Origin of the sequence: Saccharothrix tamanrassetensis (assembly GCF_014203665.1) — a bacterium.
Classification (GTDB): Bacteria; Actinomycetota; Actinomycetes; order Mycobacteriales; family Pseudonocardiaceae; genus Actinosynnema; species Actinosynnema tamanrassetense.
The window spans coordinates 1-57671 of the sequence record NZ_JACHJN010000017.1; the positions used below are offsets into that span (position 1 = coordinate 1).

General features: G+C 72.3%; 50 protein-coding genes (1 of these 50 running past the window's edge). 26 read left to right on the top strand and 24 right to left on the bottom strand.

What is annotated here, in order from left to right; genetic code table 11:
* Nucleotides 1-184 precede the first annotated feature (184 nt).
* Complete coding sequence (locus FHS29_RS35005; RefSeq protein ID WP_184698792.1) at nucleotides 185-925, bottom strand: TetR/AcrR family transcriptional regulator; 741 nt, start codon at nucleotides 923-925, stop codon at nucleotides 185-187.
* Between the two features lie 124 nt (nucleotides 926-1049).
* Here FHS29_RS35005 and FHS29_RS35010 point away from each other — a divergent pair, with 124 nt between their 5' ends.
* On the top strand, nucleotides 1050-3158 hold the full coding sequence (locus FHS29_RS35010) for an MMPL family transporter (RefSeq protein WP_184698794.1): 2109 nt from the start codon (nucleotides 1050-1052) through the stop codon (nucleotides 3156-3158).
* Here the strand turns inward: FHS29_RS35010 and FHS29_RS35015 are convergent.
* Nucleotides 3155-4153: a YncE family protein gene (locus tag FHS29_RS35015; protein ID WP_184698796.1), complete on the bottom strand. Its 999-nt coding sequence runs from the start codon at nucleotides 4151-4153 to the stop codon at nucleotides 3155-3157. The two genes, FHS29_RS35010 and FHS29_RS35015, sit on opposite strands and share 4 nt — an antisense overlap.
* A gap of 290 nt (nucleotides 4154-4443) precedes the next feature.
* The gene (locus tag FHS29_RS35020; RefSeq protein ID WP_184698798.1) at nucleotides 4444-6600 is read right to left on the bottom strand and encodes a DUF2339 domain-containing protein; all 2157 of its coding nucleotides are present in this window, start codon (nucleotides 6598-6600) and stop codon (nucleotides 4444-4446) included.
* Between the two features lie 162 nt (nucleotides 6601-6762).
* On the opposite strand from FHS29_RS35020, the gene FHS29_RS35025 reads away from it, so the two are divergent.
* The 10 genes from FHS29_RS35025 to FHS29_RS35070 all read left to right on the top strand — a co-directional run bounded on the left by FHS29_RS35025 (nucleotide 6763) and on the right by FHS29_RS35070 (nucleotide 16887).
* Nucleotides 6763-7746, top strand: coding sequence for a LacI family DNA-binding transcriptional regulator (locus FHS29_RS35025; RefSeq protein ID WP_184698799.1), 984 nt, complete (start codon nucleotides 6763-6765; stop codon nucleotides 7744-7746).
* Entirely contained in the window at nucleotides 7736-9178 is a 1443-nt protein-coding gene (locus tag FHS29_RS35030; RefSeq protein ID WP_184698801.1) for a sugar ABC transporter ATP-binding protein, read from the top strand. The genes FHS29_RS35025 and FHS29_RS35030 overlap by 11 nt, the downstream gene beginning before the upstream one ends.
* The gene (locus tag FHS29_RS35035) at nucleotides 9175-10134 is read left to right on the top strand and encodes an ABC transporter permease (RefSeq protein WP_184698803.1); all 960 of its coding nucleotides are present in this window, start codon (nucleotides 9175-9177) and stop codon (nucleotides 10132-10134) included. Before FHS29_RS35030 ends, FHS29_RS35035 begins: the two co-directional genes overlap by 4 nt.
* A gap of 14 nt (nucleotides 10135-10148) precedes the next feature.
* Nucleotides 10149-11066: a substrate-binding domain-containing protein gene (locus FHS29_RS35040; protein ID WP_184698805.1), complete on the top strand. Its 918-nt coding sequence runs from the start codon at nucleotides 10149-10151 to the stop codon at nucleotides 11064-11066.
* Entirely contained in the window at nucleotides 11063-11920 is an 858-nt protein-coding gene (locus FHS29_RS35045; protein WP_312865243.1) for a ribokinase, read from the top strand. The genes FHS29_RS35040 and FHS29_RS35045 overlap by 4 nt, the downstream gene beginning before the upstream one ends.
* The gene (locus FHS29_RS35050) at nucleotides 11917-12087 is read left to right on the top strand and encodes an RbsD/FucU domain-containing protein (protein ID WP_184698807.1); all 171 of its coding nucleotides are present in this window, start codon (nucleotides 11917-11919) and stop codon (nucleotides 12085-12087) included. Before FHS29_RS35045 ends, FHS29_RS35050 begins: the two co-directional genes overlap by 4 nt.
* 48 nt (nucleotides 12088-12135) lie before the next feature.
* Nucleotides 12136-13599, top strand: a complete 1464-nt coding sequence (locus FHS29_RS35055; RefSeq protein WP_184698809.1) for an SDR family oxidoreductase — start codon at nucleotides 12136-12138, stop codon at nucleotides 13597-13599.
* Between the two features lie 36 nt (nucleotides 13600-13635).
* Nucleotides 13636-14670, top strand: a complete 1035-nt coding sequence (tdh, locus tag FHS29_RS35060; protein WP_184698811.1) for an L-threonine 3-dehydrogenase — start codon at nucleotides 13636-13638, stop codon at nucleotides 14668-14670.
* Nucleotides 14670-15860, top strand: a complete 1191-nt coding sequence (locus tag FHS29_RS35065; RefSeq protein ID WP_184698813.1) for a glycine C-acetyltransferase — start codon at nucleotides 14670-14672, stop codon at nucleotides 15858-15860. The genes tdh and FHS29_RS35065 overlap by 1 nt, the downstream gene beginning before the upstream one ends.
* A 154-nt stretch (nucleotides 15861-16014) precedes the next feature.
* Nucleotides 16015-16887: a LysR family transcriptional regulator gene (locus tag FHS29_RS35070; RefSeq protein WP_184698815.1), complete on the top strand. Its 873-nt coding sequence runs from the start codon at nucleotides 16015-16017 to the stop codon at nucleotides 16885-16887.
* A 141-nt stretch (nucleotides 16888-17028) separates the two neighbouring features.
* On the opposite strand, the gene ptsP is transcribed toward FHS29_RS35070, so the two are convergent.
* The 4 genes from ptsP to macS all read right to left on the bottom strand — a co-directional run bounded on the left by ptsP (nucleotide 17029) and on the right by macS (nucleotide 21243).
* Nucleotides 17029-18660 (bottom strand): phosphoenolpyruvate--protein phosphotransferase, encoded by a 1632-nt coding sequence (ptsP, locus tag FHS29_RS35075; protein ID WP_184698817.1) that lies wholly within the window; start codon nucleotides 18658-18660, stop codon nucleotides 17029-17031.
* A 221-nt stretch (nucleotides 18661-18881) separates the two neighbouring features.
* Complete coding sequence (locus FHS29_RS35080; protein ID WP_184698819.1) at nucleotides 18882-19451, bottom strand: DUF1707 SHOCT-like domain-containing protein; 570 nt, start codon at nucleotides 19449-19451, stop codon at nucleotides 18882-18884.
* Between the two features lie 2 nt (nucleotides 19452-19453).
* The gene (locus tag FHS29_RS35085; RefSeq protein WP_184698821.1) at nucleotides 19454-20107 is read right to left on the bottom strand and encodes a response regulator; all 654 of its coding nucleotides are present in this window, start codon (nucleotides 20105-20107) and stop codon (nucleotides 19454-19456) included.
* A complete protein-coding gene (gene macS, locus FHS29_RS35090; protein WP_184698823.1) occupies nucleotides 20104-21243 on the bottom strand; it encodes a MacS family sensor histidine kinase in 1140 nt (379 codons plus the stop codon). The genes FHS29_RS35085 and macS overlap by 4 nt, the downstream gene beginning before the upstream one ends.
* Before the next feature lie 171 nt (nucleotides 21244-21414).
* On the opposite strand from macS, the gene FHS29_RS35095 reads away from it, so the two are divergent.
* Nucleotides 21415-22611 carry a GGDEF domain-containing protein gene (locus FHS29_RS35095; RefSeq protein ID WP_184698825.1) on the top strand — a complete coding sequence of 399 codons (1197 nt, stop codon included), beginning with the start codon at nucleotides 21415-21417 and terminating at the stop codon, nucleotides 22609-22611.
* Here the strand turns inward: FHS29_RS35095 and FHS29_RS35100 are convergent.
* A complete protein-coding gene (locus FHS29_RS35100; protein WP_312865245.1) occupies nucleotides 22608-23906 on the bottom strand; it encodes an AI-2E family transporter in 1299 nt (432 codons plus the stop codon). The two genes, FHS29_RS35095 and FHS29_RS35100, sit on opposite strands and share 4 nt — an antisense overlap.
* Nucleotides 23907-24141: 235 nt before the next feature.
* Between FHS29_RS35100 and FHS29_RS35105 the strand changes: the two genes are divergently transcribed.
* From FHS29_RS35105 to FHS29_RS37970, 3 genes are all read left to right on the top strand, one after another.
* Nucleotides 24142-26316, top strand: coding sequence for a translocation/assembly module TamB domain-containing protein (locus FHS29_RS35105; protein WP_184698827.1), 2175 nt, complete (start codon nucleotides 24142-24144; stop codon nucleotides 26314-26316).
* A 216-nt stretch (nucleotides 26317-26532) separates the two neighbouring features.
* On the top strand, nucleotides 26533-27306 hold the full coding sequence (locus FHS29_RS35110) for a hypothetical protein (protein WP_184698829.1): 774 nt from the start codon (nucleotides 26533-26535) through the stop codon (nucleotides 27304-27306).
* A gap of 245 nt (nucleotides 27307-27551) precedes the next feature.
* Complete coding sequence (locus FHS29_RS37970) at nucleotides 27552-31409, top strand: beta strand repeat-containing protein (RefSeq protein WP_184698831.1); 3858 nt, start codon at nucleotides 27552-27554, stop codon at nucleotides 31407-31409.
* A 93-nt stretch (nucleotides 31410-31502) separates the two neighbouring features.
* On the opposite strand, the gene FHS29_RS37975 is transcribed toward FHS29_RS37970, so the two are convergent.
* The 5 genes from FHS29_RS37975 to FHS29_RS35135 form a co-directional block, all read right to left on the bottom strand.
* Nucleotides 31503-31637 (bottom strand): hypothetical protein, encoded by a 135-nt coding sequence (locus FHS29_RS37975; RefSeq protein ID WP_281391816.1) that lies wholly within the window; start codon nucleotides 31635-31637, stop codon nucleotides 31503-31505.
* A 9-nt stretch (nucleotides 31638-31646) separates the two neighbouring features.
* Entirely contained in the window at nucleotides 31647-32459 is an 813-nt protein-coding gene (locus FHS29_RS35120; protein WP_184698833.1) for a GGDEF domain-containing protein, read from the bottom strand.
* 104 nt (nucleotides 32460-32563) lie between these two features.
* Complete coding sequence (locus FHS29_RS35125) at nucleotides 32564-33400, bottom strand: exonuclease domain-containing protein (RefSeq protein WP_184698835.1); 837 nt, start codon at nucleotides 33398-33400, stop codon at nucleotides 32564-32566.
* Between the two features lie 25 nt (nucleotides 33401-33425).
* Nucleotides 33426-33983, bottom strand: coding sequence for a TetR/AcrR family transcriptional regulator (locus FHS29_RS35130; RefSeq protein ID WP_184698837.1), 558 nt, complete (start codon nucleotides 33981-33983; stop codon nucleotides 33426-33428).
* Between the two features lie 159 nt (nucleotides 33984-34142).
* Nucleotides 34143-34502, bottom strand: a complete 360-nt coding sequence (locus tag FHS29_RS35135; RefSeq protein ID WP_184698839.1) for a GatB/YqeY domain-containing protein — start codon at nucleotides 34500-34502, stop codon at nucleotides 34143-34145.
* A gap of 49 nt (nucleotides 34503-34551) precedes the next feature.
* Here FHS29_RS35135 and FHS29_RS35140 point away from each other — a divergent pair, with 49 nt between their 5' ends.
* Together FHS29_RS35140 and FHS29_RS35145 are read left to right on the top strand one after the other, a co-directional pair.
* Nucleotides 34552-35175, top strand: coding sequence for a TetR/AcrR family transcriptional regulator (locus FHS29_RS35140; RefSeq protein WP_184698841.1), 624 nt, complete (start codon nucleotides 34552-34554; stop codon nucleotides 35173-35175).
* A gap of 113 nt (nucleotides 35176-35288) precedes the next feature.
* On the top strand, nucleotides 35289-36794 hold the full coding sequence (locus FHS29_RS35145) for a carboxylesterase/lipase family protein (protein WP_184698842.1): 1506 nt from the start codon (nucleotides 35289-35291) through the stop codon (nucleotides 36792-36794).
* An 80-nt stretch (nucleotides 36795-36874) separates the two neighbouring features.
* On the opposite strand, the gene FHS29_RS35150 is transcribed toward FHS29_RS35145, so the two are convergent.
* A complete protein-coding gene (locus FHS29_RS35150; protein ID WP_184698844.1) occupies nucleotides 36875-37228 on the bottom strand; it encodes a YybH family protein in 354 nt (117 codons plus the stop codon).
* Between the two features lie 61 nt (nucleotides 37229-37289).
* Between FHS29_RS35150 and FHS29_RS35155 the strand changes: the two genes are divergently transcribed.
* Nucleotides 37290-38264 carry a helix-turn-helix transcriptional regulator gene (locus FHS29_RS35155; protein ID WP_184698846.1) on the top strand — a complete coding sequence of 325 codons (975 nt, stop codon included), beginning with the start codon at nucleotides 37290-37292 and terminating at the stop codon, nucleotides 38262-38264.
* An 80-nt stretch (nucleotides 38265-38344) separates the two neighbouring features.
* Here FHS29_RS35155 and dnaB read toward each other — a convergent pair whose 3' ends face one another.
* The 6 genes from dnaB to FHS29_RS35185 all read right to left on the bottom strand — a co-directional run bounded on the left by dnaB (nucleotide 38345) and on the right by FHS29_RS35185 (nucleotide 42855).
* Nucleotides 38345-39706, bottom strand: a complete 1362-nt coding sequence (gene dnaB / locus FHS29_RS35160) for a replicative DNA helicase (RefSeq protein ID WP_372443301.1) — start codon at nucleotides 39704-39706, stop codon at nucleotides 38345-38347.
* Between the two features lie 423 nt (nucleotides 39707-40129).
* A complete protein-coding gene (gene rplI / locus FHS29_RS35165) occupies nucleotides 40130-40585 on the bottom strand; it encodes a 50S ribosomal protein L9 (RefSeq protein ID WP_184698848.1) in 456 nt (151 codons plus the stop codon).
* A gap of 15 nt (nucleotides 40586-40600) precedes the next feature.
* Nucleotides 40601-40840: a 30S ribosomal protein S18 gene (gene rpsR, locus FHS29_RS35170; RefSeq protein ID WP_015105786.1), complete on the bottom strand. Its 240-nt coding sequence runs from the start codon at nucleotides 40838-40840 to the stop codon at nucleotides 40601-40603.
* A gap of 42 nt (nucleotides 40841-40882) precedes the next feature.
* Nucleotides 40883-41392 (bottom strand): single-stranded DNA-binding protein, encoded by a 510-nt coding sequence (locus FHS29_RS35175; protein WP_184698849.1) that lies wholly within the window; start codon nucleotides 41390-41392, stop codon nucleotides 40883-40885.
* 13 nt (nucleotides 41393-41405) lie between these two features.
* A complete protein-coding gene (gene rpsF / locus FHS29_RS35180; protein ID WP_184698851.1) occupies nucleotides 41406-41717 on the bottom strand; it encodes a 30S ribosomal protein S6 in 312 nt (103 codons plus the stop codon).
* A 139-nt stretch (nucleotides 41718-41856) separates the two neighbouring features.
* The gene (locus FHS29_RS35185; RefSeq protein WP_184698853.1) at nucleotides 41857-42855 is read right to left on the bottom strand and encodes a hypothetical protein; all 999 of its coding nucleotides are present in this window, start codon (nucleotides 42853-42855) and stop codon (nucleotides 41857-41859) included.
* A 152-nt stretch (nucleotides 42856-43007) separates the two neighbouring features.
* Here FHS29_RS35185 and FHS29_RS35190 point away from each other — a divergent pair, with 152 nt between their 5' ends.
* From FHS29_RS35190 to FHS29_RS35200, 3 genes are read left to right on the top strand one after another with little or no spacing between them, the layout of a single operon-like run.
* Nucleotides 43008-43778: a deoxyribonuclease IV gene (locus tag FHS29_RS35190; protein WP_184698855.1), complete on the top strand. Its 771-nt coding sequence runs from the start codon at nucleotides 43008-43010 to the stop codon at nucleotides 43776-43778.
* Nucleotides 43775-45169 carry a glycosyltransferase family 87 protein gene (locus FHS29_RS35195; protein ID WP_184698857.1) on the top strand — a complete coding sequence of 465 codons (1395 nt, stop codon included), beginning with the start codon at nucleotides 43775-43777 and terminating at the stop codon, nucleotides 45167-45169. Before FHS29_RS35190 ends, FHS29_RS35195 begins: the two co-directional genes overlap by 4 nt.
* Nucleotides 45166-45816, top strand: a complete 651-nt coding sequence (locus tag FHS29_RS35200) for a class I SAM-dependent DNA methyltransferase (protein ID WP_184698859.1) — start codon at nucleotides 45166-45168, stop codon at nucleotides 45814-45816. Before FHS29_RS35195 ends, FHS29_RS35200 begins: the two co-directional genes overlap by 4 nt.
* Before the next feature lie 13 nt (nucleotides 45817-45829).
* Here the strand turns inward: FHS29_RS35200 and FHS29_RS35205 are convergent, their stop codons facing one another.
* The 3 genes from FHS29_RS35205 to FHS29_RS35215 all read right to left on the bottom strand — a co-directional run bounded on the left by FHS29_RS35205 (nucleotide 45830) and on the right by FHS29_RS35215 (nucleotide 51165).
* Nucleotides 45830-47392 carry a glycosyltransferase family 87 protein gene (locus FHS29_RS35205; RefSeq protein ID WP_184698860.1) on the bottom strand — a complete coding sequence of 521 codons (1563 nt, stop codon included), beginning with the start codon at nucleotides 47390-47392 and terminating at the stop codon, nucleotides 45830-45832.
* A 202-nt stretch (nucleotides 47393-47594) separates the two neighbouring features.
* Complete coding sequence (locus tag FHS29_RS35210; protein WP_246441195.1) at nucleotides 47595-50333, bottom strand: transglycosylase domain-containing protein; 2739 nt, start codon at nucleotides 50331-50333, stop codon at nucleotides 47595-47597.
* A gap of 427 nt (nucleotides 50334-50760) precedes the next feature.
* The gene (locus FHS29_RS35215) at nucleotides 50761-51165 is read right to left on the bottom strand and encodes a DUF5318 domain-containing protein (protein ID WP_184698862.1); all 405 of its coding nucleotides are present in this window, start codon (nucleotides 51163-51165) and stop codon (nucleotides 50761-50763) included.
* A 165-nt stretch (nucleotides 51166-51330) separates the two neighbouring features.
* On the opposite strand from FHS29_RS35215, the gene FHS29_RS35220 reads away from it, so the two are divergent.
* From FHS29_RS35220 to FHS29_RS35230, 3 genes are all read left to right on the top strand, one after another.
* Complete coding sequence (locus FHS29_RS35220; RefSeq protein WP_184698864.1) at nucleotides 51331-51873, top strand: PadR family transcriptional regulator; 543 nt, start codon at nucleotides 51331-51333, stop codon at nucleotides 51871-51873.
* Between the two features lie 41 nt (nucleotides 51874-51914).
* Nucleotides 51915-53006: an inositol-3-phosphate synthase gene (locus tag FHS29_RS35225; RefSeq protein WP_184698866.1), complete on the top strand. Its 1092-nt coding sequence runs from the start codon at nucleotides 51915-51917 to the stop codon at nucleotides 53004-53006.
* Between the two features lie 392 nt (nucleotides 53007-53398).
* Complete coding sequence (locus tag FHS29_RS35230; RefSeq protein ID WP_184698868.1) at nucleotides 53399-53794, top strand: peptidase inhibitor family I36 protein; 396 nt, start codon at nucleotides 53399-53401, stop codon at nucleotides 53792-53794.
* A 151-nt stretch (nucleotides 53795-53945) separates the two neighbouring features.
* Here the strand turns inward: FHS29_RS35230 and FHS29_RS35235 are convergent, their stop codons facing one another.
* Nucleotides 53946-54641 carry an HAD family hydrolase gene (locus tag FHS29_RS35235; protein WP_184698870.1) on the bottom strand — a complete coding sequence of 232 codons (696 nt, stop codon included), beginning with the start codon at nucleotides 54639-54641 and terminating at the stop codon, nucleotides 53946-53948.
* 65 nt (nucleotides 54642-54706) lie between these two features.
* Between FHS29_RS35235 and FHS29_RS35240 the strand changes: the two genes are divergently transcribed.
* Together FHS29_RS35240 and FHS29_RS35245 are read left to right on the top strand one after the other, a co-directional pair.
* Nucleotides 54707-55867, top strand: coding sequence for an MFS transporter (locus FHS29_RS35240; RefSeq protein ID WP_184698872.1), 1161 nt, complete (start codon nucleotides 54707-54709; stop codon nucleotides 55865-55867).
* Between the two features lie 74 nt (nucleotides 55868-55941).
* On the top strand, nucleotides 55942-57671 hold the 5' portion of the coding sequence (locus FHS29_RS35245; protein ID WP_184698874.1) for a PhoX family protein. 307 nt of this gene lie beyond the right edge of the window; only the first 1730 of its 2037 coding nucleotides appear in the window; the start codon lies at nucleotides 55942-55944; the stop codon falls past the right edge of the window.

A 57671-nucleotide genomic window follows, 5' to 3' on the forward strand; every position in this document is an offset into this window, starting at 1 on the left:
CGCCGGTTCAAACTGGGGCTCCCCCCGGCCCCCCCCCCCCCCCCCCCCCGGGGGCGGGGGGGGGGGGGGGGGGGGGGGGGGGGGCGCCGGGGGGGGGGGGGGGGGGGGGGGGGGGCGGGGGGGGGGGGGGGGCGGCGGGGGGGGGGGGCCCCGCCCCCCCCCCCCCCCCCACCGCCGATCACCGCTACCGGCCGGTGAAGCCCATCTCGCCCAGGATCTCGGCGAGCATCGAGTCGAACATCGGCTCGGGGTTGGACATCGCGAACGGGAAGCGGCCGAACACCTCCAGCGCCACGTGCCCGTAGAGCCGGACCCAGGACTGGGTGATGTGGTAGACCGCGCTGAGCGGCAGCAGGTCGTCGTCCGCCGGCACGCCGCGCGCGTTCACCGTGTCCACCAGGACGCGCTGGAACACCTCCAGGTCGGCGTGCAGGCTCTCCGGCACGTCCGGCGGTCCGGGCTCGGGCGCCGGGTGGCCGGCGATCAGCCGCCCGGCGACCTCCAGGAACACCCGGCCGAACTGGTCGCCGACCTGGTGCCGGTCGTCCGGTCCGCACCCGCCCAGCGTGGTCTCGGTGGACGCGAACACCAGCGCGAACTCCTGCGGGTGCGCGAGCGCCCACCGCCGGAAGCCCCGGCACACCGCGTAGACCTGCTCGGTCACGTCGTCGGACGGGATGCGGGCCAGGTCGGCGTCCAGCTCGCGGGCGAGGTCGGTGCAGATGTCGTCGGCGAGCTGGTGCAGCAGGTCCTCGCGCGAGTCGTAGTACCGGTACAGCGCCGGAGCGGTGATGCCGAGCTCCCGGGCGATGGCACGCAAGGTGACCGCGTCCCGGCCGCGCGCCACGAGCAGGGCACGCGCCTGCCGCCGGATGTCACGCTCCGTCTCGGCACGTAGCCGCTCACGGCGGGTGGCTTCGGTCATATGTCACCCCATCGGGTTGTAAACGGTGTTCACCGCGCGTACGGTCGGCCACAGAATTCAGTGAACGGTGTTTACAGAGTTGACGCCATTCAGGCCACCGTAACGCACCTGCCTGGGAGGACGCGTGTTCGCGAAGTGGGGATCGCTGGCGTACCGCCGCCGGTGGGTGGTGTTGATCGCGACGGTGGTGCTGGCGGTGGCCGGCGGCGTCTGGGGCCTCGGCGTGTTCGACAAGCTCAGCCAGGGCGGCTACGACGCGCCCTCCAGCGAGTCGGCGCGCGCGAACCAGGTCGCGCAGGAGGCGTTCGGCCGCCAGGGCGGTGACGTGGTCGTCGTCTACGACACGGTCGACCCGGCCCAGCTGCAGAAGGTCTCCACCCAGCTCGCCGGTCTGCCGACCGACGCGGTGCTCCAGGTGCAGCCGCCGTTCCCGTCGCCGGAGGCGGGCAAGTCGCTGGTCTCCATCACGCTGCGCGGCGCGGACTCCAACACGCACGTCAAGCAGTACGAGCAGATCGTCGACCGGCTGCACGTCGACGGGTTGTCCGAGCAGGTCGGCGGGCTGGTGCCGACCCAGAAGGCGATCAACGACATGTCGGCGTCCGACCTGACCAAGGCCGAGGCGGTGTCGCTGCCGATCGTGCTGGTGCTGCTGGTGATCATCTTCGGCGGGCTGGTCGCCGCGTCGCTGCCGGTGGTGGTCGGCGGCCTCGCCATCATGGGGTCGCTCGGCGTGCTGCACGCGATCTCGCTCGGCGCGGAGGTGAACTCGTTCGCCGTCAACGTGGCCAGCCTGCTCGGCCTCGGCATGGCGATCGACTACGGGCTGTTCATGGTCGGCCGGTTCCGGGAGGAGCTGGCCGCCGGCCGCGGCACCGCCGACGCGGTGCGGCGGACCGTGATGTCGGCCGGCCGCACGGTGGTGTTCTCGGCGACCCTGCTGGTGATCGCGCTGTCCGGGCTGCTGCTGTTCCCGCACGGCTTCCTGAAGTCCCTCAGCTACGGCGGCATGTCGGCGGTCGCCATCGCCGCGCTGGTGTCGCTGACCCTGCTGCCCGCGCTGCTCGGCATCCTCGGGCACCGCGTGGACAAGCTCGCCATGCCGTGGCGCAAGGGCCGGGGCGCGCCGTCCGAGCGGGGCTGGCGGAAGCTGGCCGGCCGGGTGATGAAGCGGCCGGTGCTGTTCGTGGTGCCGATCGTGGCCGTGCTGCTGGCGCTGGGCGCGCCGTTCCTCGGCGTGAAGTTCGGCGAGGTCAGCGAGAAGGTGCTGCCCGAGGGCAACTCCGTGCGGGTGGCCGCCGAGACCATCAACGAGGACTTCGCGGGCTTGGCGACCGGCGGCTTCAAGATCGTGGTCACCGGTGACCCGTCGCCCGCCGACGTGCAGGCGTTCCTGACCGAGGTCGGGGACGTGCCGGGCGTCGGCGAGACGCGGATCGCCGCCGAGCCGAAGAACGGCGTGTGGCTGCTCAACGCCGGTTTGGAGCACGACCAGCTCAGCGACGAGTCCAAGCAGGCCCTCCGGGACGTCCGGGCGCTGGCCCCACCGGGGTCGTCCGAGGTGCTGGTCGGCGGCAGCACGGCGATGGTGTCGGACAGCCTCGAAGCGATCAAGGACAAGCTGCCCTGGATGGTGCTGCTGCTGGTCGGCGCGACGTTCGTGCTGATGTTCCTGGCGTTCGGGTCGATCCTGCTGCCGATCAAGGCGGTCGTGGTCAGCGCGCTGTCGCTGTCCGCCACGTTCGGCGTGCTGGTCTGGGTGTTCCAGGACGGTCACGGCGCCTCGCTGCTCAACGTCACGCCCGCTCCGCTGGAGTCCGGGATCGTGGTGCTGATGGCGGCCATGGTGTTCGGGCTGTCCACGGACTACGAGGTGTTCCTGCTGTCCCGGATGGTGGAGGCGCGCGGCCGGGGCGCGTCCACCGAGGAGGCCGTCACGGCGGGGCTGGCCAAGACCGGCCGGGTGATCACGGCCGCCGCGCTGCTGCTCATCGTGGTGACCGGCGCGTTCGCGTTCTCGCAGATCACCATGATGCGGTTCGTCGGCGTCGGCATGATCCTGGCGCTGGCGCTGGACGCCACCGTGGTCCGGATGCTGCTGGTGCCGGCCGTGCTGAAGCTGCTCGGCGACGCGGCCTGGTGGGCGCCGGGACCGCTGCGGCGGATCCAGGAGCGGATGGCGATCCACGAGGGAGCCCCGGCCGAAGAGCAGAAGGTGCCCGCCCGCGTCTAGCCGACGGGGCGGTCGAACGCGATGGCCGTGGCCTCGAAGCCGCGGCCGTCGTCGTTCAGGCCGCTGAGGTGGAACGTGTCCACGACCGAGTCGTCCGTGCTGTCCAGCACGACCGCCTTCTTGCCCGCGGCGAGGAACACCCGCCGGTCGCCGGGCGCGATGGCCAGGCTCTTCACCGCGAGCTTGAGCTTGCGGCCGGTGCGGGTGGTGGTGTCCAGCCGGGCGACGCCGCGGTCCAGGGCTACGTAGACGCAGCGGCCGTCGGGCGTGACGGCGATGCTGCCCGCGCCCTTGCCGACCGGGGCGGACCAGCCGACCCGGCGGCTCCGGGTGTCGATCGCGTGCACCGTGCCCGCCTCGTCGGGCAGGTTCAGCGAGCTGACGTAGACCTCGCCGCCGTCCGGGCTGATCGCGACCTGCTGCGGCAGGCCGCCGACGGTGACGGTGGTGATCACGGTGGCGGACTTGGTGTCCAGCACGCTGACCGTGCCGTCGCCGGTGTTGGCGACGTAGAGCTCCGCGCCGTCCGGGGTGACCGCGATGCCCTGCGGCTGGTTGCCCACCTTGATCGCCGCGATCAGCCGGAAGGGGTTCGGCTGGATCACCGCGACCACGCCGCTCCCGGTGACGTACAGGCGTTCGCCGTCCGGCCGCAGCACGGCCTGGGCCAGCTGCACGCCGGTCTGGATGCGCCCCACCACGCCCGCGCCTGGATCGACCGCGGTCACCACGCCCGACCGGCCGTTGACCACGTAGACCCGCCTGCCGTCCGGCGCGACGGCGGCGCCCGTGGTCAACGCGCCGGTGTCGTCGTGGGCCAGGATGGTGCCGTCCGAGGTGTCCAACACCTGCACCTGCCCGCTGCGGGCGATCACGTAGGCGCGCGGTGCGACCGTGTCGGCGGCGGTGAGGACGGTGGAGGTCGGGGTCAGGGCGGCGACCGCCGAGCAGACCAGCAGCGCCGCGGCGGCGAGGGCGGCTCGACGTGGGGACATGGCCGAATGGGAGCACTTCCCGGTGGCGGCGTTCCACTTCGGTCCTACCGTCGAGTGGATTCTTCGCCGGACCGGGTGAGGGCTTCGACGGGTGCGGTGGCAGGTGGCCTGCCGCCCGCGACGGCGGGGCGGGCGGCGGCGCGCCGTGGTGTGCCCGGCGCCGGTCGCTCGGGGGGCGAAACGACCGACGCCGGACCCCTGCCGGTGCGCTGCACCGGTGGTCGTTCCCCGACGACGTAGAACTACCACCAGGTTGACGCAAGGCGGGGCGTTTTGGATCCCGAGAGCTACTAATTAGCCGAAATTCGTCGTGTTGCCACCAACTTGGCGTAACGCGTGCCCGCCGTCAGGAGGACCAGGCCCGCGCCGATGAACGCGATTACCCGCGCGATGCCGTCCAATCGGGCCAGGTCGAACAGCAGCAACTTGGCCACCGCGGCTCCGACCAGCACCAATCCGGCCACGCGGAGTGATCGGACGTCGATTCCCCGGACCAGCAGGACCAGTGCGGCGACCGTCCAGGACACCGTCACGATCGAGTGGCCGAAGACAAATCCGGTCACGCTCTGTGACACCAGCAGGGCGCCGCACAGCACCACCCCGGCCGCCGCGTACAGCACGACCAGTCCGATCCCGATCCACGGCAGCGGATGGCGGCCGAGCACGTCGAGCCGCACCGCCGCCCACGGCAGCGCGATGGCCAGCAGGCCGAGGACCAGCGCGGTCAGCAGCCCGGCCACCAGAGCACCGTCGCTCACCAGCCGCCACGGCTGCTGCAGCAGCAGGCGCGGCGGAACGGCGTCCTCGACCGTCATCACGAACCCGAACGCGCCGAACACCACCGACCCGATCAGCGGTCCCCGCGACCGGAGCTGCCTGGCCAGGAACGCGAGCACGAGCGCTTCGGCCAGCACGATCGCGGCCCGGGTGCTGCCTTCCAGCACGATCGCGGTGCTCACGAACAGCGCGAACACCCCCACACCGCCCACGCCGGCGGTGAACGCGGTCGGCAGGTCCCGCCGCCCGACCGCCCACAGCGCCAGCATCATCACCGCGATGACCCCGGCCAGGCCGGCGGCCCAGTACTTGTCCAGCACGACGGTGGTGAGCAGCGCGGGCATCGGCGACCCGACGGCGAGGCCCAGCGCGGTCACATCGCCGGGTCGGACCCGGACGGTCAGCACGGCCGCCGCCACGCCCACCACGGCGGCGAGCAGCGCGACCCCGGACAGGACGCGCGGGTCGTCGGTCCGGCCGATGGTGAGGATGGTGGCCAACAGGGGCGGGACGCCGGCCGTGACGGCGAGCGAAGGCCAGTCCCGCTTGAGGTGGATCGGGCTCGCGGCCAGCTTGAGCACCAGCAGGAACGCCACCAGCAGCGGCGTGAAGCCCTCGGTCAGGATCGGCGCGCACACCGCGCAGGCGCCCACCACACCGATCGCGAACGCGGCCGAGTCCCACCTCATGGCGAGCAGGAGCCCGGCGGCGGCGACCACCAGCCCCGCCGCCAGACCGCCGCCTTCGGGCAGGTAGGAGTAGATCGAGGTGGCCGCGACGACGTCCAGGTAGAGGACCGCGAAGCCGGTGGCGGCCACCGCGAACGCCCCGGTGCGGGACGTTTCGCTGCGGTGCAGCCGAAGCGCGATGCCGACCAGGGCCGCGCCGAGCACCGCGCCGCCGACCACCCGGGGCAGCGGGCCGAGGTAGCCGCGCTGCACGGCGAGGATCAGCAGCAGGACGACACCCAGCAGCGTGACCGCGCCACCGACCCAGGCCAGCAGCTTGCTGCCCGCGCCCGGTTGGCTGAGGCGGTCGAAGAGGGAGGGGCCTTGGGGCTGCGGTGTCACCGGGTGCGCTGCCCACGGGGCCTGCTGCGGTGGCGGGGGTCCGTGCCAGCCGTGCCACGCGGCGTCGGGCTGGGCGGGGTTGGGCCGGACGGGATTGGCCTGAGTCGGGTTGGGCTGGGCGGGGTTGGGCTGGGCGGGGTTGGGCTGGGCGGGGTTGGGCTGAGCCGGGTGCTGGGCGGGGTTGGGCCGTGCCGGGTTGGGCTGGGCGAACGCGGCCTGCTGCCCGTAGGCGGGCGTGGACGGACCTCGCTGTGCGCCCTGTTGACCCGCGCCCTTCTGTTGAGTCGCGCCCTGTTGACTCGCGCTCTGCTGACCTGCGCCCTGCTGACCCGCGCTCTGCTGACTCGCGCTCTGCTGACTCGCGCCCTGGGCGGTCGGGCCGGTCTGCTCGGAGGCGTGCGGCGCGGCCTCGGCCGGTGCGGTCTCCGCCTGCGCGGCTGCCGAGCGGGCGGCGGCGACGCGGGCGGCCACCGTGGCGGCGGAATCCTTCGTCGGCACGGCCGTGCCGACGTTCCTCAGCTCCAGGCCGACCGCCTCCAGGCGGCGACCCAGGTGGCCGAGTTCGTCTGCCAGCCGTATCAGGGGGTCCTGTCCAGTCATGCGGCCAGCCTCGCGCCACCCGGACGCGTCCGGAACCGTACCTCTACTCATGCCGCGTACCGAACAGGTCACGGCGCTGAATCGAGCAACTTGACAGCGACCCCTGTGTAACCGATTAACTGGCCCTGTAATCGATACCACGTGACCGAGGGGGTGCACAGCGTGACCACCATCAAGGACGTCGCGCAGCACGCCGGGGTCTCGACCGCGACCGTCTCCCGCGTCCTCAACGGCCACGCCGCGCCCACCCCGGAGACCCGCACCCGCGTCCTCGCCGCCGTCGACGAGCTCGGCTACCGCCCCAACGCGCTGGCCCGCTCGCTGCGCACCACCTCCACCAAGACCCTCGGCCTGGTGATCAGCGACCTGGTCAACCCGTTCTTCGCGGAGATCGCCCGCGCGGTCGAGGAAGAGGCCCGCGCGCACGGCTACTGCGTGATCGTGGCCAACGCCGACGAGAGCGCCGACCAGCAGGCCACCTACGTGCGCAACCTGCTGGACCGCCGGGTCGACGGCCTGCTGGTCTGCCCCGCGACCGACGACCCGACGTGGATCGCCGAGGTCGACGCGAACGACGTCCCGCTGGTCCTGCTCGACCGCACCGTCGAAGGCGCGACCTGCCCGGTGGTCCGCGCGGACGGCGCGCAAGCGCTTGCCGAACTCGCCGAAGTCCTCCGGGCCGCCGGTCACCGCCGGGTGGGCGTGATCGCCGGCCCGGCCGACACCAGCACCGGGCGGGAACGCCTGGAGCAGTTCGCCCGGGGCGGCCTGGACCTCGAGGTCGTGCACGGCGACTTCCGCCGGGACAGCGGCGCGCTCGCCGCCGCCGAACTGCTGTCCCGGGCCGACCGCCCCACCGCCCTGGTCGCGATGGACAACCTGATGGGCCTCGGCGCGCTGGAGGAACTCCGCCGGCGCGGCCTCAAGGTCCCCGACGACGTGGGGCTCGCGGTCTACGACGACCAGCCGTGGTTCCCGCTGCTCGACCCGCCGATCACGGTGGTCGCCCAGCCCACCGTGGAGATGGGCCGGGAGGCCGCGCGCAGCCTGCTGGAGCTGATCGCGGGCGCGCAGCCTGCCGACGTCCGGCTCACCGCGCGCCTGGTGGTGCGGGGTTCCTGCGGGGAGGCGACCGGTGCTGCTTAGCGCCCGGAACATCACCAAGAGCTTCACCGGCGTCAAGGCGCTGGACGGGGTGGACTTCGACGTCCGGCCCGGCGAGGTGCACGTGCTGCTCGGCGAGAACGGCGCGGGCAAGTCGACGCTGGTCAAGGTCCTGGCCGGGGTCCACTCGCCGGACCGGGGCACGGTCGAACGGTCCGCCGGCACCCGGCTCGCGGTGATCCACCAGGAACTCACCCTGGTGCCCCGGCTGTCGGTGGCGGAGAACCTGTACCTGGGCCGCCCGCCCCGCCGGTTCGGAATTGTCGACAAAGCGCGAATGAGACAGGGCGCCAAACGCCTGCTGGACCGGGTCGGCTTGTCGGTCGACCCGGACACGGCCGTGGAGGACCTCGGCATCGCGCAGCAGCAGATGGTCGAGATCGCCCGTGCGCTGGACCTGGACGCTCAGGTCCTGGTGCTGGACGAGCCCACCGCCGTGCTCACCGGCACGGAGACCGACCGGCTCCTCGACATCATGGCCGACCTGCGCGGCCAAGGAGTGGGCCTGGTGTTCATCACCCACCACCTGGACGAGATCCGCCGCATCGCCGACCGGGTCACCGTCCTGCGCGACGGCCGCAGCGTCGGCGTCCTGCCGAGGGGCGCGAGCGTGCGGCGGATGATCGAGCTGATGGTCGGCCGCACCATCTCCGAGCAGTACCCCCGCCGCCGCCAGGACCCCGGCGAGGTGCTGCTCAAGGTCGACGGGCTGACCCGCGACGGCGCTTTCCACGACGTCTCGTTCCACGTCCGCGCGGGCGAGGTCGTCGGTGTCGCGGGCCTGGTCGGCGCGGGTCGAACGGAGGTCGTGCGCGCGGCGTTCGGGGTGGACCGCTACGACTCCGGCCGGGTCGAGGTCGCCGGCGAACCGGTCCCGCGGCACGACGTGCGGGCGGCGGTGCGGGCCGGCCTGGGGCTGGTGCCGGAGGACCGCAAGGGCCAGGGGCTGGTGCTGACGTCCACCGTCGGCGACAACCTCGGCCTGGTCACCCTGCGCTCGACCGCGCGAGCCGGCCTGGTCGACCGCAGGGGTCAGCGGGAACGCGCCCGCGGCATGGCCGAGGCGCTGCGGGTCAAGACCTCCGGCCTCGACCAGCCGGTCCGCGAGCTGTCCGGCGGCAACCAGCAGAAGGTCGTCATCGGCAAGTGGCTGCTGGCCGACCCGAAGGTGCTGGTGCTGGACGAGCCGACGCGCGGCGTGGACGTCGGCGCGAAGGTCGAGATCTACGAGCTGGTCAACCGGATGACCGCGGCCGGCCGCGCGGTGCTGCTGGTCTCGTCGGACCTGCCCGAGGTGATCGGGATGAGCGACCGGATCGTGGTGATGGCGCACGGCCGGGTCGCGGGCGAGTTGCCCGCCGGTACGACCCAGGACAAGGTGATGGCGTTGGCGGTTCAGGAGTTCCCGGCATGAGTTCCACTGTGGGCAGTCGGCGGGTGTCGGTGCGCGAGGCGCTGGCGGACAACGGCGCGCTCGCCGGTCTGCTGGTGCTGGTGGTGGCGCTGTCCGTCTCCGCACCGACCTTCCTGAGCACCCAGAACCTGCTCAACGTGGGCGTGCAGGCGGCCGTGGTGGCGGTGCTGGCGTTCGGCTCGACGTTCGTCATCGTGTCCGGCGGCATCGACCTGTCGGTGGGCAGCGTCGCCGCGCTGTCCGCGATGGTCGGCGCGTGGTCGTCGGCCGAGGCGGGCCTGCCCGGACCGGTCGCGCTGCTGCTGGGGCTGCTGACCGGCGTGGTCGCGGGCCTGGTCAACGGGGCGCTGGTGTCCTACGGCCGGCTGCCCGCGTTCATCGCCACGCTCGCCATGCTCAGCGTCGCGCGCGGCCTGACCCTCGTGGTGTCGCAGGGCAGCCCGACCACCACGCCGGACGTCGTCAGCTTCCTGGGCTCCGACCTCACCCCGTACCTGCCGGTGCCGCTGCTGGTCATGCTGGTGTTCTTCGGCATCACGGGCTTCGTGCTGTCCCGCACGTACTCCGGCCGCGCGATGTACGCCATCGGCGGCAACGAGGAGGCCGCGCGGCTGTCCGGCATCGACACCCGCCGGCAGAAGCTCGTCGTCTACGCGCTGTCCGGCCTGTTCGCCGCGGTCGCCGGGATGCTGCTCGCCGGGCGCCTGTCCTCGGCCGGCCCGCAGGCCGCCGTCGGCTACGAGCTGGACGCCATCGCGGCCGTGGTCATCGGCGGCGCGTCGCTGTCCGGCGGCGTCGGCCGCGCCACCGGCACCCTGGTCGGCGCGCTGGTGCTGGCCGTCCTGCGCAACGGCCTCAACCAGATGCAGGTGTCCCCGTTCTGGCAGCAGGTCGTGATCGGCGCGGTCATCGCGCTGGCCGTCCTGCTCGACACGCTTCGCCGCCGTACCCGATGAAAGGAAGCAGACAGATGGAGTTCCGCGGTGTCGCCGCGCTGTCCGCCCTCACCCTGGCGCTGACCGCGTGCGGTTCGGGGACGTCGTCCGGCGGTGGTGGTGACCTCACCATCGGCCTGGCGATCTCCACCCTGGACAACCCGTACTTCGTGGCCCTGAAGGCGGGTGCCGAGAAGGCCGCCGCCGAGCTGGGCGTCGAGCTGACCGTCGTGGACGCCCAGAACGACGCGACCAACCAGGTCAACCAGGTGCAGACGTTCACCACGCAGGGCGTGAAGGCGATCGTCATCAACCCGGTGGACTCCAAGCAGGCCGCGCCCGCCGCGAAGGCCGCCGAGAACGCGGCCGTCCCGCTGGTCGCGGTCGACCGCTCGGTGGACGAGGGCAAGGTCGTCTCCGAGGTGGCCTCCGACAACGTGCAGGGCGGCACGCTCGCGGCGATCGAACTCGGCCGCGCGGTGAGCGGCCAGGTCGTGCACCTCCAGGGCATCCCGGGCGCCTCGGCGTCGCGGGACCGCGGGCGGGGCTTCGAGCAGGGGCTCAACTCCGGTGGCATCGAGGTCGTCGCCGGCCAGCCCGCGGACTTCAACCGCGCCAAGGGCCTGGACGTCATGACGAACCTGTTGCAGGCCAACCCCGGCGTCAAGGGCGTGTTCGCGGACAACGACGAGATGGCCCTGGGCGCGATCAAGGCGCTGGGCGACCGGGCGGGCAAGGACGTCCAGGTCGTCGGCTTCGACGGCACGCCCGACGGGCTGACCGCGATCGAGAACGGCACGATGGCCGCGACCATCGCGCAGCAGCCCGAGGTGCTCGGCCGCAAGGCCGTCGAGCAGGCCGTGAAGGCCGCGCGCGGGGAGACCGTCCAGGAGGTCGTGGACGTCGAGGTGAAGGTCGTGACCAAGAAGAACGTGGCAGAGTTCAGGAAGTGACGGTACTGGTGCTGGGCTCGGCCAACGCGGACCTCGTCGTGGCGGTGCCCCGTCGCCCCGGTGGCGGCGAGACGGTGCTGGGCGGCGACACGGTCGTGATGCCCGGCGGCAAGGGGGCCAACACGGCCGTCGCCGCCGGGCGGCTCGGGTGCGAGGTCGCGCTGGTGGGCGCGGTGGGCTCGGACCAGTACGGGGCTCTGCTGCTGGACTCGCTGGCCGCGTCCGGGGTGCGCACGTCGCTGGTGCGCACCTCGGACCGGCCCACCGGGCTGGCGTACATCACCGTGACGCCGGACGGGGAGAACTCGATCGTCGTCGCGCCGGGGGCCAACTCGGACGTCTCGGTGTCCGATGTGGACGCCCTGGCGTGGGACGACGTGACGGTCCTGGTGTGCTCGCTGGAGGTCCCGCTGGACACCGTCGTGCACGCCGTCGGGGTAGCGGCCTCCCGCGGGGCGAGGCCGGTGCTGAACCTGTCCCCGGTGACCTCCGTGCCGGCGTCCGCGCTGGCCCTGCTGGACCCGTTGATCGTCAACGAGCACGAGGCGTCGCAGCTGGCGGGGTCGTTCGAGGGGCTGCTGGACCTGGGGCCGCGCTCGGTCGTGGTGACCCTCGGGTCACGCGGTGCGGCGGTGGTGACCGCGTCCGGTGTGGTGGAGGTGCCCGCGCCCGCCGTCTCGCCGGTCGACACGACCGGCGCCGGCGACGCCTTCGCCGGCGCGCTGGCCGCGCGGCTCGCGTCGGGTGCGTCGCTGGTCGACGCGGCACGTTATGCGGCCCGGGTGGCGGCGACGTCGGTGACCAAGGTGGGTGCGCAGCCGTCGTACCCGACCCCCGACGAGGTGCTGGGGTGAAGCGGGCGGGGATCCCGCACGCCGGGTTGAGCGCCGAGCCGGCCCGGCTCGGGCACACCGACGAGGTGGTGGTCGCGGACTGCGGCCTGCCGATCCCCTCCGGCGTGCGGACCGGCGAGGCGACGCCGTACGCGAACGTGCTGCTGCGCTGCGGCGTGCCCTTCTGAGCGACGTCCTGTCGTGCGGGCGGCCGGTCCGCCACCCAGGATCGGGACATGCGTTGCCTTGTGACCGGTGCGACCGGGTACCTGGGAGGGCGGCTGGTGCCGCGACTGCTGGCCGAGGGACACCAGGTCCGCTGCCTGGTGCGTGATCCGGCCAAGCTGCGGGACGTGCCGTGGGCCGGGCAGGTCGAGGTCGTCCGCGGTGACGTGCTGGACGAAGCCACGCTGGGTCCTGCCATGGCCGGGGTCGACGTCGTGCACTACCTCGTGCACTCGCTGAACCACGCGGACTTCGCCGACGCCGACCGGCGGGGTGCCGAGAACACCGCCCGTGCCGCCGCGGGGGCCCGGGCCAAGCGGATCGTGTACCTGGGCGGGCTGCACCCGCCCGGCGTCGGGCTGTCGCCGCACCTGGCTTCGCGCAAGGAGGTCGGGGACGTCTTCCTCGCCTCGGACGTGCCGGCCGTGGTGTTCCAGGCGGCGGTGATCATCGGGTCCGGGTCGGCGAGCTTCGAGATGCTGCGCTACCTCACCGAGCGGCTGCCGGTCATGGTCACGCCCCGGTGGGTGCACAACCGGATCCAGCCGATCGCCGTGCGGGACGTGCTGCGGTACCTGGTCGAAGCGGTGGGCCTGCCGGACGGGGTCAACCGGACGTTCGACGTCGGCGGGCCGGAGGTGCTGACCTACCAGGACATGATGCTGCGCTACGCGAAGGTCGCGGGCCTGCGTCCCCGACGGGTGGTCGCGGTCCCGTTGCTCACCCCGAAGCTGTCCTCCCACTGGGTGAACCTGGTGACGCCGGTGCCCCGGTCGATCGCCGCACCGCTGATCGAGTCGCTGGTGCACGAGGTGGTCTGCCGGGAGGACGACGTCACCCGGCTGCTGCCCGGCCCCACCACCGGCTACGACCGGGCGGTGGAACTGGCGCTGGCCAAGGTCCGGGACGCGGACGTGGAGACCCGGTGGTCCGGAGCCTCGCTGCCGGGCGCGCCGTCCGACCCGTTGCCCACCGACCCCGACTGGTCCGGTGGGTCGTCCTACGTGGACGTCCGCGAACGGGCGACCGAGGCCTCCCCGGAACGGCTGTGGCAGGTCGTGGAGGGCATCGGCGGTGAGCACGGCTGGTACTCGTTCCCCCTGGCCTGGGCGGTGCGCGGCTGGCTGGACCGGCTGGTCGGCGGGGTCGGGCTGCGGCGCGGCCGGCGGGATCCGCGCCGGCTGCACGTGGGCGAGGCGCTGGACTGGTGGCGGGTGGAGGAGATCGACCGCGGCCGGCTGCTCCGGCTCCGCGCGGAGATGCGGGTGCCGGGGCTGGCGTGGCTGGAGCTCCAAGTGGCGGACGCCGACGGCGGCGGGTCCACTTACCGCCAGCGCGCGGTCTTCGTGCCGCGCGGACTGGCCGGGCACCTGTACTGGTGGCTGGTCCGGCCGTTCCACGGGCTGGTGTTCGGCGGCATGGTGCGCAACATCGCCAGTGAAGCGGAGCTTACAAGCGACTTCAGAAAGACCTGATGGACTGCACAAGCGTGACGGGAGCACACTGCCGCCATGAAGGCTCTGGTCAAGGCGACCGCCGGGCCGGGACTGTCCCTTTCGGACGTTCCCGACCCCACCCCCGGCCCCACCGACGTGGTGGTCCGGGTGCTGCGCACCGGCATCTGCGGCACCGACCTGCACATCGACTCGTGGGACGACTGGGCCGCGCGGAACATCCACGCGCCGCTCGTGCTCGGCCACGAGTTCGTCGGCGAGGTGGTCGAGACCGGGCCGTCCGTGACCGGCGTGCAGGTCGGCGACCTGGTCAGCGGTGAAGGCCACCTGGTGTGCGGGACGTGCCGCAACTGCAAGGCGGGCCGCCGCCACCTGTGCGCGCACACGCGCGGCCTCGGGGTGCACAGCGACGGCGCGTTCGCCCAGTACGTGGTGCTGCCCGAGCAGAACGCCTGGGTGCACCGGGCGCCCGTCGACCTGGACGTGGCCGCGATCTTCGACCCGTTCGGCAACGCCGTGCACACCGCGCTGTCGTTCCCGGTCATCGGCGAGGACGTGCTGATCACCGGAGCCGGCCCGATCGGCATCATGGCCGCCGCCGTCGCCAAGCACGCGGGCGCGCGCAACGTGGTGATCACCGACGTCAGCGAGCACCGGCTGGACATCGCCCGGCAGGTCGGCGTCGACCTCGCGCTGAACGTCGCGCAGCACACCGTCGCCGAGGCGCAGGCCAAGCTCGGCATGTCCGAGGGCTTCGACGTCGGCATGGAGATGTCCGGCCGGTCGCAGGCGCTCCAGGACATGATCGGCAACATGGCGCACGGCGGCCGGATCGCCATCCTCGGCCTGCCCGCCGAGCAGTTCCCGGTGGACTGGAGCAGCGTCGTGCTGAAGATGCTGCACATCAAGGGGATCTACGGCCGGGAGATGTTCGAGACCTGGTACTCGATGTCCGTGCTGCTGCAGCGCGGCCTCGACCTGACCCCGGTGATCACGCACCGGTTCGACTACACGGCGTACGACGAGGCCTTCGCCACCGCACGCGACGGCAAGTGCGGCAAGGTCATCCTCGACTGGACGGGAGCTCACTGATGTACGGCGCGATGCGCGACGACCTGCGTACCGGCTTGGCCGAGATCCGCTCGGCGGGCCTGTACAAGGCGGAACGGGTGATCGGCACCCCGCAGAACGCGGCCGTCCGGGTCGGCGGCGGCGACGAGGTGCTGAACTTCTGCGCCAACAACTACCTGGGCCTGGCCGACCACCCGAAGCTGGTCGAAGCGGCGCACGAGGCGCTCGACCGCTGGGGCTTCGGCATGGCGTCCGTCCGGTTCATCTGCGGCACCCAGGAACCGCACAAGGAGCTGGAGCAGCGGCTCTCCGAGTTCCTCGGCACCGAGGACACCATCCTCTACAGCTCCTGCTTCGACGCCAACGGCGGCCTGTTCGAGACGCTGCTCGGCGCGGACGACGCGATCATCTCCGACGAGCTCAACCACGCGTCGATCATCGACGGCGTGCGGCTGTCCAAGTCCCGGCGCTACCGCTACCGCAACCGCGACCTGGACGACCTGGAGCGGCAGCTCAAGGACGCCTCCGACGCCCGCTACCGGCTGATCGCGACCGACGGCGTGTTCTCCATGGACGGCTACCTGGCCCCGCTGGACGAGATCTGCGACCTCGCCGACCGCTACGACGCGCTGGTCATGGTGGACGACTCGCACGCGGTCGGCTTCACCGGCCCGACCGGGCGCGGCACGCCCGAGCTGTTCGGCGTGCGGGACCGGGTGGACATCGTCACCGGCACGCTCGGCAAGGCCCTCGGCGGCGCCAGCGGCGGCTACACCTCGGGCCGCGCCGAGATCGTGGAGATGCTGCGCCAGCGGTCCCGCCCGTACCTCTTCTCCAACTCGCTGGCCCCGTCCATCACGGCCGCCGCGATCGCCGCGCTGGACCTGCTCAGCTCGTCCGGTGAACTGCTCGACCGGCTGCGCGAGAACACCGCGCTGTTCCGGCGGCGGATGACCGACGAGGGCTTCGACCTGCTGCCCGGCGAGCACCCGATCATCCCGGTGATGATCGGCGACGCGGCCGAGGCGTCCCGGATGGCCGACCTGCTGCTCGAACAGGGCATCTACGTCATCGGCTTCTCGTACCCGGTGGTGCCGCACGGCAAGGCCCGCATCCGCACCCAGATGTCGGCCGCGCACTCCACCGACGACGTGAACCGCGCGGTGGACGCGTTCATCGCCGCACGCGGGCTCATGCGGGAAGCGGGGTAGTCCGCCGGAGACGGGGCTGTCCCGGACGGGGCGGCTCCCGTCGGCGTGGCCCGGGTCGGGTGGCACGGGTCGGGTGGAACGGATTGGGGTGGAACGGATTGGGGTGGCACGGGTCGGGGTCTGCGGAAGTCGCCGCCGATCGGACAATGGCCGCGTGATCGATCCCCGACGGCTGCGCGTGCTGAGTGCGCTGGCCGACCACGGCACCGTGACGGCGGCGGCGCAGGCACTGCACCTGACACCGTCGGCGGTGTCGCAGCAGTTGGCGGCGCTGGAGTCCGAGGTCGGCCAGGAGCTGCTGCGCCGACGCGGCCGGCGGGTGTCGCTGACCTCCGCCGGCGAGCTGCTGGTGCACCACGCGAACGCGGTGGCGGCCGAGCTGGAACGCGCCCAGGCCACCCTGGCGGGGCTGGCGTCGGGCACTGCCGGACGGGTGGAGGTCGGCAGCTTCGCCTCGGCGATCACGCAGGTCGTGGCTCCCGCGATCGCGGTGCTCCGGTCGTCCGCGCCGGGCGTGATCGTGCGGGTGCGCGACGTGGAGGGGCACGCGAGCGTGCCGCTGCTGCTCGACGGCGAGATCGACCTGGCGATCACCGAGGAGTACCGGCCGCGCCGCGACGACGGCCGGCTGACCCGCTTCCCGCTCTACACCGAACCGTTCGACGTGGTGCTGCCGCCGGGCCACCCGCTGGCCGGCGGGACGTCGGTGGACCTGAGCGCGCTGGCCGGTGACGACTGGGTGTCCACCCCGCCCGGCAACCCGGTGCGGGACGTGGTGGAGCTGGCCTGCGGCGAGGCGGGTTTCGCGCCGGGCATCACGCACACGTCCAACGACTTCCGGGCGATCGGCGCGCTGGTCGACGCGGGCGCGGGCGTCGCCCTGGTGCCCCGGCACGCGCTGCGGGGCACCCCGGTGCGCGGTACCGCGCCGTTGCGCCGGGTGTTCGCGGCGGTCCGGAAGGGCAGCGAGGACCACCCGTTGACCCGGCTGCTGTGCGAAACCCTGACGACCGCCGCCCAGCCCTAGTGCGCTGCCCAGCCCAAGATGCGCCGCCCAGCCCTGATGTGCCGCCCAGCCCTGATGTGCCGCCCAGCCCTGATGTGCCGCCCAGCCCTGATGTGCCGCCCAGCCCTGATGTGCCGCCCAGCCCGAGTGCGGTGCCCGGCCCTAGTGCGGTGCGCGGGCGGCGAGCTTCGCGGCAGCCGGGTCCGCCGCGCCGACCGCACCCCGTGCCGCGAGCTGGCACAGGTCGAAGCTGGTGGACGCGAGCTTCGCGCCGACCCCGGCCAGCGCGGTGTGGTTCATGGACAGGCTGGTCACGCCCAGCCCGGTGAGCACGCACGCCAGCAGCGGGTCGGCCGCCGCCTCGCCGCACACGCCGACCGGCTTGCCCAGCGCCGTCCCGGCTTCGCCGACCAGCTTCACCAGGCGCAGCAGGGCGGGCTGCCACGGGTCGTTCAGCGCGGCCACCGCACCGACCTGCCGGTCGGCCGCGAACACGTACTGCGCCAGGTCGTTCGTGCCCAGCGACACGAAGTCCACCACCGCGAGGATCTCGTGCGCCAGCAGCGCGGCGGCCGGGATCTCGATCATCACCCCGGCACGCTCCACACCGGCCTTGCGCGCCCGTTCGACGAACCAGGCGGCCTCGGCGGCGGTCGCCACCATCGGCGCCATCACCGACACCTCGGCGCCGCTGTCCTGCGCCGCCAGCGCGATCGCCGAGAGCTGCCGGTCCAGCACGTCCGGCCGGTCGAAGGCCACCCGCAGGCCGCGCACGCCCAGCGCCGGGTTCGGCTCGGCGTCGGGTTCGAGGAAGGCGAGCGGCTTGTCCGCGCCCGCGTCCAGGGTCCGCACCACGACGGGCTTGCCCGCGAACGGCGCCAGCACCGCCGCGTACGCCTGGCGCTGCTCGTCCACCGTCGGTTCCCGCGTGGACGACAGGAAGCAGAACTCCGTCCGGAACAGCCCGACACCCTCCGCGCCGCCGGCCGCGGCGGCCACGGCGTCGGCCGGCGACCCCACGTTGCCCAGCACCTTCACCCGGTAGCCGTCCCGGAGCGCACCGACCCCGTTCCACTCGACCTTCCCGGCCAGGTGGGCGGCGCGCACCGTTCCGTCGGACCGCTCGACGACACCCGTGTCACCGTCCACCAGCAGCGCCTCGGCGTCCGACGCGAGCACCCCGCGACAGGCGACGACCGCCGGGATGCCCAGCGACCGGGCCAGGATCGCGGTGTGCGAGGTGGGCCCGCCCTCCTCCGTGACCAGTGCGAGCACCTTGGCCGGGTCGAGACCGGCGGTGTCGGCGGGCGCGAGGTCGCGGGCCACCAGCACGCTCGGCGCGGTCAGCTCGGGCACGCCGGGCGCAGCCACCCCGAGCAGCTCGGCCACCAGCCGGTCCCGCACGTCCCGCACGTCGCGCGCGCGTTCGGCCATGTACCCGCCGGCGGCCTCCAGCGCCGAGATGAACCCCTCGGCGGCCTGGTGCACGGCCCGTGCCGCCGGCAGCGACCGGTCGGCGACGAACTTCTCGGCCTGGGAGAGCAGCGCCGGGTCGGCGGCCATCGCCGCGGTGGTCTCCAGCACGGCCTTCGCGTCCCCGGTCACCTGCCCGGCCCGCGCGAACAGCCGCTCGGCCACGACGTCGGCGGCCGGCCGGATCCGCGCGGCCTCCGCGGCGAGGTCGTCCGGCGCGGGTGTGGCGGGCGGTTCCCCCAGCGGTTCCGCCACCCGCACCACCGGCCCGGAAGCCCGACCGGAACTCACCCCGACACCGCTCAGCCGCGTGCTCGACATGGTCTAGACCATACCCTTCGGGTCGACGGGACGTGAACAGCCAACGCCACTTCCCGCCAGTCCGCTACCGCAGGGAACGCACCGTCCACCAGCCCCGCCCGGCCACCCGCGCGCACGCCCGTTCGAGCGGCCCGGCCACCTCACCGCGGGCCGGACGCCACCGACTCGCCCGCCCGCGGATCGACCAGCCCGACCGCCGCCTCACCGCCCCGCGCCACGCCTCACGCGTGGCGCAACCACTTCGTCTTCCGCTTGATCTCCAACGACCCCGCCGTCACGCTCCCGCGCAACACGAAGTGCGGCCGACCGGCCCGACCACCGCCGACCTTGTCCTTGATGGACCCGACCGCGACCTGCACCGCGTCGGTGTCCACCGTCGCACCCTCGGGCAGCACCAGCTTCACCGACCCGGCCGCCACGTCCAGCTCGATGTCCACCACCGCGTGCGGGATCGTCGCCTGCCGGAAGTCCAGGTCCGTGGTCCCCATCCGGCTGTGCACGACGAGGGTGCGCGGCACCACCCAGGTCCCCTTGCGCCGCACGGTCGACATGGTCGCCCGCAACTCCACCGGCCGCTCCGCGACCGCGGCCGTCTGCTCGTCGTGGACGACCCCGGTCAGGTCCAGCAGCACCGCGTTCAACTCCGCCCGGGTCCGCGCCGCCAACGCCGTGTCGGTCCGCTCGGTGAACTCGTCCAACGTGATGAGCCCGCGCCCGATGGCCTTCTGGAGCACCCCGACCACGTGTTCGCGCTCCGCGTCGGACACCCGCCACTGCCTCGGATCGGTCATGGTCATGTCCCCTCCGGTTCCACGTCCAGGCCGTGCTCGATGGCGTAGCGCGCCAGCTCGACACGGTTGTGCAACTGCAACTTCCGCAGGGTCGACTGCACGTGGTTCTCCACCGTGCGGTGCGAGATGACCAGCCGGTTGGCGATCTGACGCGCGGTCAACCCCTTCGCCACCAGCCGCAGCACCTCGGTCTCCCGGTCGGTGAGCTGCGGTTTGTCCTCGTCGGGGGTCGCCGCCATCCGCCGGTACTCGCCGAGCACCAGCCCGGCCAGCCCCGCGGTGAACACGGCGTCGCCCGCCGCCGTCCGGTTGACCGCCTCCACCAGCTCCTCCGCCGACGCCGACTTCACCAGGTAGCCCGACGCGCCCGCCTTCACCGCCTCCAGCACGTCGTCGTGCTCGCCGCTGGCCGACAGCACCAGCACCCGGGTGCCGTCCAGCGACCCGGTGATCATCGTGGTCGCCTCCACCCCCGAGGGACCGCCCAGGTTGAGGTCCATCAGCACCACGTCCGGCCGCACGGCGCGGGCGATGCGCACCGCCGAAGCCGCGTCGCTCGCGGTGGCCACCACCTCGAACCCGCGCTCGGCCAGGTCACGCGCGACACCGTCACGCCACAGCGGGTGGTCGTCGACCACCATCACGGACACGCTCATCGGTAGACCCGCACCTCCCACTCCGTGCCCTCCCCCGGGCCGGTCTGCAACTCCAGCGTCCCACGCAACGCCTCGACCCGGCCCCTGATCGACTGGGCGACGCCCATCCGCCCCTCCGCCTCGGCCGACGCCAGCCGCCCGTCGGGGATGCCGGGGCCGTCGTCGCGGACGCTGAGCACGACCTCCTGCCCGAGGTCCTCCAGCAGCACCCAGGCCTTGGCGCCCCCGGCGTGCTTGTCCACGTTGGACAGCGCCTCGCGCACCACGGCGGTCAGCTCGACCGCCGTCGCGGCGGGCAGCATCACCTGCGTGGCCGGTGTGGACACCTGCACCCGCGGCGTCGCCAGGAGTTGCAGCGCCGGCCGTAGGTCCGCGTCACCGTCCACTGTCGACTCGGTCGGCGCGGCGGCGACCAGCGACCGCAGCGCGACCTCCTGCTCGCCGGCCAGCTCCGCCAGCTCCGCGGCCTCGCCGCCGAGTTCCAGGCCGCGTTTGCGCACCCGGGCCAGGACCTGCAGCACACCGTCGTGAATGGACCGCGCGAGACGTTCGCGTTCCGCTGTGGCCGCTTCGGTGCGCAACGCCTGCGCGAGCCGGACCGCCGACCGCCGTGCCGTCGACGACGCCATGCCCACGACCAGCCCCGCGCCCGCCAGCAGCACCACGTCCCGCACCAGGTCGACGGTCAGCGCGTGCCGGTTCAGGTAGGTGCTCAGCCCGATCACCATTCCCGACAGCGCACCCGCGACCTGGCCGCCGAGCGCGCCCGCCGCCACCGCCGGGTTGCACGCCCAGATGGTCGTGATCAGCGGGACGTTGTAGAGGAACTGGGCGTCCGTCATGATCAACGGCGACAGGGACATCAACCCGCACGCGACCGCCAGGTCCGCGGTCACCACCCACGGGCGGCGGCCGTTCTCCCGGCTGTACGCGTAGACGGTGAACGCCGACCAGACGGCCATGGCCCCCATCACCGTCCAGGCGAGCCACGGTCGTCCGTACTCCTCGTGGTGCACGATCGCGTTGCCCAGAGCGAACATGAACGTCACGATGCGTAGCGCTACTGTTCCCCGCCATAGGTGCGCAACCGGGTCCTCGGTCACCGATGGACCCGCCTGGGCCGGCTTTTTGTGCACGGTGTGCTCCCTCCACCCCCAATCTTGCCGTGTCGGAGTGGTCTGGCTAACCCCCAGGTGGCCGTCTGTTCCGTCACCGACATGTGTGGAAGGCTTGCCGTCATCACTGGGTGTGACTTTCCGGGGACACCGCGCCATTCGACTCCTACGACGCCGGGGGGTGGGCTGAGCGTGCGAGACTGGCCACTGTGGACGCTGCGGCGCTCCGCCCTGGCCTACTGGCTGCTCATCGACACCCTCGCCCTCGCGGTGGTCGTGTACGTGATCGTCTCCTCGCCGCGGCCGGACTCCGACGAGATCGCCCGGTTCGGCGCGATCGCGGGCACGGCCGGTGCGGTGATCATCGGCAGCTCCATCCACAGCCACCGGATGGGCGAGTCGGAGCGCAACCCCTGGGCCGCGCACCTGTGCTACCTGACCGCCGGCGTGATCGCGCTGCCGTGCAACCTGCTGGTGCTGCTGCTGTTCGGCCCCGCGCTGCACGGCGTGCTGGCGCAGCGCCCGGAATCGCACCGCTGGGTGTTCACCCTGTCCGCGACGGCGCTGTCGGTGTTCGCGACCCGGTACCTGGTCGGCTGGGCGAAGCCCGCCCAGGGGCTGGTGGTGATGGTGTTCGGCGCGGCCGTGCTGCTCGTGGTGCGGGCCGGCCTGATCGCGGTCGGCCTGAAGCTGCGCAGCCCGCGCGCGTCGGCCGAGGAGGTCGTCGGCGAGCCGATCGACGCGGTGCTCGGCATCGTCGCGGTGAGCATCGGCGGCCTGATGGGGTTCGTGGCCACCACGACCCCGGTGCACGCGCTGATGGCCGCCGCGCCCATGGCGCTGCTGGAACGCGCCGCGCAGTTGCCGCAGTGGCGGCGGTCCGCGCAACGGGACGCGAAGACCGGCCTGGCGAACGCCGTGCACTGGGACGGGCGGGCGCGCTACGAGCTGGCCAAGGCGCGCACCCGCGACCGGCCGATGGCCGTGATGCTGCTCGACCTGGACCACTTCAAGCGGGTGAACGACCGGATCGGCCACCTCGCCGGCGACGCGGCGCTCAGCGCGATCGCCCTGCTGCTGTCCGGCACGGTGCGGCGCGGCGACCTGGTGGGGCGGTTCGGCGGCGAGGAGTTCGTCGTGCTGCTGCCCGACGCCGAACCCGCGATCGCGCGTTCCGTGGCGCAACGGGTGCGGCACGCCGTGGAGGACCTGGCCGTGACGACGGTCAGCACCGACGGCCGCGAGCACCTGCTGACCGGGCTGACCGTGAGCATCGGCGTGGCGACGACCCAGCGGTTCGGCTACGAGCTGCCGGACCTGCTGGTGGCCGCCGACGCCGCGCTGCTCGCCGCCAAGGGCTACGGCCGCAACCTGGTGGAGATGGCCTAGTCCCTCGGCCCGGTGCGCCCGGGGCCCCCGGCCTCGGTGGCCCCCGTGCCCTCCGTCCCGGTGCCCTCGTTCCCCACGTTCCGCGGCCCCACGTTCTGCGTCCCGGTGTTCTGCGGCCCGGCGTTCTCGGGTTCGGTCTCGCCGTCCAGGTCCTCGACGCGCTCCCCGCCGGTGTCCGGCGGTCCGGACTCCTGGGGTTCGTGCACGTCGACCTCCTTCGGCTCGACCGCCTTGTCGGAGTCCGACAGCAGCGACCGGATGCCGGAGTTCAGCACCGCCAGCAGCGGCACGGACAGCAGCGCGCCGGCGATGCCGCCCACCACCAACCCGGCGGTGATCGCCAGCACCACGGCCAGCGGGTGCAGCTTCACCGCGCGGCCCAGCAGCAGCGGCTGGAGCACGTGGCTCTCCAGCTGCATCACGCCGATCAGCACGGCCAGCACGATCAGCGCCGCCACCGGCCCCTCGGCCACCAGCGCCACCAGGACGGCCACCGCGCCGGTGATCACCGCACCGATGATCGGGATGAACGCGCCCAGGAACACCAGCGCCGACAGCGGCACGATCAGCGGCACGCCCACGATCCACAGCCCGATGCCGACACCGACCGCGTCCACCACGGCCACCAGCGCGGTCGCCCGCACGTAGGACACCAGCGAGGCGAACCCGCGCCGCCCGGCGACGTCCGCCCGGTCCCGCACGTCGGTGGGCACGGCCCGGACCAGGAACCGCCAGATCCCGTCGCCGTCGTGCAGGAAGAAGATCAGCGTGAACAGGGCGAGCAGGAACCCGGTCAGCAGCTCGCCCACGGTCGCCGCCGTGGTCAGCGCGCCCGAGGTGATCTCGGCCTGGTTGTCCTTCACCGTCTGGAGCACCCGGTCCAGGTACTGCTGGAGCTGGAGGTCGCTCAGCTGCAGCGGCCCGTCGTGCAGCCAGACCCGGATCGTGTCGAGGCTGGCGTTCACCTGCTTCTGCAGCTCGGGCAGGCCGTTGGAGAACTCGGTGATGACGAACGTGAGCACGCCGCCGACCACCGCGATGCCCCCGATCAGCACCAGCCCGGTCGCCAACCCGCGCGGCACGCCGATCCGCACCAGCTGCGCCACCGCCGGCGACAGCAGCGCCGCGAGCAGCAGCGCGATCCCGGCCGGGATGACGATCGTGGTGAGGTACCCGATCACCATGCCCACCACGTACAGCGCGGCGACGATCGCGACGAACCGCCAGCTCAACGCCGCACTGACCCTCAGCAGCCGCGGCACCCGCGCACTGATTTCCGACTCGCTCCCCGTCACACGATCACCGTAGCCCGCGGACACCCACCCGGGCCGGACAAAGGGGACGACATGGCGCCGGAGTTCCCGACGTCACCACCGCACGGGCAGTTCGGCCGGCCCGCGGAACCGCGTGCCGCCCGGTGCGGACGCCTGCCGCGGGGGCTTCGGGCTCGACCACCCGCGGCCGTATCCCCGGTCACCCAATTCCCCCGAACGCTGGTCACCGGCGCGGCCGGGATGATCGGATCGGCGGGTGACCGACGCCGAGGAGGAGATCCGGGCCGCGTTCGCCACCGGCCGCCGGGTCCGGTTCGACCCCAAGGCGCCCCGGCGCGACCGCGTCGTGCGCGGTGAGGTGCTGTCCGCGCTGCTCGTCGAACCCGTCCCCGGCGCGGCGCTGCGGCTGGTCGGCGCGCACGTCGTCGGCCTGTTCGCGCTGGAAGGTGTCCGGGTCGAGCACGTCGTGGACTTCCTGGACTGCACGTTCGAGCAGCCGCCGGACCTGCGGATGGCCCGCCTGGTGGGGTTGCGGATGCGCGGCTGCAAGGTCCCCGGCCTGTGGGGGCGCAACCTGCGCGTGGGCAGCGACCTGGTGCTGGAGGCCGGTTTCACCAGCGACGGCGTGGTGGACCTGACGGACGCGACGGTCGACGGCACGTTCCGGCTGGCCGGGGCCGTGCTGCGGAGCAAGGGCGACCACGCGCTGCTCGCCGCCCGCATCCGGCTCTCGGGTTCGCTCCAGGCCGTCGCGCTGCGGGCGGGCGGCGAGGTGCGGTTGCGCGGCGCGAACATCGGCGGCTCGGTGCACCTGGGCGGCGCGCGGCTGGTGAACCCCGGCGAGAACGCCCTGGACGCGTCCGGCGTGACCATCGCGGGCAACCTGTTCTGCGACGCGGAGGGCGGCCGGTTCACCGCCGAGGGCCGCATCCTGCTGGACGGGGCCCGCGTCAACGGCAACGTGGTGTTCTCCGGCGCCCGGCTGCGGGCGAGCGTGGTCGACCGCCCGGTCCTGGTGATCCCGCGCGGCACCGCCGACGAGGCCGCGTCCCTGGTCGCCGACCGCATCCGGGTCGAGGGCAACGTCGAGCTGGACGACGGCTTCACCTCCGGCGGCACGGTGCGGCTGCCGAACGCGGAGATCGGCGGCTACCTGCGGCTGTCCGGCGCGGCCATCGGGCGGCAGGACGTGGTGGACGAGCTGAAGGCCGGCGAGGTCGTGGACCGCATTCCGGTGGCGCTGCACGCCGACGGCATCCAGGTGCGCGGCGACCTCGAAGCGCGCGGGGCGGTCAACGGCGGTTTCCGCGGTGGCGGGGCCCGCGAGTCGGCGTTGCGCGCTTACGGGCAGGTGCGGCTGGTGGACGCGCACGTGCGGGGCAGCGCGAGCCTGTCCGGTGTGCAGCTGCACGGCCCCGGCATCGACGTGCTGTTCGCCGACCGGCTGCGGGTGGGCGGCACGCTGTTCCTGCGGGACCTCCGGGCCAAGGGCTCGCTGCGACTCCAGAACGCCGAGATCGGGTCCACCCTGGACTGCTCGGGCGCGATCCTGTCGATGCCGCGTCGCCGACCGGACGGCACGGTGAAGCCGTCGCTGGACGCGCGGGTGGCCTCGGTCGGCAAGGACCTGTTGTGCAGCCACGGCTTCACCGCCGTCGGCGGGGTGCGCATACGGCTGGCCGAGGTGGGCAAGATGGCCACGTTCACCGGGGCGCGGCTGGGCGGTCCGGGCAGCGACATCGCGTTGAACGCCTACGGGTTGACCGTCCGGCAACTCGTGTTGCGCCTGTCCGAGGACAGCACCCCGGTGGGCCGGGTGGTGCTGCGGCGGGTGAGCGCGACGGCCGTGCTGGACGGTCCGGGGCTGTGGGCGGCCACCGGGGGCGTGGACGTGGAGGACTTCACGTTCGGCTCGATCTCGTCCACGCCGCACGTGGACGTGCGGACCCGGCTGCGGTGGCTGCGCGAGGTGCAGCCGGACTTCGCGCCGGGTCCTTACGAGCAGCTGGCGAACGTCTACCGGGACGGCGGCGAGGAGGAGCTCGCGCAGCACGTGCAGCTGGAGAAGCAGCACCGCCGGTACTCCGAGCTGGGGCGCGCGGGCCGGGTGTGGGGCTTCCTCCAGCGCTGGACCGTCGGCTACGGCTACCGGCCGTGGCTGGCGATCGCCTGGCTGATGGCGTTCTGGCTGGTCGGCACGCTCTGGTTCCTCGGCCACGAGATGCCCAGGCTGAACGACGACGAGTCGCCGTCGTGGAACCCGTGGCTGCTGGCGATGGACCTGCTGATCCCGATCGTCGACCTGGGCCAGGACGGCAAGTGGAAGTTCAGCGGGGCCTCGCAGTGGATCTCCAGCTCGCTGATCGCGGTGGGCTGGATCCTCGCGTCGACCGCGGCGGCGGGTGCGGCGCGGGTGCTGAAGAGGGTGTGACCAGCCTCGAACACGCAGAGTTAAAGCCGACAACACGGAGTGTCGATCACACGATCCGGCGAACCCGGTGGCGAACCAGTGCGCACCGGGTACGCCTGCCGGCAGTCTCGACCGCGTCGGCCTGATCGCCTTCGATCGACTCGCGCCGACAAACCCATGAGCGTTCAGGTGGAGGTACCAGTGTTGTCGTCGGCCGACCAGCGAGCGGGTGCGGGGGTGAGCCGCGTGAAGCGGCTGCTCTCCCGTGCCCTGCTGGTCGCCGGCGGCACGCTGGCTGGCACTGCCGCCGCGTGGGCGCTGTCCACCGCTCCGGCCACCGCACAGGTGGCCGACCACGAGGACGCGGTCACGGTCGTCACGCACGTCGTGACCGACCGCGAGCCCGTCCGGCAGGTCGTCGCACCGGTCCGGGAGACCGTGCTCGACCTCGACGCCGCGTTGCGCGCCCAGCGGGCGGGTGACGCGGCACCGCCCGACCTGGGCCAGGTCGCGGAAGGCATCCGCGACACGTTCGGTCACGTGCACACCTGGTTCGAGCCCCGCTCGACCGGGCCGGTCCGCACCGACCACGCCCTCACCGGGCGCGCGGTCGCGGTCGCGGTCGCGGTCCGGCAGACCGAGCCCGCCCAGAACGCCACCGCCGTGCCGGTTTCCGTCGGCACCCCGGTGGTGCGCGGGCCGTTCGGCAAGCTCAGCGAGACCTGGTCGTCCTCGTCGGCGCAGCAGCTCGACGCGCTGCCCGGCGAGCCGCACCACTCCCGCCAGTCAGACCCGGCCGGACCTCCGTTCGCCCCGTTCGCACCTCCGCTCGGGGTGCCGGTGCACTGCTCGTGCGGTGGCGACGGTGCCGGCTCCGCCGGCGGCGGCAACGGCCCGTTCACGGGCACGACCGCCGACGGTGTCGACCCCGCCGTGGCTCGGGCACTGCTGCCCGCCACCGAGCGGAACACCGTGATGCCCGGCAAGCAGCCCGGCATCACCCCTGACTGATCCGAGCGCGCGGTCCGCGACGGCCCTCCGGCCGTCCCGGTAATCGACCGACGCGTTCTTTCGCGCACCCGTAACCCGGTCGAGAAGCCGCGCCACCACCCCCCGATCCGGGTGGTCGTCTGCCTGACGCGGGATCGCGTCCGACCACCCTTCACCTCCCGCAAGGGACACTGGAAGAAGGAGAACCCATGCAAACCTGGGCCAAGCGCGGTATTCAATCCGCACTTGTCACGGGTGGTTTGCTGATGCTCGGTACGGGCATCGCTTCAGCCCAGGAGAACGTCAGTCCCGACGCTCCGCCGCCGCCGCTGGACGCGCAGGTGCGGGTGCCGGTCGAGGTCGACGAGAACAACCTGGGGACTCCGGCGGGCAACCGCGACCTGCCGGAGATCAAGCGGGAGATCAACACCGGGAGCGTGGGCGTCACCGCCCCGTCCGACAACCCGCTCGTCCGCAGCGCCCAGGACCGCGTCAGCACGGTCGACACCTCCGGCTTGACCCGCGGCAACGCGGCCGACGGCGACATCGTGGTCCCGGTCAAGGCCTGCGGCAACGCCGTCGCGGCCGGTGGCCCGGCCAGCGCCACCGACACCTGCACGCAGTCCACGTCGAGCAACGGCGACGTCCGCACCACCGCCTCGAACAGCTCGCTCGCGGGCAACGTCGCCGCCGTCCACGGCGCGACCCCGGTCGCGGCCAGCGGCAACGCCGTCGCGGCCGGCAGCAACGCCTACTCGGAGTCCACCGCCAAGCAGGACGCGTCCGCCGGCGGCGACATCGCCACCTCCGGCTCGGACGGCTCGCTGTCCGGCAACATCGCCGCCGTGCAGCAGTCCACCCCGGTGCAGGCGACCAACAACGCGGTCGCCGCGGGCGGCATCGCCAACAGCACCTCCAGCGCGGACAGCACGGCCTCCTCGGGCGGCGCGCTCACCACCAACGGCGACCGCAGCTCGGGTGCCGGCAACGTCCTCGCGGCCCCGTTCGCGCCTTCGGCCGCGGTGAACGGCAACTCCCTGGGTGCGGTGGGCAGCGCCGACACGGCGTCCCGCAACAGCACCAGCTCCACCGCCGGCGGCGAGAAGGCCGCCCGCAACGGTGCGGGCCGGTGGATCGACACCAGCGGTGAGAACGCCTCCGCCTCGGGCAACGTGCTCCAGCCGCAGCTGGCCGGCCCCGTCTCGGTGGGCGACAACGCCGGCGGCGTGGTCGGCAACGCGGACGCGGTCAGCGCGACCCGCAGCGACGCCAAGGCCGGCGGGGTCACCGACACCAGCGGCGACGACTCGACCGCGTCCGGCACCATCGTGGACGCGCCGATCGCCCTGCCGGTGTCCGGCGCGGGCAACTCGGGTGCGGCCGTCGGCAACACCTCGGCCCGCCACTCGAACGACTCGGCGGCGACCGCCGGCGGCGAGACGCTGACCAACGGCGACCGCTCGACCATCTCCGGCAACTCGGTGAACCTGCCCCCGGCGGGCGCGGTCGACCTGTGCGGCAACGGCGCGGCCGGCGGCGGCATCGCCAACGCCGACTGCACCAACGAGGTCGACTCGCGCGCGGGCGGCTACAACGGCAGCACCGGCAACGACAGCGTCGTCTCCGGCAACATCGGCCAGGTCCCGGTGGGCATGCCCGCCGAGGGCTACGGCAACGCGCTGGGCGCGGCCGGCAACTCGTCCGGCACCGCCACCGAGCAGAAGACCATCCGCTCGGGCGGCGCGCCCAACAGCCGTGACGACGACGGCACGGTGTCCAGCAACGTGGTGACCGCGCCGACCGCGTTCGGCGGCCAGGTGTTCGGCAACGCGGGCGGCGCGGTGGCGAACCCGAAGTCCGGCGCCGACAGCGACACCACGATCGTCACCGGCGGCCCGTCCGAGGCCACCGGCAAGCACGGCTCGCTGTCCGGCAACATCGTGGAAGCCCCGACGTCGAACCCGGCGCAGGTCTTCGGCCTCAACGCCCTCGGCGTCGGCAACGGCTCGTCGGACGTGAAGAGCGAGCTCGACTCCCGGTCCGGCGGCTCGGCCCTGTCCACCGGTGACCAGGGCTCGCTGGCGGGCAACGTCGTCTCGCTGCCGCAGGCCTCGTCCCCGCAGGTGTTCGGCAGCGCGGTCGGCGCGGGCAGCAACGTGCGCAGCACCGCCGACAACGAGTTCACCTCGTTCTCCGGTGGCGACGTGAAGACCGGGGGCAACCGGGGCTCGCTGTCCGGCAACGGCCTCACCGCCCAGCCCGCCGTGCCGCTCCAGACGTTCGGCGACACGGCCACCGCCGCCGGCAACGGCGAGTCCAAGGCGGTGAACAACTCCGCGGTGATCGCCGGCGGCGACCACGACACCAGGGCGAACGAGTCCTCGTTGTCCGGCAACCTGGTCTCGGTGCCCGCGAACGCCGAGCCCGGCGTGTTCGGCGACGCGGTGACCGTGGGCGGCCTGGCCTCCTCGGACGCGAAGACCACCAGCCTGGCCCACTCCGGTGGCAAGACCGACACCGAGGGCAGCGGCGCGGCCACCGGGCACGACCTGTCCGTGCCCGCCGAGACCCGTCCGGTCGTGCACGACGTGCCGGTCGACGTGCTCGGCACCGCGACCGCCGACGTGCAGGACAGCGCCGCCCAGCGGACCGGCGAGGACGACGACGACGTCACCCGCAACGTGGCGCCGAAGGGCATCCAGCTGCCGGCGGGCGTGGACAGCCTGATGGGCCCGACCGAGGTGCCCTCGCTGACCAGCCTGGACCGCCTCACGTCGTTCGGCAGCCTGGACCGGCTGTCCGACTTCGGTTCGGTGCGGCAGCTGATCGACCCGGCCAAGCTGCTGGACCCGTCGCGGCTGAACGACCCGGCCGCGCTGGCGGACACGGCCGAGCTGCCCAAGCTGACCGACGTGAACGGCTTCGGCAAGCTGGTCGACCCGCGCAAGCTGCCGCTGAACCAGATGCCGGTGAACCAGCTGCCGTTCAACCAGCTGCCGGTGAACCAGCTGCCCGCCACCCAGCTCCCCGCGGCCCAGTTGCCGGTCACCCAGCTGCCCGCGGCTCAGCTGCCCGCGGCCCAGTCGCCTGCGGCCCAGTCGCCGGCGGGTCAGCTGCCCGTCGGCCAGCTGCCCGTGCCCCAGCTCGGCAGCCTGACCGCGCCGAAGCTCGCCGCCCCGGCCCTGCCGGCGCCGGCGCTGCCCACGCCGGACCTGGGTGCCCCCGCGCTTCCCGCGCCGGGACTCGGCACCCCGGCCCTGCCCGCGCCGGACCTCGGTGCTCCGGCCCTGCCGGTCCCGGCGCTGTCCGCGCCGAAGGCCGGTGCCCCGGGAGTGCCCGCGAAGGCGGCGCCGAAGGCGCCCACCGGCACCAACGGTGTGCAGACGCCCCTGTCCACGGTGGCGAGCCTGGGCAAGCTGCCCACCCTGGCCAAGCTGCCGACGGTGGAAGACGGCACGGTCCTGCCGGGCCTGAAGCAGCTGCGTGACGCCGCCACCCTGCCCCGCCCGGCCACGCTGCCCAAGAAGCAGGCGGGTCTGTCGCAGCTGAACCAGGTCAAGCCCGGCCTGGCGAAGCTGAGCAAGGTCACCGGCACGACCAAGCCGGCCGCGCTGAACAAGGTCCGGCCCGTCCTGTCGAAGCTGGGCGACGCCGCCAACCTGCCCATGCCCGCCGCGCTGGCGGACCTGCCCGAGCTGACCGACCGCCCCGACGTGGCGGACCTGACCGACCTGTCCGACGAGCGGTCGTTCGGCGGCACCCTGCCGCTGCTCGGCGGCAACCTCGGCGTCACCCCCGTGATCCAGGGCGTGCTGCCGCTGCCCGGCACGGGCGGTCAGCAGCGCAACGTGCCGACCCTGAACACCCTGCCGATCGCGTCCCCGGTGGTCCTGCCGGTCGTCGTGCCGGTGCCGGGCGTCGCGCAGCCGCGCACGGCGGTCCCGACCCCGAGCCTGTCCGACGCGTCGGTCAGCGGCATGCACATCAACCCCCTGAACGGCGTCGAGACCCCGGCCCCGCTCACCGGGGAAACCGACCGCGCCTACGCCCCGGCCATGGCCGGCCTGGACTCCAAGACCGTCTTCGGAGCCCTGGAAACCACCACCATCCTGCCCCGCATCTGACCGACCTCCCTCCCGCGGCTGAGCCCCTGGCACACCAGTGCCAGGGGCTCAGCCCTGTTCCGGCCAGGATCGCCGGCCCCGCGACCCGGCAGGTCAGCGGGCCGGCCACCGCTCCAGCACGTCACCGCCCGAGGCGCCACCGCCCGACGCGTCACAGCTCAGCGCGTCACCGCCCAGCACGCCGCCCAGCACGTGCCCGCCCCGCGGTTCGTTACCGCAGCCCCGCACCTCGGCACCTCAATGCCGCAACCGCTCCTCCACGTGCGCCAGCACCGAGTGCACCGGAGCGTTTCCGTCGCTGGTCACCCAGCACACCCGCACCCCCGGCCGCACCCGCACCCCCGCGATCCGCACCGCCCGCCCGGCCAACTCCCGCACCCTGGCCGCCACCGCCTCGCCACTGCCGTTCGGGTGCTCGGCCACCACCGCGAACTCGTCCCCGCCGTACCGGGCCACCGTGTAGTCGGCCCGCAACCCCTCCCGCAACCGCCCCGCGATCACGGTCAGCAACTCGTCACCCCGCCGGAACCCGTGCTCCCGGTTCACCGCGGCCAGCCGGTGCACGTCCGCCAGCACCAGCGAAGCCAGCGTGCCGTGCGTCCGCGCCCGGGTCAGCGCCTGGTCCAGCCGGTCCAGCAGCAGCTCCCGAGCCGGCAGCCCGGTCAACCCGTCCAGCAGCCGGGCCGAGTGCGGCACGTCGTCCTGCACCGGCCGCAGCACCACCAGCACCTGTCCGCGCAGTTCGAGCGGGTGGTACTCGGCCCACACGCGGGCGTGCGGCAGGACCATCGGGACGGTCTGCGGTGCGCCGGTGCGCAGCACCTGCGAGACCAGTTCGGCGCACGACGGCAGCGGCGCGCCGGAGGTGTCGCGGGCCTGCGGCTGCTGGAAGCCGGGCAGCGCCGACGAGGGCACGCCCATCAGCGAGGCGGCGAGCCGGTTGCCCGCGAGCACCGCGCCGGTCACGTCCTGGAGCAGGAGCCCGACCGGGAGTCCGGCGACGAGTTCGTCCCACACCGCACGGTGGGTCGTTGTCCGCACGGTACTCATAGGACTCGTGCCCTCCGCCGGGTGCAGGCCTGTCCGTGAAGAGCCTCCCCGCAGGTCGCGGCCTTTTCAATAGGCCCGACACCACTCGGTCCGGTGATCTTCGGTCAGCGGTGTAACGCTCCGACCATCGACTCGAAGTCCACTTCGGACACGATCGGCACCCGGTACGCCCGCGCCCGCCGGGCCTTGCCGGACAGCGTGAACGGGTCGGCCGCGACCAGCACGCGGGTGGACCGGGTCACGTACCCCTGGCTGACGAGGCCGGCGTCGTGCGCGCGGGAGACCCACACGTCCCGCGGCTGGGTCATCTGCCCGGTGAACACCACCGGGTCGCCCCGCCGCAACGCGACCCGCTCGGTGCGCGCCACCACGACCGCGTGCCCGCGACGCACCTCGCCGATGTCGTCACCGGGCAGCCGGGGCCACGGAACGGTAGGTCCGTCCAGCGACCCGTGCCGCAGGTAGTGCGCGAACAACCGCCCGGTGGCGCGCGCGTCGTGCAACGCGGAGTGCGCGTCGTCCAACACGATCCCCGCAGCGTCGCAGCAAGCCTGCAACGACCGCTTGGAGCCGGGCAGGAACCGGGCCGCCAACCGCATGGTGCACAGCCCGTCCAGCGCGAGGTCGACGCCCAGGCGGCCGAACTCGGCGGCGAGGAACCGGGCGTCGAACGACAGGTTGTGCGCGACCAGCACCCGCCCGGCGAGCTGCCGCGCCAGCGACCCGGCGGCCTGCGCGAAGGTCGGGGCGTCCCACACGTCGGCGGCGCTGATCCGGTGCACGTGCTGAGGTCCGAGGTCACGCCCGGGGTTCAGCAGCGTGCACCACTCGCCGGTCTGCCGGCCGGAGTCGTCCAGCCGCACCACCGCGACTTCGACGACCCGGTCCGACCGCCCCGCCGCGAACCCGGTCGTCTCCACGTCGACCACGGCATACCCCATGATCGGCAGACCATACCGATCATGCTCACCCCCGCAGCGCCCGGAGCGTGAGGTCGACGACCGTGTCGGAGAACGTCCCGGTCAACGGCCCCGTTCGCAGCAACCACCGTTGGTACACCGGGCCCAGCAGCAGCTCGGCGGCAGCCGGCACGTCGACGTCACCCCGGATCTCCCCGGCCCGCTGCGCGGCCGCCAACCGCTGCTCCAACACGACTCGCCGAGGCGTCAGCAACAACGTCACCAGATCCGTCCGGGCCTCGTGCACGAGCACCCGGCAGACCTGGTCGAACCGCCGCTCGGCCAACTCGTCGATGGCCTCCCGCAACTCCAGCCGGAGGTCCTCCCCCAAGTCGCCCAACGGCCGGACCGCCCGTCCGGAAGCCCCGAACTCGACGAACGCGTCGAACAACAGGGGCCCCTTCGAAGGCCACCACCGGTAGATGGTCTGCTTCCCCACCCCCGCCCGGGCGGCGACCGCCTCGATGGTCAACTTCGCGTAACCCAGCAGCTCGACCAACTCAAGAGCGGCCGCGAGGATGGCCCGCCTCGAACGGTCGCTGCGCCGCGCCGCGTCGGGTGGCATCCCTTGATCGTATGCGCCATTTTGCGGACGTTCACCTCACGCGGCACGTGGTGTGCGGGCAAACGGTCGGTGGCGCGCGCCCGCTTCGACGCACCGCGCCCTCCCGTCGTGCGGGGGCTCGCCGCCGGCGACGTGTCGATCTGCGGCTGCCCGGTCGTACTACGGGGTCGGGCGCAGGTGCCGATCCAGCACCTCGGCCTCTGCGCGGAGCCGCTCGGCGAGGTCGGTGCGGCCGAGCTGCGCGTACTCCTTCGCGGCGGCCGTGCGCTCCTGTACCTCGTGCTCGACGATCGACCGCAGGTCGGCTTCGGTGAGGTGACGACGTTCCGCTTCTGCCGCACCCAGGCCGCTTGCCGCTCCCGCGACGTGTTCGCTCCCCGTGACGTCGCCGGACGAGTGGCCGTCGGGGACGGCTTCGGCGTTGTCGATCGCCGCCAAGGCGGAGCGGAGTGCGGTGATGGCCACGCGGTCCCGGGCCTTGAGGGCCGCTTTCAGGTCGTCACGCAGGTTGGTGCGCATAGGGCGGAGGTCCAATCCGGTGGTAGCAGTACGAGTATATGGTACTGGTGTGCCACGGGTTGCCGATCATGACCAGCGTCGTACCCAGATCGCGCGGGCGTTCCAGCGCCTGCTCGCCGCGGAGGGGTTCGCCGCCGTCTCGTTCTCGCGGGTGGCGGCCGAGGCCGGGATCTCGGTCGGGCTCATCCAGCACTACTTCCCCGGCAAGGACGCGCTGCTGCGCTTCGCCTACGACGACGCCGCGAGCCGCATGGGCGAGCGGGTGCGGGTTCGTGTTCGCAACGGCGAGGCCGCCCGCCTCCCGGTCGCGGAGGTGTTGCTCGACAGCCTGGCCGAACTGCTGCCGCTCGACGCGGCGCGGGACGTCGAGTACCGCGTCCGGCAGGGGTTGCAGGCTCAAGCGCTGCACCAGCCCGTTCTGGCCGATGTCGCGCGGCGGGCGGGCCGGGACCTCCTCGGCTACGTCACCACGGTGATCGAGAGCGGCGTGGAGCGCGGTGAGGTCGAACCCGGTGTCGACGCCGTGCTCGCCGCCCGCACGATCCTCGCGACCGTACAGGGTCTGGCCGATCAGCTCGCGCTCTCGGGCGCGGACGCGTTCCCGGCACGGGAGGTGCTGCGCCGGGTCGTCGCCACGGTCTTCACCGGGCGTCACGGTGCGCGGGAACGCTGACCTCCTCGCTCCGTCACGCCGCGTACGAAACCCCCCGCGACAGCAATAGGGTCATACGGCTAACGTAGCCATATGATCGTATTGCTACGAGGGTCGGTCGGGGAGCGAAGGCGATGACCCACCACGTGACCGCAGGGCTGAGCAGCGGCACCATCCGCGGCCGCCGGTTCGACGGACACCTGTCGTTCCGGGGCATCCCCTATGCCGCGCCCCCGGTCGGGGACCGGCGATGGCGGTCGCCCGCACCGGTCGCGCCCTGGTCCGGCGTCCGGGACGCGACCGAGCCGGGGAACCCCGCGCCGCAGTCGGCCCAGTCGTTCGCGGACGTCACCTCCGTCGACGAGGACTGCCTGACGCTGGACGTCACCGTGCCGGCGGTCCCGGGCACCGGGCGACCGGTGGTGGTGTGGCTGCACGGCGGCGGCGGGACGAACGGAACCGCTGCCACCTGCGATCCGCAGCGGCTGGCCGTCACCGGCGACCTCGTCGTCGTGGCACCGAACTCCCGGCTCGGCGTGCTCGGCTGCTTCGGCTACCCCGGCCTCGCCGACGGGGGGACCTTCGGCTTGCAGGACCAGCAGGCCGCACTGCGCTGGGTGCGGCGGGAGATCACGCGATTCGGCGGCGACCCGGCGAACGTGACCCTGGTCGGCGGGTCCTACGGGGCACTGATGATCGCAGCGCACCTGGTGTCACCCGCCTCGGCCGGGCTCTTCCACCGCGCGATCCTGCAGAGCGCGTTCGCGGTCATGGGCTCGACGCCGGCGCACACCTTCATCCCCGGTGTCCCGGCGCTGCCGTCGATGTGGTCGCCGGCGGCCGAGCTGGACCGGCTCGGCGCCGCCACCGCCGTCGAGCACGGGTGGATCACGCCGGGCAGCGATCCCGAGTCGGCGCTAGCGCAGCTCCGGCGGGTTCCGGTGGCGGACCTGCTCCAGGCGTCGGGCGCCTTCATCCGGCCGGCCTTCGGCGGACCCACCCTGCCCGAATCGCCCGAGGAGGCACTGCCCGCCGGGCGCTTCCACCGGGTGCCGCTGGTGCTGGGCACCACGCGGGACGAGGCGCGATTCCTCGTAGGCCTCTTCGCGGACCTCGCCGGCAACCCGGTCACAGCCGAGAGCTACCCGCGACTGGCGGCCGAGGCGTTCGGTGACGCGGCGGACGAGGTCGTCGCGCGCTACCCGCTCGACCACTTCCCGACACCGGGCCTCGCCTGGGCACAGGTCTGCACGGACCGGGCCTGGGCGCGACCGGCCTGGGAACTGGGGCGAACCTTCGCCGCGCACACCGACACGTGGTTCTACGAGTTCGCCGACCGGGACGCCCCACCGCTCGTGCCGCTCCCCGGTTTCCCGACCGGCGCCCAGCACTCCAGCGAACTGGTGTACCAGTTCGACTTCCCGGGCGGCCCGACGTTGTCGGCGGCACAACGCGAACTCGCCGACCGGATGCACCGGTACTGGGCGGCCTTCGCCGCGAACGGCGATCCCGCCCACGTCGACCTGCCGGCCTGGCCCGACTTCGGCACCGGCCACGTCCAGTCCCTGGCACCCGACCGGATCGGTGGCACGGACTACCGGGCCGACCACCGCCTGGACTTCTGGGCACGGATGCCCTGAGCGACCGGACGCGACCCGGGAGGACGCGCGCCGAGCCCGCGCGGCGGTGGGCTCGGCCGCGCCGGCCCACCGCCGTCCCGCTACGGCACGAGCACCGGCTGGTCCAACGCCCACAGCCACGAGCCGTCCGGCTGGCGACGGGCGATCTCGACGGCCATCTCGCCCGTGGTCAGCGTGGACACCGTGAGTGCCAGGTCGCCGCTCACCAGTGCCGGGTGCTGCCTGCCCGGCGAGAGCACCGGCGCCGCCGCGACGAACTGCTCGTACACTTCGCGGATCTCCGCATGTCCGGTCGCGAGATTGCCCGGCGGGAACGCCAGCACGGCGTCCGGCTCGTACAACGCCACCAGTCCGTCGACGTCGCCCGCGTTGCCGCGCTCGATGAAGTACCTGCCCAGGTCGTTCGGCTCAGTGGCCCTTGCCTTGCTCGTCATGCCGATCAGCCTCCCAACGAATCACGACATCCTGTGTCAGGTATTCATCTAGGGTTTTCGGATGCGCGCCGACCGGTTGGTCTCCCTGGTGCTGCTGCTGCGCCAGCGCGGCCGGCTGTCCGCGACCGCGCTGGCCCGCGAGCTGGAGGTGTCCACCCGCACCGTGCTGCGCGACATCGAGGCGCTGTCCGCAGCCGGCGTCCCGGTGCACGCCGAACGCGGCCGGCACGGCGGTTTCGCGCTGCTGCCCGGTTTCCGGACCGAGCTCACCGGACTGAACCACGACGAGGCCCTCGCCCTGCTGGTCGCCGGATCACGGCGCGGCGCGCAGGCGTTCGGCCTCGGCTCGGCGCTCGCTTCGGCCATGCTCAAGGTGGTCGACGCGCTACCCGAAAGCCAACGGGACACCGCGGCCGGCGTGGCCGAGCGACTGCTCATCGACCCCGAGAGCGACCTCCTCTCGCGTCGACTGGTCGCCGAGGAGGTACCCGACCCCGTCGCGGCCGAGGTCCGGCGCGCGGTGTTCGCCGGGCACAAGCTGCGCATCCACTACGCGGCGGTGGGCCGGACGCCGGAATGGCGCACGGTGGACCCGATCGGCCTGGTCACGGTGCGCGAACAGGGCTACCTGCTGGCCACGAGGTCCGGCGCGGACCGCACCTACCGGTTGTCCCGGATCCTGGCCGCCGAGGAACTCGCCGAACCCGCGGAGCGACCGGACCGGGTCGACCTGGACCGGGCCTGGCAGGAGCGCAGCACGCGGTTCCGGACCGGCGGCGACCAGGTCACCGCGCTGGTGCGGGTGGACCCGGCGCGGCGGGAGGCGCTGGTGGGCACCGCGCTGGCCGTCCTCGCCGAAGAAGCCGACGCGGACGGCCGACTGCGGCTGGAGGTGACCTTCCAGGATCCGAGGCACGCCGAGTGGGCGCTGTGGCAGCTCGCCACGAACGCGGAAGCCCTGGCCCCGCAGTGGCTGCGCACCGCCCTGCGCGACCGCGCCGCCGCGATCGCCACCCGCTACGCGGCGACCTCCTGAGCGTCGGAGGACGATTACCGCGCCATGCTGGGGAGCCCGTCGAGGCACCCACCCCGACGCCCGCCTCCCGCTGCCACCGGTCAGCCCTGGGCGAGGTCGGCGAAGCGGCTGTAGTGGAGTTGGTGTGCCACCGTGATGGTGGCGGTGGGGCCGGCCCGGTGCTTGGCGATGATCAGGTCCGCTTCGCCGGCCCTCGGGTCGTCGCGCTCCCAGGCGTCGGGGCGGTTGATCAGGATCACCATGTCGGCGTCCTGCTCCAGCGAGCCCGACTCGCGCAGGTCGGACAGCTGGGGGCGCTTGTCGGTGCGCTGTTCCGGGCCTCGGTTGAGCTGGCTGATGGCGATGACCGGGACTTCGAGCTCCTTCGCGATGAGCTTGAGGTTCCGGGAGAACTCGGAGACCTCCTGCTGGCGGGACTCGCTGCGCTTGCCCGACGACATCAGCTGAAGGTAGTCGACCACGACCAGGCGCAGGTCGTGGCGCTGCTTGAGCCGCCTCGCCTTCGCCCTGATCTCCATCATGGTCAGGTTGGGCGAGTCGTCCACGAACAGCGGCGCCTCGCTGATCTCGCTCATCCGCCGGGCCAGCCTGGTCCAGTCGTCGTCGCTCATCCGGCCACCGCGCATGTCGCCCAGCCGGATGCGCGCCTCGGCCGACAGCATGCGCATCACGATCTCCGTGCGGCTCATCTCCAGCGAGAAGATCGCGCTGGTCAGACCGTGCTTCACCGAGCACGACCGGGCGAAGTCCAGGCCCAGGGTGGACTTGCCGACGCCGGGGCGCGCCGCGACGATGATCATCTGGCCGGGGTGCAGGCCGTTGGTCAGCTCGTCCAGGTCGGCGAAGCCCGTCGGGATGCCCAGGGACGAGCCGCCCCGGGACGCGATGGCGTCGATCTCGTCCATGGTGGGCTGGAGCAGCTCCTCCAGCACCACGTAGTCCTCGGTGGTGCGCCGCTCGGTCACCTCGTAGATGGCCGCCTGCGCCCGGTCCACCACCTCGTCCACGTCGGCGCCCTCCGCGCCGTTGTAGCCGAGCTGCACGATCCGGGTGCCCGCCTCCACCAGCCGGCGCAGCACGGCCTTCTCCGCCACGATCTCGGCGTAGTAGGACGCGTTGGCGGCGGTCGGCACGGTCGCGATCAGGGTGTGCAGGTACGGCGCGCCACCGACCCGCAGCAGTTCGCCGCGGCGCTCCAGCTCGGCCGACACGGTGATCGGGTCGGCGGGCTCGCCGCGCCCGTAGAGGTCCAGCACGCAGTCGTACACGGCCTGGTGCGCGGGCCGGTAGAAGTCGTTGGGGGCGAGCACTTCGACGACGTCGGCGATGGCGTCCTTGCTCAGCAGCATCCCGCCCAGCACGGACTGCTCCGCCGCCAGGTCCTGTGGCGGCTGCCGTTCGAAACCGGGCTCGGCCATACCCCGGTCGTCCACCAGCGCCACCGCGCACTCACCCCAATCCTCTCGTGTGCCAAGTTCTACCTCGCGGGTACGACAATTTCCGCGAGCCACGCTCAGCGACCTCGCGGACGCTAGAGGCCCCCGGATGGCGCAGGCAAACGACCCTGGGGATAGACCGGTGGACAGCCTGGGGATGGTTGCGGCGGGTTGGCCACAGTGTGCTGGAAAGCTGTGGACAACCTGGGTACAACTCGGCCTGTGACGGAAGTTTCCGCTGGTCAGACCCTGTGGATAACTGTGTGGAAAAGTCCTTGGTCACACCCCGGCGTGTCGCGTGTAACCGCCTGCGCGGCGTGTCGCGACCGACCCGTCACAGCGGGTTGTCCACAGCCGGATGTGCAGAAGCGCCGCCCGACCGGAGTATCCGGCCGGACGGCGCTCCCGGCGTCGAATCGCGGGTGGGACTCAGCCCGCGGCAGCGACCTCGACGGCCAGCGACACGGTGACCTCGGGGTGCAGGCGCACCGAAACGGTGTGCTTGCCCAGGGTCTTGATGTGCCCGCCGATCTCGACCGCGCGCTTGTCCAGCGCCGGACCACCGGCGTTGCGCACGGCGGACACGACGTCGGACGAGGTGACCGAGCCGAACAGCTTCTTCGAGCCGACGGCGGCCTTCGCCTTGAGCGTCACGGAACCCAGGCCCTCCAGCGAGGACTTGATCTCCTTGGCGTGGTCCAGGTCGCGGACCCGGCGGGTCTCCTGCGCGCGGCGGATGACCTCGACCTGCTTGGCCGCGCCCTTGGTGGCGAGGATCGCCAGGCCGCGGGGCAGCAGGTAGTTGCGGCCGTAGCCGTCCTTGACCTCGACGATGTCGCCGGGGCCACCGAGGCCGCTGACGTCAGCGGTGAGGATGAGCTTCACGGTGTCTCCCCTTTCTCAGCGAGCGGTCGAGGTGTAGGGCAGCAGCGCCATCTCGCGGGCGTTCTTGACCGCGACCGCGACGTCGCGCTGGTGCTGCGAGCAGTTGCCGGTCACCCGGCGGGCGCGGATCTTGCCCCGGTCCGAGATGTACTTCCGGAGCAGGGTGGTGTCCTTGTAGTCGATCGCGTGCGCATTGCGGTCCTTGCAGAACGCGCAGACCTTCTTCTTGGGCTTGCGCACAGGCGGCTTGGCCATGTGGTTACTCCTGGGATCACGCGGTGAGGTAAGGGGTGCGGTCTAGAAGGGGGGCTCGTCGGAGAAGCCGCCGCCGGAACCCGCCGGGGGCGCGGAGCCCCAGGGGTCGTCGGCCGGGGCGCCACCGCCACCGCCGCCACCGCCACGAGACTGGCCGCCGCCGCCGAAGCCGCCGCCGCCGTCTCCACGGCTGACCTTGTTGACCTTCGCGGTCGCGTACCGCAGCGAGGGGCCGATCTCGTCGACCTCCAGCTCGATGACGGTGCGCTTCTCGCCTTCCTTCGTCTCGAAGGAACGCTGGCGCAGGCGCCCGGACACGAGCACGCGCGAACCGCGGGTGAGCGACTCGGCCACGTTCTCCGCGACCTGGCGCCACACGTTGCACCGCAGGAACAGCGCCTCCCCGTCCTTCCACTCGCCGCTCTGGCGGTCGAAGGTCCGGGGCGTGGAGGCGACCGTGAAGCTCGCCACCGCGGCGCCGGACTGGGTGAAGCGCAGTTCGGGATCGGCGGTCAGGTTTCCGACCACCGTGATCGTCGTCTCGCCAGCCATGTCGGGAGGGCTCCTAAGCCTTGACGGCCGCGGCCTTGGCGGGCTCGCGACGCAGGACCTTGGTCCGGAGCACCGTCTCCTGAAGGCCGAGCTGGCGGTCCAGCTCCTTCACCGCGTCCGGGGTCGAGGTCAGGTCGAGCACCGCGTAGATGCCCTCGGTGTTCTTGTTGATCTCGAAGCTCAGCCGGCGCTTGCCCCACACCTCGACCTTCTCGACGTTGCCGCCCGTGGTGCGGATGACGTTGAGGAAAGTGTCGAGCGAGGGCGCAATGGTGCGCTCGTCGAGACTGGGGTCCAGGATGACCATGACTTCGTAATGACGCATGAAGACCACTCACCTCCTGTGGACTCGGCGGCCACGGACTTTCCGTGGCAGGAGGGGTCGTTGCGTCAGCAACCCGCAGAGGTTAGCAAACAGCCCCCGGCGCACCGCGTCCGGGGGCTGTGCGAGCAGCGGGAACGGGCTAGGCGACGGCCCGGCGCAGCACCCAGGTGCGGACCAGCGCGCCGGTCACGCAGGACAGCGCCAGCACGGCCAGCAGCACGGGGGCCGCCACGCCGCCGCCCACCCGGCCGGTGCCGGGGAGCGCCTGCGCGCGGCCCGCGGTCTGCACGCCGTCGGTGTCCGTGCCGGGCAGCCCGTAGCCGGGCCGGTAGCCGGGGACGCCGCCGCCGTACCGCACGCCCGGCGACGGGGAGAACTGACCGGGCATCGCGAACGGCAGCGAGCCGTAGCTGAACAGCGGCACCCGGCCGAAGTTCCCGCCGAACGGGTTGGCGCCGTACAGCGGCAGGTCCAGGCCGCCCACGCCGCCGACCGGCGTGAAGCCGCCCGCCTGGCCGTCGCCGGGCCGGCCGGTGCCGGGCGTGCCGCCGGGCTGTCCGGTGCCGGGCTGACCGGCGGGTGGCGGGGTGCCGGGGTTCGGCGACGGCTTGCCGCCGGGCAGGTCCGGCAGCCGGCCGGTGGCCTGCTGCGACGCGTCCGCGACCGCCTTGGAGCCGTCCTGCACGGGCGCCGCGACGGCGTTCACGCCGGTCACCGTCACGCCGCAGAGCTTGGTCAAGCCGGCCTGCACGCTGTGGGTCAGCGTGGTGATGATCGGCCCGAGCAGCGGGATCTTGTTCAGCTCCGCGACGACCTTGTTCGCGATGTCGCCTCCGCTGATCACGCCGGTCCCGGTGGGGATCGCGCCGATCGGGATGGGCGGCAGGGCGGTGAACGTGGCGCGGAACGGCTCCGCCAGCGGCGGGCCGAGCAGCGGCACCGCCCGGACCAGGTCGACCACCGGCTGCACGACGGCCGCCGGGCTCAGCGACACCGGGGTGCCGGGTGCGCCCTGGACCGCGGTGGCACAGCTGCCGACCACCACGGGTTCGGCCGCGTCGGCGGTGCCCGCACCGACCGCACCGACCGCGAACACCACGGCCGCCGCGCCCAACAGCCGGGTGAGTCGGGTCCGCATGTCTGGCCTCCCTGGCCTGCCTCCGCGCCGTTTCCTACTTACAAGTAACGAGCGTAGGGCCTAGTGGTGACGTGAGTCATGTCCCCTTTTCACATTTTCCGTATCGCCGGTCAGGCCCGCCGCGTTGCAGCGCCCGACTACTCTGCACAGTCATGCGCATCGGAGCCCACGTCCGGGACGACGACCCGCTGGGCGCCGCAGCCGCTCGCGGGGCCGAGGTCGTCCAGTTCTTCCTCGCCGACCCCCAGGGGTGGAAGGCGCCCAAACCGCACCCCCAGACCGATCAGCTGCTGGCCTCCGACCTGGACGTGTTCGTCCACGCGCCGTACCTGGCGAACGTCGCGTCGCTGAACAACCGGATCCGCATCCCGTCCCGCAAGATGGTCCTCCAGCACGCCGAGGCCGCGGCCAAGGTCGGCGCCAAGGGCCTGATCGTGCACGGCGGCCACGTCGCCAAGGGCGAGGACCCGGCCGAGGGCATCGCGAACTGGCGCAAGATGTTCGAGCGGCAGGCCAAGGACGGCGGCTTCGCGGTCCCGATCCTGATCGAGAACACCGCGGGCGGCGAGAACGCGATGGCCCGCACCTTCGACATGCTCGGCCGGCTGTGGGACGCGGTGGGCGAGTTCGGCGCCGGGTTCTGCCTGGACACCTGCCACGCGTTCGCCTCCGGTGAGGACCTGGTGGGCATCGTGGACCGGGTCAGGGCCATCACCGGCCGGATCGACCTGGTGCACCTGAACAGCTCGCGGGACGAGTTCGGCTCCGCCCGTGACCGGCACGCCAACATCGCGTCGGGCACCATCGACCCGGAGCAGCTGGTCGCGGTGGTCGCCGCGGCGGGCTCGCCGGCGCTGGTCGAGACACCGGACGAGGGGCAGGCGGAGGACATCGCGTTCCTCCGCGAGCACCTGGGTCGGTGAGCGTGACGCGGGAGGTGGCGGCCGTGCCCGAGCGGGTGTCGGGGCGGCGGTCGCAGCGGTTCGGCCGTTCCGCGCTGGCCGCGCTCGTCCTCCTGTGCGGGCTCACCCTGCTGCTCGGGTTCGCGAACAAGGACCGCTGCACCGGACCGTCGTTCGACCAGTGGGGCCGCAGCGCGCCGGACTACGAGGAGCGCAACAAGGCCGAGGTCTGCTACTCGGACATCCAGCACCTGTGGATCGGCCGGGACGTGGACCGGCACGTGTTCCCGTACGTCAACGGCGGCATCAGCAGCAAGGGCGTGCTGGTCGGCGGCACGGTCGAGTACCCGGTGCTGACCGGCCTGCTGATCTGGGCCGGCGCCGTCTTCGCCCACAACGACGCGTCCTTCCTGCTGTTCTCCGCGCTGCTGATGGCCCCGTTCGGGCTGGCCACGGCCTGGCTGCTGGGCAAGCTGAGCGGCCGGCGCGCGCTGCTGTGGGCGATCGGGCCGCCGATGGTGCTCTACGCGTTCCACAACTGGGACCTGCCGGTCGCGTTCTGCGCGGTGGCCGCGGTGTACGTGGTGCACCGGGGCTGGGGGCGCACGCCGAGACCGCTGATCGACCGGGCGGTGGTCGCCGCCGTGCTGCTCGGCCTCGGGTTCGCGTTCAAGATCTACCCGGCGGCGTTCGTGCTGCCGCTGTGCCTCTACGTGCTGACCGGCGGGCGCGACGGCCTGGAGGGCCGCAAGTACGACTGGCAGGGCGCGGTGAAGGTCGCGCTGGCGTCGGTCGTCACGGTGGTGCTGGTCAACCTGCCGTTCGCGGTGGTCGGGTTCGCGGGCTGGCAGGCCTCCTTCACGTTCCAGCAGCTGCGCCGGGTGGACATCACCACCAACTCGATCTGGTTCTGGTCGATGCGCCCGTTCATGCCGGACGAGACCATGCAGGCGCTGGCCGGCGTCCTGTCGCCGCTGGGCATCCTGGCCTCGTTCGCGCTGGCCTGCTGGATCGGCTGGCGGCGGTTCCGGCGCGAGGGCGTCTACCCGTGGGTGCCGGTGTCGGCGGCCATGCTGTGCGGGTTCCTGCTGCTGCACAAGGTGCACTCGCCGCAGTACACGCTGTGGCTGGTGCCGATGTTCGTGCTGCTGCGCATCCCGCTGGGCTGGGTGTACGCGTACTTCGTGGTGGACATCGCGATGGGCATCGGCATCTTCCGCTGGTACTACGCGATCGAGTTCGGCCAGCCGTCCGGCATCTACGACGGCTTCTCCGCGCAGGCGGTGGTGATCGGCGTGTGGGGCCGGGCCGCGCTGCTCGCGGCGCTGTTCTTCGTGTTCCTGAGATCACAGGTGACGTTCCGGGACCGGCCGCTGGACCGGCTCCCGGCCACGGCGGAGGCGAAAGCTTGACCGAACCCCGGTTCCTGGTCACGACCCGGACCGCGTACGACACCGTGGCGGTGGACTACGAGGCGCTGCTGCGGGACGACCTGGCCGGCAACACCATGGACCGGGCGATGCTCGGCGCGTTCGCCGAGCTGACCGCCGGGTCCGGGCCGGTGGCCGACATCGGCTGCGGACCCGGCCGGATCACCACCCACCTGGCGGGCCTCGGCTTGGACGTGTTCGGCATCGACCTGTCCCCGGCGATGGTCGCGGTGGCCCGCGCCCGGTACCCGGAGCTGCGGTTCGAGGTGGGCTCGATGACCGACCTGGACCTGCCCGACGGCGGCCTGGGCGGCGTGGTGGCGTGGTACTCGGTCATCCACATCCCGCCGGACCTCCGGCCGGAGGTGTTCGTCGGGTTCCACCGCGTGCTCGCGCCCGGCGGGCACCTGCTGATGGCGTTCCAGGCGGGCGACGAGCGCCGCGACCACACCGAGGCCTACGGCCACGAGATCACCTTGACGGGGTACCGCCTGCCGCCGGACGGGATCGCCTCGCTGCTGGTCGAGACCGGGTTCGAGGTGCGCGCGACGCTCATCCGCGCACCCGAGCCGCTGCGCGAGAAGGCGCCGCAGGCCTACCTCCTGGCCCGCAAGCCGGTCGACGCCTGACGCACCGCTCCCGTCAGACCCGGACCGGCTCCGCCGCCTCCGCGCGCCGGCCGACGCGCAGCACCCGCCTGTCCGGCGCACCGTCCAGGAACCCGCCGCACGGGTCGTCGTCGCCCGCCCGGCGCACCAGGTCCAGCGACGGCCGGTAAACCTCCCGGACGACGAGCACGCACAGCGCGACCACCGCGATGTCGCGCAGCACCACCGCGCCCAGGAACCAGTCGATCGGCAGCCCCTTGTTCTCCGTGCCCAGGTAGAAGTACATCCGGGGCACCCAGACCAGCGCGTCCACCGCCATCCACGCCAGCAGCAGCTTCCAGCGCGGCAGCGCCAGCACGGCCAGCGGGACCAGCCACAGCGAGTACTGCGGGCTCCACACCTTGTTCGTCAGCAGGAACGCCGCCACCACCAGGAAGCCCAGCTGCGCCAGCCGCGGCCGGGTCGGGGCGGACAGCGCCACGAACCCGATCGCCGCGCAGCACACCAGGAACAGCACCGCGCTCACCGTGTTGAGCACCTCGGGCGCCTGCCCCTGCACCAGCCCCGGGTCGAAGCCCGGCCAGCCGGTCCACTGCGCGACCACGTTGTACAGCGAGTCCGGGTCGACCCCACGCTCGGTGTTGAGCCGGAAGAACTCCCGCCACCCGGCCGGGTACAGGTAGGCGATCGGCGCGTTCACCGCCACCCACGTCGCCAGCGTGGTGCCCAACGTGGTCAGCCCGGCGCGCATCCGGTCCGAGCGCCAGCACAGCAGCAGCAACGGCCCGAGCAGGAACAGCGGGTACAGCTTCGCCGCGCCGCCCAGCCCCAGCAGCACGCCCGCCAGCACCGGCTTCTTGCGCGCCCAGGCCAACATGCCCGCCGTCGCGAACGCCGTCGCCAACGTGTCGAAGTTGGTGAACGCGTGCACCACCACCAACGGCGACACCGCGACCATCGCCGCGTCCCACGGCCGCCGCCGGGCCAGCCGCAGCACCGCCCACGTGGTCACCAGCCACGCCAGTGCCAGCCACAGCGCGGTGATGTTGAAGTACACGATGACCGTCATCGGGTTCGGCAGCCAGCCGGTCTCCGCGATCCGCGTCCAGCCCTGCGCCATCCGCGCGTTCAGCCACTGGAACACGCCGGTCAGCACCGGGTACTCCATGTACCGGACGTGCGCGGTCGGCTTGCCCTCGTCGTCCACCCAGGACGTCTTGTAGGGGAACGTCTCGGGCTTGTCCAGGCGTTCCGCCGTGTACAGCGGCACGGTGTCCGAGTAGCACATGGCGGTGAACTGCTTGCTGCCCCGCCAGTCCAGCTGCACGGCCCCGTTCGCGTCGGTGTACTGCTGCACGCACGGCGACTTCTGCACCCAGGCGAACGCGAGCGTCACCACGGCCAGCAGCAGCACCACCCTCAGCGGCGTCCAGAACCACTGCCTGCCGACCACGGCGTGCCTGCCGATCGGCCCGCCGAACGGCTTGGCCGCCGCCCGTGCCAGCGGTTCGGTCCACGTGGGGTACACGCGCTCTTCGGGGCTGAGCGAATCGGTGTCGTCGGCGTCCGCCGTCGTGTGCTGCGAAGGGCTGGCCACGTGCCGGATGCTACGGGCAGAGGTCGACGGTCGTGGTGAAGATCCCGCTGTCCGTCAGGTCGCCGGCCACCGGGCTTCGCACCTACGCAGCGGGCGTACCAGGTGGTCCGGTCCCATCCGGACCCTCCGACGTGTTACGACGACCGCGAAAAACGGCGAGGCACGCGGGTTTCCGCGTGCCTCGCCGTCCGCCTGCCGACCGCTATCTCGTCGGTGGACTCCCGCCCCCGATGGGGTTGGGATTGGGGTTGGGCTCCGTCACGGACGTCGTCGTGGTCTGGCACCGCAGGCCCACGCACGTCGTGGTGCGCGGCGGTTGCGTCGTCGTCGTCTCGTCGCGGGTCGGCTTCGTCGGCGTGGTGGTCTGGGTCACCTCGTCGTCCTTCTTCGGCGGCGTCGTGGTGGTCGGGACGATCTTCGGCGCTTCGATCTCGCCGATCGGCTTGGGCTTCGGGAACTTGTCCATCGGCGCGCCGGCCATGGCCTTGTCCATGAAGGTCTTCCAGATCTTGCCCGGGACGCCACTGCCGTAGATGTCGTCGCCGTCCTTGTCGACCAGCGCGACGTTGCCCGCGTCGGTGCCCACCCACACGCCGGAGGCCAGCGTCGGGGTGTAGCCCACCATCCACGCCTTGGCGTTCCTGGTGCTGTTGGCGAGTTCGTGGGTACCGGTCTTGCCGGCGCACTCGCGCCTGTCGGCGCAGGCGATCTTGCCCGACGGGATCGCCTTCAGCACGTCGGTGACGTTGTCCGCGATGTCCTGGCTCTTCTGCGGGTCCGGGTCGAAGGCCGGCCGGGTGACGTCGGCGTGCGTGTAGAGCGTCTCGCCCTCGGCGTTGGTGATCTTCGAGACGAAGTACGGCTCGTGGTAGACGCCGCGCGCCGCGAACGTCGCGTAGGTCGACGTCATGTCGAACGGCCGGACCAGCGTCTGGCCACCGCCGATGGAGATGTTGCCGTCCGGCTGGCCGCCGCTCTCCGAGACCAGCAGCTGCCGCGGCTTGCCCTCGATCTTGACCTCGCGCGGGATGCCCGCCTGGTGCGCGGCCTCCGCGACGTTGCCGGTGCCCAGCCGGATCGCCATGTCGAAGAACACGGTGTTGACCGACTTGACCATCGCCTCGCGCACGCTGCACTGCCTCGGGCTCGCGCAGGCGACGCCGGGTGAGTTGCGGACCGGGTTGTTCTCGCCACGGCCGGGGAAGGTCCGCGGCGAACTGCCGTCGTAGAGCTTGCCCGCGCCCTCGCCCTTCTGGAGCGCGGCGACGAAGTCGAACGGCTTGAACGACGAGCCGGGCTCCTGGAGGGTGCCCTTCTGGTAGTCGATGCCGCTTCCGTCACCGCCCCAGTACGCCAGCACCGCGCCGGTGTTCGGGTCGATCGCCGACATGGACGTCCTCAGCTCGGCGGGCTGGCCCTCCATCACCTCCTGCACCGCTTCCTCGGCGGAGGTCTGCATCTTCGGGTCGATCGTGGTGTGCACCACCGCACCGGTCTTCTGGGTGCGGTCGAGCGTCCACTTGTTCTCCGCCAGCTCGGCTTCGACCTGCATCCGGAGGAACAGCCGCGGCCCGTCCAGACCGTCGGACTGCGTCTCGGCCAGCGGCCGGATCGGCGGCTGCTTCTCGTTGTCCCGATAGGCCTGGTCGATCCAGTTGAACTTGAGCAGCTGGTCCATCACGTAGTCCCAGCGCTCTTTGACGTACGCGGGCTCCTCGGACCGGCCGGGGCTCTGGATCATGCCGGCGATCTGCGCGGCCTCGGCCTGCGTGAGGTCGTTGAGGTTGTCCTTGTTGAAGTAGACCTTCGCGGCCTCCTTCACGCCGTACGCCGACCGACCGAAGTAGATCGTGTTCAGGTAGGCGGTCAGGATGTCCTTCTTCTCCTGCTGCTCGGACATCTTGTAGGCCTTGACGACCTCGGTGAACTTCCGGCTCAGCGTGCCCTGGTCCTCGTCGGTCGCCTGCTTGACGTACTGCTGGGTGAGGCCGGAGCCACCGCTGTCGCGGTCGGTCGCCTGGTACCAGACGGCGCGCGCGATGGCGGTGAAGTCGAAGCCGGGGTTCGTCTCGAAGGTCGGGTCCTCGGCCGCGAACACCGCCTTCTTCAGCGTGTCGGGCAGGTCCTCGTACTTGACCAGGGTCCGGTTGGCGCCGGACGGGGCGATCTTGGTCATCACCGACTTGTCGGAGTACAGGATGGTGATCGCCTTGGCCTGGTCGAAGGCGAGCTGCTCCGGGTTCGGCACGTCCACCAGCTGGTAGGCGATGGCGAACGCGACGATCGGGCCGATGATCATCAGGAACAGGCCGACGTAGGAGACCCGCCGCACCCGCCGCCAGATCTTCTTGCGGCGCACGGCTTTCACCTCCTCCTCGGTCGGCTCGTCGTCGTCGTAGTCGTCGTCCTCGTAGAACGGCTCCAGCGCGACCTCGTCCTCGCGGTGGGTGAGCAGTTCGGGCTCGCGGGCCACCGTCTGGTGCACCGGGGGCAGCAGGTCGGTCGGCTCCTCGCCGGGCCTGCGCGCACCGCCGGGGCCGGTGGGCGCACCGGGTCCGCCCACCGGGGGACGACCGGGCGGCGGCGGGCCGCCGTCGGGGCCGGGCCGGCGGACGCCGCCGGGAGGGGTGTTGGGCCGGACCGGGCCGCGCGGCACCTGCCGCGTCGCGTTCGGGTCGGCGTTGGCCGCACTCGGCACACCGGGGCCGCCCGCGCCGGGACCGTTGCCTGGGCCGCCGGCGCCGGGACCGCCCGCACGAGGAGCCGGACCGCCGGGACCGCCGCGACCGGGGACGCCGTCGCCGGGGCCGCCGCGTCGGCCGCCGGGGCCGTCCGGGGGTCCGGCGGGACGGTTCGGCTCCGGGGCGCGCCGCCTGCCGCCGGCCTGCGGGATGCCACCCGGCGGGGTGCCCTGGGGCAGGCCGCCCGGAGGCGTGCCCATGCCCTGCGGGATGCCACCCTGCGGGATGCCACCCTGCGGGATGCCACCCTGAGGGATGCCACCCGGTGGCGTGCCCTGCGGGATGCCGCCGGGTGGCGTGCCCGGCGGACGGCCTACCGGCGGCGGTCCGCCGGCCGGGGGCCGGGGGAGCCCACCGGGGGGCGTGCCGTGGCGGGGACCGCCCTGCGGGCGTGCGAAACCACCTGGCGGGGTGTTCGGACGCTCCGGCTGATCCCCGGCACCTCTGCGTGGTGGGTGCGCGCCACCGTCCGGGTCCTCCCCGGTCGGCCACTGCGGCTCCGCGCCACGGTGCCTGTCGTCATGCTGGTCGTTCACGAAAAAGCCTCCCAGACCGGCGTGCCGTCGCACGCGGTTCGGTGGTCGTACGCCGCCGCTCGGGTGAGCGGCGCCCGTGGTCGGAGAACGTTCACTCCGCCGCGGTCCTCCTCCGCGGCTTCCGAGAGTTCAGGCCACGTGTTCCCAGGACGTATGACTGCACCAGGTGGTTCCAACTGCATGTGCGGCAAACCTCCACCACGTACACGGTGAACTCCTCGAAGAGGTTCGCCATGCGGGTGAGCTCGTCGACGGTGCGCGCGGAGCCGGCCGCGTGCTTGAGCTCGTCGCCGTAGACCCAGGACACCAGGGTCAGGGGTTCCTTGCGGCACACCGGGCAGGTCACGTCGCTCGGCCGACCGTGGAACTTCGCAGCTCGCAGCAGGTACGGGTTCGCGTCGCAGACCTCCATCGTGCCCACTCGGCCCGCGTAGACCTCCGCCAGCAGCGCTCGGCGCTGCAGGGCGTAGTCCACCACCTGCCGTTGGGTCAGCACGGGACCAGAGTACGTGGCGGCCCAACCCCCTCGTTGGGCCGTTCAGGGCAGTGGCCGTGATCACGGTGTGACCTGGTGCGCCGCGCCACATCTCAAGTCGTGGGCAGATGTATCGCACCGATATGATGGACAGACCCATCGGCGGCGAGTGCGAGGAGGTGTCGCGTGCTGGAGTTCGCGATCCTCGGGCTGCTGCACGAGGCCCCGATGCACGGCTACGAGCTGCGCAAGCGCTTGCACGAGCTGCTGGGCGCTTTCCGCGCGTTCTCCTACGGGACGCTGTACCCCACGCTGCGCCGGTTGCAACGCGAGGGGTGGATCGTCGAGGAGGCGCCGGAGGACGTCCGGTCCTGGGGCCGCCGCGCGCGCAAGGTCTACGAGCTCACCGCGGAGGGCAAGGAGCGGTTCGCCGACCTGCTGGCCAACGCGGGCCCCCAGACGTGGGACGACGACTCGTTCGGCGTCCACCTGGCGTTCTTCTCCCGGACCCCGGCGGAGATCCGGATGCGGATCCTCGAAGGCAGGCGCAGGCGGGTCGAGGAGCGGCGGGAGGGGCTGCGGACGACTTTATCGAGCGCGGGCGAGCGGATCGACCGCTACACGCGCGAGCTGCACCGCATGGGGCTGGACAGCACCGAGCGCGAGGTGCGGTGGCTCAACGAGCTGATCGCGCACGAGCAGGCCGAACAGCGCGAGCGGGACGAATAGCCCACTGGGCACTGACGTAGAAACAAGAAGGAGGACTCGGCATGGGCGACAACCGCCGCACCGTTCGAGTGGCCATTGTCGGGGTCGGCAACTGCGCGGCGTCGCTGGTGCAGGGCGTCCACTACTACCGCGATGCCGATCCGAGCACCCGGGTGCCCGGTCTGATGCACGTCGAGTTCGGCGACTACCACGTGCGCGACGTGGAGTTCGTGGCCGCGTTCGACGTGGACGCCAAGAAGGTCGGCGTCGACCTGTCCGAGGCGATCGGTGCCAGCGAGAACAACACGATCAAGATCACCGACGTGCCGCCGCTGGGCGTCACCGTGCAGCGCGGGCACACCTTCGACGGCCTGGGCCGGTTCTACCGGGAGACCATCGAGGAGTCCGACGAGCGGCCGGTGGACGTGGCGCAGGCGCTGCGCGACGCCGAGGTCGACGTGCTGGTCTCGTACCTGCCGGTGGGCTCGGAGGAGGCGGACCGGTACTACGCGCAGGCCGCCATCGACGCGCGGGTGGCGTTCGTCAACGCGCTGCCGGTGTTCATCGCGTCGGACCCGGAGTGGGCGCGCAAGTTCGAGGAGGCCGGCGTCCCGATCGTCGGCGACGACATCAAGTCCCAGGTCGGCGCGACCATCACGCACCGCGTGCTGGCCAAGCTGTTCGAGGACCGGGGCGTCCAGCTCGACCGCACCATGCAGCTGAACGTGGGCGGCAACATGGACTTCCTGAACATGAAGGAGCTGGAGCGCCTGGAGTCCAAGAAGGTCTCCAAGACGCAGGCGGTCACCTCGCAGGTGGACCGGGAGCTCGGCAAGCGGAACGTGCACATCGGGCCGTCGGACTACGTGGCCTGGCTGGACGACCGCAAGTGGGCGTACGTGCGGCTGGAGGGCCGGGCGTTCGGCGACGTGCCGCTGAACCTGGAGTACAAGCTGGAGGTGTGGGACTCGCCGAACTCGGCGGGGATCATCATCGACGCGGTGCGGGCGGCGAAGATCGCGCTGGACCGGGGCATCGGCGGACCGATCCTGTCGGCGTCGTCGTACTTCATGAAGTCGCCGCCGGTGCAGTACTCGGACTCGGCGGCGCACGAGGCCGTGGAGGCGTTCATCCGCGGCGACGTGGAGCGCTGACCGGCACCGCGCCCGTGCGGAGGTGCGAACCCCCGCGCCCGCCTCATCAGGCCGGGCGCGGGGGTTTTCCGCGACCGTGCTCCCGCGGGTGCGTGCTCGGTGATCCGTCGTCCAGCGAGATGTCCACCCGGTCGGGAAACGCGCGGTCAGACGGTGGTCGTGGTGGCGCGGTGCGGTCGGCGGCGTCCCCCACATGTCCGATGTCGGTACCACTCACAGGAGTGGGTGCCGCCGGTGGGGTAACAGGTCTCCTCACCGACCGCAGCACACCGCCCATGATCGTGTTTGTGCTGGTCAGCGAGCTTCCGGAGAGAGCGGTAGACACAGTGGGCACCGAGGTTCTCCAGCCTCGCCAGTCCTGTTTCCCCCGCTAGGAAGGGATCCCGCTGATGGTGTCCACCACTCTTCGCCTCGCCCTGGTCGCACCGGTTCTCGCCTTGTCCGCCGTGCTCGCTCCCGTCGCCCTCGCGCAGGCCACCCCGGCGGTGCCCGGCGCGGCCGAACCGGTGCCCCCGCAGCCCGCGATCACCCGATGTGACGCCCCCAACGTCTGCGTCTGGACGCGGTCCCAGGGCCTGGGCACCGGATGGCAGACCACGAAGACCGGCTGTATCAACACGCCGTGGCCGGCGTTCTCGGTGAGCAACCAGTCCAACAAGACCGTCCGCTTCTACGAGGGTCAGAACTGCAACCCCAGGACCAACAACTTCGTGTTGAACCCCAAGACGTACAGCGACTACGCCGGTGGCCTCAAGACCGGCGTCAAGAGCTTCTTCGTACCGAAATAGGGTTCGGGACGGCGCTGCGGCGCTCGGTGACGATCCGCGCCGGTGCCTTACTCGGACGTACAACCCCCTGCGTCTGCCTGGTTGGTCAGGTTGGGCGCGGGGGGATTCGGTGGTGACCCGCTGCGCTGCGCAGTCGGCCGCCACCGGTTGATCACCCCTTCGGTCCACCGGGCCCGGTACCCGGCCGAGGGGTGGTGTCACCCGGACGGCCGGAGGCCAGCGCCGCCGGCAGGTCGGCGAGCGAGCGCAACACCGTGACCTGCGCCAACACCTCCGCATCCGGCGGGAAGTGCGGGTTGGGCACGGCGTAGACGGTCATGTCGGCGGCCAGGGCGGCGCGCAGGCCGTTGGTCGAGTCCTCCACGGCCGCGCAGCCCGAAGCGCCCACCCCGAGCTTCGACGCCGCCAGCAGGTACACGTCCGGAGCGGGCTTGCCCGCTCCGGCCTCCTCGCTCGACACGGCCACCGGCACCAGGTCGGTCAGGTCGGTGGCGGCCAGGAAGGATGCGATCAGCACCGGCGGGGACGAGCTGGCGATCGCGACCGGGTACTCCGCCGCGACCGCGCGCACCACCGACACGGCACCCGGCAGCACGGGCGGGCTGGTTTCGTAGCGGCGGGCCATCTCGCTGACGACACCGGCCGCCACCTCGTCCGGGGAAAGTCGCACGCCGACCGATGTCACCAGGTACGACGCCCACTCCGGGGTGCTCATCCCCTGCATCGCACGGGTCGAGTCGGGCAGCCACGCGCCGCCGTGCGCCGCCGCGAAGGACTGCCGCACCTCGTCCCACATGGTCTCGGAGTCCACGAGCACGCCGTCCAGGTCGAACACCACCGCATCCACACCCCGAACCGTAGTGTGAGCGCACTTACTTAGCTACACTAACCAATTACGGTTAGGATAGCTAAGTGAATTTCCTCGACCAACCCCGCCAGGTGTGGGTCACGGCGTTCGCCGCGGTGATCGCGTTCATGGGCATCGGGCTCGTCGACCCGATCCTGTTGTCGATCGCGGAAGGCCTGCACGCCACGCCGTCGCAAGTCACCCTGCTGTTCTCCTCCTACCTCGGCGTCCAGGTCCTCGCCATGCTGTTCACCGGCGCGGCCAGTGCGAAGTACGGCGCGAAGCGCACGCTGGTCGCCGGTCTCGCCCTGATCGTCGTCGCCACCGCGCTCTGCTCGCTCGCCTCGAACATCACCCAGCTGGTCGGCCTGCGCGCCGTCTGGGGCCTGGGCAACGCCTTCTTCATCGCCACCGCGCTCAGCGTCATCGTCGGCGCGGCCACCGGCGGCCAGGGCAAGGCGATCCTGCTCTACGAAGCCGCCCTCGGCCTCGGCCTCTCGGTGGGGCCGCTGCTCGGGGCGCTGCTGGGCAGCTTCTCCTGGCGCGGACCGTTCATCGGCACGGCCGTCCTGATGGCCGTCGCGCTCATCCTGTGCACGGTCTTCCTCGCCAACGACAAGCCGCGGCACTCGATCCGCCTGCTGGACCCGTTGAAGGCCCTCAAGCACCACGGTCTGCTGCGCACGGCCCTCAGTTCGGCCCTCTACACCGCGGCGTTCTTCGCGGTCCTGGCGTGGTCGCCGTTCGTGCTCCGTTGGGGCGCGGTGGAGATCGGGCTCGTCTTCTTCGGCTGGGGCCTGGGCGTCGCGGTGTCCAGCGTGCTGCTCGCGCCGAAGCTGGCCGATCGCTTCGGGGAACGCCGCACGACCATCGCCGCCGTTCTCGCGTTCGCGGTGCTCATGCTGGTCATGGCGATCCCGAGCAAGCCGCTGCTGGTGGTCGCGGTGATCGTCAGCGGTGTGGTGAGCGGGTTGTTGAACACGCTGTTCACCGGCACCGCGATGAGCATCAGCCCGGCTCCGCGGCCGGTCGCGAGCGCGGGCTACAACTTCCTGCGCTGGCTCGGCGGCGCGCTGGCGGCGACGTTCGTCAGCCACCTCGCCCAGCCGTTCGTGGTCGCCGCGGTGTGCTGCGCGCTGGCCGCCGGGCTGCTCGCGGTCGGGCGCACCGAGGAGAGCCCGATCACGGGGGCGGACGTGCTCGTCGGTGAAGAAGTCGTGGCTTGACGGGTAGTGGGTTAACAACGAGTGAACGCCGGCCTACGGTCAGTTGATCCGAACTGACCGTAGGAGGCGCGGACGTGCGACACCTTCCCCTACTGGCCGACCACCCACCCGGCCGTGCGGCTGTCACCTGCGAGTACCGGTGCGGTGACGCGTGCTTCCACGACGCGCCGAACACGTCGGACAACCCGTACTTCGGCGACCTGCTCACCCGCCGCACGGCGATCAAGGCAGGTGTCGTGGTCGCCGCCCTCGCCGGAACCGCGACCCCGGCCGCCGCCGCACCGGACTCGGCCCCGAACCCGGTGCGGAACGCCGAATCGACCGCAGCGCCGACCGCGCCGCCGAACGGCAAGGCGCGCGGCCTCGACTTCAGGCCGGTCCGACCGAACACCGAGGACGCGGTGGTCGTCCCCGACGGCTACCGGCAGGCGATCGTGATCCGATGGGGCGACCCGCTGTTCCCGGACGCCCCCGCCTTCGACTTCGACCACCAGACCGCCGCCGCGCAAGCCCGCCAGTTCGGGTTCAACTGCGACTTCGCCGCGCTGCTCCCGCTGGACACGTTGGGCCGCACCAACCTCCTGGTCACCAACCACGAGTACACCAGCGAGAGCTTCATGTTCCGCGGCTACGACCCCGCGAACCCCACCCGCGAGCAGGTCGAGATCGCGTGGGCCGCGCACGGGCTGTCCGTCGTGCGGGTGGACCACGACAACGGCCGCCTCAAGCCGAAGTTCTCCCGCCACAACCGCCGCATCACCCTCACCACCCCGTTCGAGGTGCGCGGACCGGCGGCCGGCTCGGACCTGCTCAAGACCTCCGCCGACCCGACCGGCCGCACCGTCCTCGGGACCATGAACAACTGCGCGGGCGGCGTCACGCCGTGGGGCACGATCCTGTCCGGCGAGGAGAACTTCAACCAGTACTTCGCCAACGCCGGCACGGATCCGCGCCGCGCCCGCTACGGCATCACCGCCGGCACCACGACCCGCAAGTGGGAGCGGTTCGATCGGCGCTTCGACCTCGCGCAGGAACCCAATGAGGCCAACAGGTTCGGCTGGGTGGTCGAACTCGACCCGAACGACCCGGAGTCCACGCCGGTCAAGCACACCGCGCTGGGCCGCTTCAAGCACGAGTGCGCGAACGTTCGCATCGCACGCGACGGCCGCGTGGTCGCGTACTCCGGCGACGACGAGCGCTTCGAGTACGTCTACAAGTTCGTCTCCACCGGCAAGGTCCGCAGGGGCGACAGCAGATCCGCCCGCCGGCACAACATGGCGCTGCTGGACGACGGCACGCTCTACGTCGCCCGCTTCACCGGCGACAGCCCGCCCGAGGAGATCGACGGCACCGGGAAGCTGCCGAGCGACGAGGAGTTCGACGGCCGTGGCGAGTGGATCCCGTTGGCCCGAGGCGACCGGTCGTTCGTCGCGGGCATGACCGCCGAGGAGGTCTACGTGTTCACGCGCCTGGCCGCCGACGAGGTGGGCGCGACCAGGATGGACCGCCCGGAGGACATCCAGACCCACCCGCACACCGGCACGGTCTACTGCGCGCTCAGCAACAACGTCGACCGGGGCAAGCCGGGCAAGGAAGGCGCGACCGAGCCGAACCCGCGCGTGTTCAACAAGCACGGCCAGGTGCTGGAGCTCACCGAACGCGGCGGCGACGCGCTCGCGCTGACGTTCCACTGGAACCTGCTGCTGGTGTGCGGAGACCCCGAGGACCCGAACACCTACTTCGCGGGCTACGACAAGTCGCGGGTCTCGCCGATCTCCAGCCCGGACAACGTGGCGTTCGACCG

Excerpts from the sequence above, each read along its gene's own strand:
- FHS29_RS35150 (WP_184698844.1), bottom strand. The coding sequence starts at position 37,228 with ATGACGAGCAAGGCAAGGGCCACTGAGCCGAACGACCTGGGCAGGTAC.
- FHS29_RS35020 (WP_184698798.1), bottom strand. The coding sequence starts at position 6,600 with ATGACTGGACAGGACCCCCTGATACGGCTGGCAGACGAACTCGGCCAC.
- FHS29_RS35080 (WP_184698819.1), bottom strand. The coding sequence starts at position 19,451 with ATGACCGATCCGAGGCAGTGGCGGGTGTCCGACGCGGAGCGCGAACAC.
- FHS29_RS35185 (WP_184698853.1), bottom strand. The coding sequence starts at position 42,855 with ATGCGGACCCGACTCACCCGGCTGTTGGGCGCGGCGGCCGTGGTGTTC.
- FHS29_RS35055 (WP_184698809.1), top strand. The coding sequence starts at position 12,136 with ATGCGTTGCCTTGTGACCGGTGCGACCGGGTACCTGGGAGGGCGGCTG.
- ptsP (WP_184698817.1), bottom strand. The coding sequence starts at position 18,660 with ATGTCGAGCACGCGGCTGAGCGGTGTCGGGGTGAGTTCCGGTCGGGCT.
- tdh (WP_184698811.1), top strand. The coding sequence starts at position 13,636 with ATGAAGGCTCTGGTCAAGGCGACCGCCGGGCCGGGACTGTCCCTTTCG.
- FHS29_RS35210 (WP_246441195.1), bottom strand. The coding sequence starts at position 50,333 with ATGGGCACGCCTCCGGGCGGCCTGCCCCAGGGCACCCCGCCGGGTGGC.
- FHS29_RS35145 (WP_184698842.1), top strand. The coding sequence starts at position 35,289 with ATGACCCACCACGTGACCGCAGGGCTGAGCAGCGGCACCATCCGCGGC.
- rpsR (WP_015105786.1), bottom strand. The coding sequence starts at position 40,840 with ATGGCCAAGCCGCCTGTGCGCAAGCCCAAGAAGAAGGTCTGCGCGTTC.
- FHS29_RS35065 (WP_184698813.1), top strand. The coding sequence starts at position 14,670 with ATGTACGGCGCGATGCGCGACGACCTGCGTACCGGCTTGGCCGAGATC.
- FHS29_RS35135 (WP_184698839.1), bottom strand. The coding sequence starts at position 34,502 with ATGCGCACCAACCTGCGTGACGACCTGAAAGCGGCCCTCAAGGCCCGG.
- FHS29_RS37970 (WP_184698831.1), top strand. The coding sequence starts at position 27,552 with ATGCTCGGTACGGGCATCGCTTCAGCCCAGGAGAACGTCAGTCCCGAC.
- FHS29_RS35190 (WP_184698855.1), top strand. The coding sequence starts at position 43,008 with ATGCGCATCGGAGCCCACGTCCGGGACGACGACCCGCTGGGCGCCGCA.
- FHS29_RS35120 (WP_184698833.1), bottom strand. The coding sequence starts at position 32,459 with ATGAGTACCGTGCGGACAACGACCCACCGTGCGGTGTGGGACGAACTC.
- FHS29_RS35035 (WP_184698803.1), top strand. The coding sequence starts at position 9,175 with ATGAGTTCCACTGTGGGCAGTCGGCGGGTGTCGGTGCGCGAGGCGCTG.
- FHS29_RS35155 (WP_184698846.1), top strand. The coding sequence starts at position 37,290 with ATGCGCGCCGACCGGTTGGTCTCCCTGGTGCTGCTGCTGCGCCAGCGC.
- FHS29_RS35125 (WP_184698835.1), bottom strand. The coding sequence starts at position 33,400 with ATGGGGTATGCCGTGGTCGACGTGGAGACGACCGGGTTCGCGGCGGGG.
- FHS29_RS35005 (WP_184698792.1), bottom strand. The coding sequence starts at position 925 with ATGACCGAAGCCACCCGCCGTGAGCGGCTACGTGCCGAGACGGAGCGT.
- FHS29_RS35130 (WP_184698837.1), bottom strand. The coding sequence starts at position 33,983 with ATGCCACCCGACGCGGCGCGGCGCAGCGACCGTTCGAGGCGGGCCATC.
- FHS29_RS35175 (WP_184698849.1), bottom strand. The coding sequence starts at position 41,392 with ATGGCTGGCGAGACGACGATCACGGTGGTCGGAAACCTGACCGCCGAT.
- FHS29_RS35040 (WP_184698805.1), top strand. The coding sequence starts at position 10,149 with ATGGAGTTCCGCGGTGTCGCCGCGCTGTCCGCCCTCACCCTGGCGCTG.
- FHS29_RS35085 (WP_184698821.1), bottom strand. The coding sequence starts at position 20,107 with ATGAGCGTGTCCGTGATGGTGGTCGACGACCACCCGCTGTGGCGTGAC.
- rpsF (WP_184698851.1), bottom strand. The coding sequence starts at position 41,717 with ATGCGTCATTACGAAGTCATGGTCATCCTGGACCCCAGTCTCGACGAG.
- FHS29_RS35015 (WP_184698796.1), bottom strand. The coding sequence starts at position 4,153 with ATGTCCCCACGTCGAGCCGCCCTCGCCGCCGCGGCGCTGCTGGTCTGC.
- FHS29_RS35225 (WP_184698866.1), top strand. The coding sequence starts at position 51,915 with ATGGGCGACAACCGCCGCACCGTTCGAGTGGCCATTGTCGGGGTCGGC.